53 protein-coding genes and 1 other annotated feature (2 of these 54 only partly in view) are annotated in these 57,671 nt (G+C 40.0%); of the genes, 6 read left to right on the top strand and 47 right to left on the bottom strand.

The genetic code is table 11. The annotated features are described in order from the left end of the window. The 26 genes from hisB to cdaA all read right to left on the bottom strand — a co-directional run. Nucleotides 1–571 carry the 5' portion of an imidazoleglycerol-phosphate dehydratase HisB gene (gene hisB, locus ACT170_RS02235; RefSeq protein WP_008534357.1) on the bottom strand. Its footprint begins 14 nt before the window's first position, so the window shows 571 of its 585 coding nt (coding positions 1–571); its start codon is at nt 569–571; the stop codon falls past the left edge of the window. A gap of 19 nt (nt 572–590) precedes the next feature. Beyond that, complete coding sequence (gene hisD, locus ACT170_RS02230; RefSeq protein WP_225998814.1) at nt 591–1,874, bottom strand: histidinol dehydrogenase; 1,284 nt, start codon at nt 1,872–1,874, stop codon at nt 591–593. Further along, nucleotides 1,871–2,521, bottom strand: a complete 651-nt coding sequence (gene hisG, locus ACT170_RS02225; protein WP_002883998.1) for an ATP phosphoribosyltransferase — start codon at nt 2,519–2,521, stop codon at nt 1,871–1,873. Before hisG ends, hisD begins: the two co-directional genes overlap by 4 nt. Next, entirely contained in the window at nt 2,514–3,494 is a 981-nt protein-coding gene (locus ACT170_RS02220; RefSeq protein WP_060971466.1) for an ATP phosphoribosyltransferase regulatory subunit, read from the bottom strand. Before ACT170_RS02220 ends, hisG begins: the two co-directional genes overlap by 8 nt. Next, complete coding sequence (gene hisC, locus ACT170_RS02215) at nt 3,491–4,543, bottom strand: histidinol-phosphate transaminase (protein ID WP_048790761.1); 1,053 nt, start codon at nt 4,541–4,543, stop codon at nt 3,491–3,493. The genes ACT170_RS02220 and hisC overlap by 4 nt, the downstream gene beginning before the upstream one ends. A 710-nt stretch (nt 4,544–5,253) precedes the next feature. Then, entirely contained in the window at nt 5,254–5,643 is a 390-nt protein-coding gene (locus tag ACT170_RS02210; protein WP_195413679.1) for a hypothetical protein, read from the bottom strand. After that, nucleotides 5,624–6,547 carry a phosphodiester glycosidase family protein gene (locus tag ACT170_RS02205; protein WP_195413678.1) on the bottom strand — a complete coding sequence of 308 codons (924 nt, stop codon included), beginning with the start codon at nt 6,545–6,547 and terminating at the stop codon, nt 5,624–5,626. Before ACT170_RS02205 ends, ACT170_RS02210 begins: the two co-directional genes overlap by 20 nt. 160 nt (nt 6,548–6,707) lie before the next feature. Further along, nucleotides 6,708–7,442 carry a PHP domain-containing protein gene (locus ACT170_RS02200; RefSeq protein WP_195413691.1) on the bottom strand — a complete coding sequence of 245 codons (735 nt, stop codon included), beginning with the start codon at nt 7,440–7,442 and terminating at the stop codon, nt 6,708–6,710. An 8-nt stretch (nt 7,443–7,450) separates the two neighbouring features. Then, on the bottom strand, nt 7,451–8,095 hold the full coding sequence (locus tag ACT170_RS02195; protein WP_410532887.1) for a TIGR01906 family membrane protein: 645 nt from the start codon (nt 8,093–8,095) through the stop codon (nt 7,451–7,453). After that, nucleotides 8,085–8,858, bottom strand: a complete 774-nt coding sequence (locus ACT170_RS02190) for a TIGR01457 family HAD-type hydrolase (protein WP_410532885.1) — start codon at nt 8,856–8,858, stop codon at nt 8,085–8,087. Before ACT170_RS02190 ends, ACT170_RS02195 begins: the two co-directional genes overlap by 11 nt. A 1-nt stretch (nt 8,859) precedes the next feature. Next, on the bottom strand, nt 8,860–9,603 hold the full coding sequence (locus ACT170_RS02185) for an acyl-ACP thioesterase domain-containing protein (RefSeq protein ID WP_410532883.1): 744 nt from the start codon (nt 9,601–9,603) through the stop codon (nt 8,860–8,862). Next, complete coding sequence (gene hemW, locus ACT170_RS02180; RefSeq protein ID WP_410532881.1) at nt 9,604–10,740, bottom strand: radical SAM family heme chaperone HemW; 1,137 nt, start codon at nt 10,738–10,740, stop codon at nt 9,604–9,606. A 95-nt stretch (nt 10,741–10,835) separates the two neighbouring features. Then, nucleotides 10,836–11,576 (bottom strand): hypothetical protein, encoded by a 741-nt coding sequence (locus ACT170_RS02175; RefSeq protein WP_410532879.1) that lies wholly within the window; start codon nt 11,574–11,576, stop codon nt 10,836–10,838. Between the two features lie 208 nt (nt 11,577–11,784). Beyond that, on the bottom strand, nt 11,785–12,900 hold the full coding sequence (locus tag ACT170_RS02170; RefSeq protein ID WP_410532877.1) for a hypothetical protein: 1,116 nt from the start codon (nt 12,898–12,900) through the stop codon (nt 11,785–11,787). A 64-nt stretch (nt 12,901–12,964) separates the two neighbouring features. After that, on the bottom strand, nt 12,965–14,011 hold the full coding sequence (rfbB, locus tag ACT170_RS02165; protein ID WP_002884100.1) for a dTDP-glucose 4,6-dehydratase: 1,047 nt from the start codon (nt 14,009–14,011) through the stop codon (nt 12,965–12,967). A 202-nt stretch (nt 14,012–14,213) separates the two neighbouring features. Next, entirely contained in the window at nt 14,214–14,807 is a 594-nt protein-coding gene (locus ACT170_RS02160) for a dTDP-4-dehydrorhamnose 3,5-epimerase family protein (protein ID WP_014633275.1), read from the bottom strand. Then, nucleotides 14,807–15,676: a glucose-1-phosphate thymidylyltransferase RfbA gene (gene rfbA / locus ACT170_RS02155; protein WP_002883992.1), complete on the bottom strand. Its 870-nt coding sequence runs from the start codon at nt 15,674–15,676 to the stop codon at nt 14,807–14,809. The genes ACT170_RS02160 and rfbA overlap by 1 nt, the downstream gene beginning before the upstream one ends. 213 nt (nt 15,677–15,889) lie before the next feature. Further along, nucleotides 15,890–17,236, bottom strand: coding sequence for an acyl-CoA thioester hydrolase/BAAT C-terminal domain-containing protein (locus ACT170_RS02150; RefSeq protein WP_371481881.1), 1,347 nt, complete (start codon nt 17,234–17,236; stop codon nt 15,890–15,892). Between the two features lie 185 nt (nt 17,237–17,421). Further along, nucleotides 17,422–18,510 carry an NAD(P)/FAD-dependent oxidoreductase gene (locus ACT170_RS02145; RefSeq protein WP_444817979.1) on the bottom strand — a complete coding sequence of 363 codons (1,089 nt, stop codon included), beginning with the start codon at nt 18,508–18,510 and terminating at the stop codon, nt 17,422–17,424. Nucleotides 18,511–18,574: 64 nt separating this feature from the next. After that, nucleotides 18,575–19,402: a ZIP family metal transporter gene (locus ACT170_RS02140; protein ID WP_270317378.1), complete on the bottom strand. Its 828-nt coding sequence runs from the start codon at nt 19,400–19,402 to the stop codon at nt 18,575–18,577. A 12-nt stretch (nt 19,403–19,414) separates the two neighbouring features. Further along, entirely contained in the window at nt 19,415–20,203 is a 789-nt protein-coding gene (locus tag ACT170_RS02135) for a Nif3-like dinuclear metal center hexameric protein (RefSeq protein WP_444817978.1), read from the bottom strand. After that, nucleotides 20,193–20,879 carry a tRNA (adenine(22)-N(1))-methyltransferase gene (locus ACT170_RS02130; protein WP_444817977.1) on the bottom strand — a complete coding sequence of 229 codons (687 nt, stop codon included), beginning with the start codon at nt 20,877–20,879 and terminating at the stop codon, nt 20,193–20,195. Before ACT170_RS02130 ends, ACT170_RS02135 begins: the two co-directional genes overlap by 11 nt. A gap of 97 nt (nt 20,880–20,976) precedes the next feature. Then, nucleotides 20,977–21,417, bottom strand: coding sequence for a GtrA family protein (locus tag ACT170_RS02125; protein ID WP_014633281.1), 441 nt, complete (start codon nt 21,415–21,417; stop codon nt 20,977–20,979). Nucleotides 21,418–21,419: 2 nt separating this feature from the next. Then, nucleotides 21,420–22,772: a phosphoglucosamine mutase gene (gene glmM / locus ACT170_RS02120; RefSeq protein ID WP_410532873.1), complete on the bottom strand. Its 1,353-nt coding sequence runs from the start codon at nt 22,770–22,772 to the stop codon at nt 21,420–21,422. 221 nt (nt 22,773–22,993) lie between these two features. Next, a complete protein-coding gene (locus ACT170_RS02115) occupies nt 22,994–23,959 on the bottom strand; it encodes a CdaR family protein (protein WP_444817976.1) in 966 nt (321 codons plus the stop codon). Next, on the bottom strand, nt 23,956–24,807 hold the full coding sequence (gene cdaA, locus ACT170_RS02110) for a diadenylate cyclase CdaA (RefSeq protein ID WP_022495799.1): 852 nt from the start codon (nt 24,805–24,807) through the stop codon (nt 23,956–23,958). The genes ACT170_RS02115 and cdaA overlap by 4 nt, the downstream gene beginning before the upstream one ends. 101 nt (nt 24,808–24,908) lie before the next feature. Here cdaA and murT point away from each other — a divergent pair, with 101 nt between their 5' ends. Further along, a complete protein-coding gene (gene murT, locus ACT170_RS02105) occupies nt 24,909–26,252 on the top strand; it encodes a lipid II isoglutaminyl synthase subunit MurT (protein WP_195187795.1) in 1,344 nt (447 codons plus the stop codon). Beyond that, nucleotides 26,252–27,040, top strand: coding sequence for a lipid II isoglutaminyl synthase subunit GatD (gene gatD / locus ACT170_RS02100; protein ID WP_410532869.1), 789 nt, complete (start codon nt 26,252–26,254; stop codon nt 27,038–27,040). The genes murT and gatD overlap by 1 nt, the downstream gene beginning before the upstream one ends. Before the next feature lie 52 nt (nt 27,041–27,092). Here gatD and mprF read toward each other — a convergent pair whose 3' ends face one another. The 7 genes from mprF to udk all read right to left on the bottom strand — a co-directional run bounded on the left by mprF (nt 27,093) and on the right by udk (nt 34,986). Continuing rightward, nucleotides 27,093–29,648, bottom strand: a complete 2,556-nt coding sequence (gene mprF / locus ACT170_RS02095) for a bifunctional lysylphosphatidylglycerol flippase/synthetase MprF (RefSeq protein WP_444817975.1) — start codon at nt 29,646–29,648, stop codon at nt 27,093–27,095. Then, nucleotides 29,645–30,364: an alpha/beta fold hydrolase gene (locus tag ACT170_RS02090; protein ID WP_444817974.1), complete on the bottom strand. Its 720-nt coding sequence runs from the start codon at nt 30,362–30,364 to the stop codon at nt 29,645–29,647. Before ACT170_RS02090 ends, mprF begins: the two co-directional genes overlap by 4 nt. A gap of 455 nt (nt 30,365–30,819) precedes the next feature. After that, nucleotides 30,820–31,275: a hypothetical protein gene (locus ACT170_RS02085; RefSeq protein ID WP_444817973.1), complete on the bottom strand. Its 456-nt coding sequence runs from the start codon at nt 31,273–31,275 to the stop codon at nt 30,820–30,822. Nucleotides 31,276–31,285: 10 nt separating this feature from the next. Further along, the gene (locus tag ACT170_RS02080) at nt 31,286–31,852 is read right to left on the bottom strand and encodes a hypothetical protein (RefSeq protein WP_444817972.1); all 567 of its coding nucleotides are present in this window, start codon (nt 31,850–31,852) and stop codon (nt 31,286–31,288) included. A 193-nt stretch (nt 31,853–32,045) separates the two neighbouring features. Continuing rightward, a complete protein-coding gene (locus tag ACT170_RS02075; RefSeq protein WP_444817971.1) occupies nt 32,046–32,258 on the bottom strand; it encodes a YiaA/YiaB family inner membrane protein in 213 nt (70 codons plus the stop codon). A 136-nt stretch (nt 32,259–32,394) separates the two neighbouring features. Then, a complete protein-coding gene (gene abc-f, locus ACT170_RS02070; RefSeq protein ID WP_444817970.1) occupies nt 32,395–34,314 on the bottom strand; it encodes a ribosomal protection-like ABC-F family protein in 1,920 nt (639 codons plus the stop codon). A gap of 36 nt (nt 34,315–34,350) precedes the next feature. Further along, entirely contained in the window at nt 34,351–34,986 is a 636-nt protein-coding gene (gene udk / locus ACT170_RS02065) for a uridine kinase (protein ID WP_002890688.1), read from the bottom strand. A 91-nt stretch (nt 34,987–35,077) separates the two neighbouring features. On the opposite strand from udk, the gene ACT170_RS02060 reads away from it, so the two are divergent. Further along, the gene (locus tag ACT170_RS02060) at nt 35,078–36,160 is read left to right on the top strand and encodes a DEAD/DEAH box helicase (protein WP_037600508.1); all 1,083 of its coding nucleotides are present in this window, start codon (nt 35,078–35,080) and stop codon (nt 36,158–36,160) included. Between the two features lie 52 nt (nt 36,161–36,212). On the opposite strand, the gene ACT170_RS02055 is transcribed toward ACT170_RS02060, so the two are convergent. The 9 genes from ACT170_RS02055 to acnA all read right to left on the bottom strand — a co-directional run bounded on the left by ACT170_RS02055 (nt 36,213) and on the right by acnA (nt 48,048). Continuing rightward, a complete protein-coding gene (locus ACT170_RS02055; protein ID WP_195968773.1) occupies nt 36,213–37,376 on the bottom strand; it encodes an ATP-grasp domain-containing protein in 1,164 nt (387 codons plus the stop codon). Between the two features lie 46 nt (nt 37,377–37,422). After that, nucleotides 37,423–38,163 carry an esterase family protein gene (locus tag ACT170_RS02050; protein WP_002884014.1) on the bottom strand — a complete coding sequence of 247 codons (741 nt, stop codon included), beginning with the start codon at nt 38,161–38,163 and terminating at the stop codon, nt 37,423–37,425. A gap of 47 nt (nt 38,164–38,210) precedes the next feature. Continuing rightward, the gene (locus ACT170_RS02045) at nt 38,211–39,038 is read right to left on the bottom strand and encodes an alpha/beta hydrolase (protein ID WP_002884105.1); all 828 of its coding nucleotides are present in this window, start codon (nt 39,036–39,038) and stop codon (nt 38,211–38,213) included. A gap of 115 nt (nt 39,039–39,153) precedes the next feature. Then, nucleotides 39,154–40,587, bottom strand: a complete 1,434-nt coding sequence (locus ACT170_RS02040) for an NADP-dependent glyceraldehyde-3-phosphate dehydrogenase (protein ID WP_002890682.1) — start codon at nt 40,585–40,587, stop codon at nt 39,154–39,156. 219 nt (nt 40,588–40,806) lie between these two features. Further along, entirely contained in the window at nt 40,807–42,540 is a 1,734-nt protein-coding gene (ptsP, locus tag ACT170_RS02035) for a phosphoenolpyruvate--protein phosphotransferase (protein ID WP_444817969.1), read from the bottom strand. Nucleotides 42,541–42,544: 4 nt separating this feature from the next. Continuing rightward, nucleotides 42,545–42,808: a phosphocarrier protein HPr gene (locus ACT170_RS02030; protein ID WP_002884015.1), complete on the bottom strand. Its 264-nt coding sequence runs from the start codon at nt 42,806–42,808 to the stop codon at nt 42,545–42,547. 261 nt (nt 42,809–43,069) lie between these two features. Further along, nucleotides 43,070–44,245, bottom strand: a complete 1,176-nt coding sequence (gene icd / locus ACT170_RS02025; protein WP_070438943.1) for an NADP-dependent isocitrate dehydrogenase — start codon at nt 44,243–44,245, stop codon at nt 43,070–43,072. Nucleotides 44,246–44,258: 13 nt separating this feature from the next. After that, nucleotides 44,259–45,383: a citrate synthase gene (locus ACT170_RS02020; protein ID WP_014634261.1), complete on the bottom strand. Its 1,125-nt coding sequence runs from the start codon at nt 45,381–45,383 to the stop codon at nt 44,259–44,261. Nucleotide 45,384: 1 nt separating this feature from the next. Further along, complete coding sequence (gene acnA, locus ACT170_RS02015; protein ID WP_444817968.1) at nt 45,385–48,048, bottom strand: aconitate hydratase AcnA; 2,664 nt, start codon at nt 48,046–48,048, stop codon at nt 45,385–45,387. 334 nt (nt 48,049–48,382) lie between these two features. On the opposite strand from acnA, the gene nrdH reads away from it, so the two are divergent. From nrdH to nrdF, 3 genes are all read left to right on the top strand, one after another. Further along, nucleotides 48,383–48,607, top strand: a complete 225-nt coding sequence (gene nrdH / locus ACT170_RS02010; protein WP_003096895.1) for a glutaredoxin-like protein NrdH — start codon at nt 48,383–48,385, stop codon at nt 48,605–48,607. A gap of 90 nt (nt 48,608–48,697) precedes the next feature. Continuing rightward, nucleotides 48,698–50,857 carry a class 1b ribonucleoside-diphosphate reductase subunit alpha gene (gene nrdE, locus ACT170_RS02005; protein ID WP_013990782.1) on the top strand — a complete coding sequence of 720 codons (2,160 nt, stop codon included), beginning with the start codon at nt 48,698–48,700 and terminating at the stop codon, nt 50,855–50,857. A gap of 157 nt (nt 50,858–51,014) precedes the next feature. Continuing rightward, nucleotides 51,015–51,974 (top strand): class 1b ribonucleoside-diphosphate reductase subunit beta, encoded by a 960-nt coding sequence (gene nrdF, locus ACT170_RS02000; protein ID WP_014633295.1) that lies wholly within the window; start codon nt 51,015–51,017, stop codon nt 51,972–51,974. 91 nt (nt 51,975–52,065) lie between these two features. Here nrdF and ileS read toward each other — a convergent pair whose 3' ends face one another. The 5 genes from ileS to ACT170_RS01975 form a co-directional block, all read right to left on the bottom strand. Beyond that, on the bottom strand, nt 52,066–54,864 hold the full coding sequence (gene ileS / locus ACT170_RS01995; RefSeq protein WP_084914703.1) for an isoleucine--tRNA ligase: 2,799 nt from the start codon (nt 54,862–54,864) through the stop codon (nt 52,066–52,068). Between the two features lie 47 nt (nt 54,865–54,911). Continuing rightward, nucleotides 54,912–55,123: a binding site (T-box leader), on the bottom strand. Then, a complete protein-coding gene (locus ACT170_RS01990; RefSeq protein WP_002884119.1) occupies nt 55,110–55,985 on the bottom strand; it encodes a DivIVA domain-containing protein in 876 nt (291 codons plus the stop codon). It overlaps the preceding feature by 14 nt. Before the next feature lie 52 nt (nt 55,986–56,037). Beyond that, entirely contained in the window at nt 56,038–56,841 is an 804-nt protein-coding gene (locus ACT170_RS01985) for a YlmH family RNA-binding protein (protein ID WP_013990785.1), read from the bottom strand. Further along, a complete protein-coding gene (locus ACT170_RS01980; protein WP_084914705.1) occupies nt 56,841–57,098 on the bottom strand; it encodes a YggT family protein in 258 nt (85 codons plus the stop codon). Before ACT170_RS01980 ends, ACT170_RS01985 begins: the two co-directional genes overlap by 1 nt. 3 nt (nt 57,099–57,101) lie before the next feature. Then, on the bottom strand, nt 57,102–57,671 hold the 3' portion of the coding sequence (locus ACT170_RS01975; protein WP_038675734.1) for a cell division protein SepF. It continues 15 nt past the right edge of the window; 570 of the gene's 585 nt are visible here — the last part of the coding sequence; its start codon lies beyond the right edge, outside the window; its stop codon occupies nt 57,102–57,104.

The following is a 57,671-nucleotide window of genomic DNA, read 5'->3' as shown; positions in this document are numbered from 1 at the left end:
TTGTTGAGTTTACACCATGAATATCAGGATTAACTGTGATAGCCTCACGCAAGGCACGTCCTGTTGCCTTGAAGAGACTTTCTGACTTGTGGTGATTGTTTTTTCCGTGGAGAATCTTGAGGTGGAGATTCATCTGAACATTGAAAGCCAAGGCTTGAAAAAATTCTTCTACCAATTCTGTGTCAAAATTACCCAATTTTGGATTATCAAAACTAGCATCAAAGACCAAGTAGCTACGTCCAGACAAGTCTAAACTTGCCATTCCAAGGGTTTCATCCATAGGTACAAAAGCCGTTCCATAACGGTTGATACCTGCTTTATCGCCCAAGGCCTCTTTAAGAGCTTGACCAAGGACAATACCGACATCTTCAACAGTGTGGTGACTATCAACCCAAAGATCGCCATCAGCCTTCACCACCAAAGACATACGACCGTGGCGGGCAAACAAGGTCAACATGTGGTCAAAAAATCCGACACCTGTTTGAATATCTACTGGTTCTTGAGCATCCAAATTGAGGCTTAACTTAATTTTGGTTTCAAAGGTATTACGTTCAATTTCTGCTTGTCTCATAACTTCTTCCTCTACTCTCTCAATTATTGTCGTTTCTGACTTCAATTGCCTTGGCGTGGGCCTGCAAACCTTCCGCATAAGCCAAGGTTGTGATATCGTGCTGAGCTTTATTGACTGCTGCCTTATCGTATTGCGTATATTGGATACGTTTGACAAAATCGTGCACGCCTAAAGCTGATGAAAAGCGACTGGTTGCTGTCGTTGGAAGAACGTGGTTGGCACCTGCATAGTAGTCACCAATTGGTTCGCTAGTAAAGTGACCAAGAAAGACGGAACCAGCATTGTCCACTTTTTCCAAGTAATCATAAGCATTGTCCATAGCAATTTCCAAATGTTCTGGCGCAACCAAGTTCATGAGTTCGAACATGGCATCTGTATCATTAGCAATAATAATACGGCCGTTATTTTCGACAGATGGACGAGCAATCGCCTCACGTGGCAAAAGCTTGAGTTGACGTTCAATCTCACTTTCAACCGCATCAGCCAAGGCTTCAGAATCTGTGACCAAAATGGCGCGTGCACGTGTGTCGTGCTCTGCTTGAGACAAGAGGTCAGCTGCCACATATGTTGGATTGGCACTACTATCAGCAATGACACCAATTTCTGATGGTCCTGCAATCATATCAATACCGACAATACCGTAAACTTGTTTCTTGGCAGTCGCCACGAAAATATTACCAGGACCTGTAATCTTGTCCACCTTTGGAATCGTTTCTGTACCAAAGGCTAAGGCCGCAACCCCTTGAGCCCCGCCAACTTGGTAAATGCTATCCACACCAGCCAATTTTGCAGCTACCAGAATCGCAGGAACAAAGTGTTCTTGAGGCGGCGTAATCATAATAATCTCTTTAACCCCAGCAATTTTAGCAGGAATAACATTCATAAGAACTGATGACGGATAAGCCGCAGTTCCTCCAGGCACATAAACACCCACACGATTGATAGGACGAATCAATTGACCACGAATAACACCCTCACTTGGTTGGTCCTCAAAACCAGTCTCCAACTGATGTTTGTGATAAGATTCAATGTTTTCTTTAGCATTAACTAGGGCTTGGTAAACCTCTGGATCAATCTCTTTAAAGGCTTGATCAATCAGGTCCTGTCCAACTTCAAAATCAGTCAAGTCAACCTTATCAAATTTAGCTGAATAGTCACGAAGGGCCTCGTCTCCACGTTTTTTGACGTCCTCAATGATAGCCTGAACAGTGCTTTCAACGTCTCTATTTTCTTTTGACAGTTCCAATTGCTCCTGATAAAGAAGCTCCGCAATTTCTTTATTTGTTCCAGTTAATCGTTTCATTCGAACGGTACCTCCTCGTTCCCTACAAGTGATTCAATCTTACAAATGAATGGTAGAACTTCCTTGTTATTTTTCAAAGAAGCCTTATTAACAATCATTCGTGCTGAAATCCTGCAAATATCTTCATAAACTTTTAAGCCATTAGCAACAAGGGTATTCCCTGTTTCCACAATATCGACAATGGCATCTGCTAGACCAATGACAGGGGCAATCTCAACGCTCCCTTGAATCGAAATAATCTCGACATCCTCACCTTTTTGATTAAAATAGTCCGTCGCAATAGTTGGATACTTGGTAGCAATACGTTTACGCTTATGGTCATCAGGGTTATAGTCTTCTGTTGATGCTACGGAGAATTTACAAAGGCCAAAATTAAGGTCTAACATTTCCAAATAGCCTGTCGGATGTTCAACCAAAACATCCTTCCCGACAATCCCAATATCTGCGACACCATGTCGGACATAGGTGGTCACATCTGGAGCCTTGACCAATAGAAAACGGAAACGTTTGTCAGGACTTTCGAAAATCAAATTACGGCCCTTATCAGCCATGAAAGACATGTCAAAGCCAGCTTTCTCTAGTAATTTAACCGTATCTTTCTCAATACGTCCCTTGGTCAAGGCAATTGTGATTTGATTGCTAGTCATCCAAGTCACCTCCAAATTCCACATCATCATGCACTGCTTGATAGACCGAATCGACATCAATCGCCCAACCAACAGCTGTTAACTCGGTAGCACCAAAGCGTTCAAATAGTTTATCGTAGCGGCCACCTGATACAAAGGCATCTGGCACCTTATCACCAAAGACCTTAAACATCATGCCTGTGTAGTAAGGCACTGCTGGCAATTGAGCCAAATCAAGCGTCGTCTCTGGGAGACTATCTGCTAGGCGATTGGTTAAGACTTCCAAACTATCCAAGGCCGTCAAAAAGGCTTCACTGTCTGTCAACTGTCTAGCCTTGGTCAAAACAGCCTTTGTCTCACCAAAGAGGAAAGGCAACTGCTCCAAGACCTTGTCATATTGACTTGGATTTTCTTTGGTGAATTCCTTGAGCCCTGTGATTGACTTATCACGGATATAGGCCGCTAACTCTGCTTCTTTTACAGCTGGAAGGTCTAATTCTTCAAAAATGAGTTGCAAGAGGCGAGCATGTGAAAACTCAAACTTGTAATTTTTGACACCGGCAGCATCCAGAGCCTCTTTAGCAGAGATCACAGCTTCTTCCATGGCCTGGTGAACGGGAAATCCTATAATTTCAATACCAGCCTGCGTATGCTCATTTGAGAGGCCACGCATCTCCTCATTGTAGTTAAAGACTTTTCCAGAATAAGAAAATTTAATCGGTGTATGAACTTGTGTCGAAGCAATCACGCGTCCAATTTGGCTGGTAATATCAGGACGTAAACTAACAAGATCTCCATTTTTATCAAAGAAATTGTAGTTACCATTGTCCACAAGATCGCTAAAGACTTCGAAATGCTCCAAGGTTGGTGTCTCAATTCGAAGGAAACCCTTTGTCATCAACAAGTCACAGATACGATGCTCAATCTGATACATGGTACGGGCACGTTTGAAAAGTTTATCGTGCATTCCTAAGGCTAATGTCGTTTTTTTCATGCTTGTAACTCCTGTATTGTCATTAGTACGCGCTCCATCTCATCCTGAGTTCCAATCGAGATGCGTAGTCTGTCTGAAATACGCTCCACTTTTGGAAAATAACGGACATAAATTTTCTTACTTTGGAGGTAGTCAAACAATTGGCCTGCAGTCACTCCGTATGGTTTCACCAAAATAAAATTAGTTTTTGAAGGAAGGACATCAAAACCAATCGCCTGTAATTCTTGGCTAAACCAGTCACGTGTTGCTATAATCTTTGCGCAAGTGTCCACATAGTAGTTCCAAGACTTAACCGCTGCAGTCCCCAAGGCTTCAGAAATGCTATCCACATTATAGGGATTAACAGAATTCTTAACAGCATTAATCACAGCCATTAGTTTTGGACTTCCTATGCCGTATCCGACACGCAAACCAGCAAGAGAGGCATCCTTAGAAAAAGTCCTAGTGATAAACACATTATCATACTTTTCTAGGAGTGGTAAGGCTGTCTCCCCACCAAAGTTAATATAGGCTTCGTCAATAATCACGACGACAGACTGGTTGGCCTTTACAATCTCCTCAATTTGATCTAAAGGTTTATAAATTCCTGTTGGAGCGTTCGGATTAGTAAGGACAATCCCACCATTTTCGACCAGATAATCTTGAGTATCAATCTCAAATGAAGAACTCAAAGGCACTTCTCGAAAAGGGATTCGGTACAAATCTGCCCATACCTTGTAAAAGCCATAAGTCAAATCAGGAAATATGATTTCTTCCTCACTGTTAAAGAAAGCTAGAAAAGCCATTGACAGGATATCGTCTGAGCCATTTCCGATAATTAATTGATTGGCAGGCACACCCAACTGATCAGACAAAGCCTGACGCAAAGCCGCTTGATCCAAAGTCGAGTACTTACGTAACTGATGGGCATCAAAGGATGCTAAAGCTTGATGGACTGCTGGACTTGGTCCATAGGCATTTTCATTAGTATTCAACTTAATGATATTTTTCTCAGTGGGCTGACTGCCCGCTACATAGGGTTCAATCTTTCGTAATCCTTTGATTTCCATAGTTTATCCTTTCTCTTTAACTCTGACCATGCGCACTTCAAGCTACAACTTCAAAAAGCAATGTATCAAAAAACGCCCTCGCAAAAATAACTTTTGCAAGGACGTTGGCACGTGGTTCCACCTTAATTCGAACAGGAGTCGCCCCCTCTTCCTCATGAAGTCACAAGGTATCTCTTGTAACTCCTGGTCTCTAACGGAACCACCCGTCGTACACTACTGTCATTCAGAGTTCGCATACGCTCTCAAGAATGTGTCGTCTTTGATCTCATGCGTTCTCAGCTTCCCGCACTCTCTGTGAAACGATCTAACTTTTTCTATCAACGATTTAGATTTGAAATTATTCTACATGAAAATTCAAAACAATGCAAGCCTTTTTTGCATATTTTTATAAAAAATAAAATATAATTGTATATTTAATAGCTGAAAACGACTGTTTTTAAAACTTTCCTAATTGGTTACAAATTTGAGGTGATATTATTCCGTGGATGATTTCAGTAATCCATGCAGTTTCAGACGCTTCCATCACTACGAAAGGTCTCCTTTTATCTATATTCCTATCACAGAAATCAAACTCCCTTATTTTTTATGAAAATCTCTTCAGCCCATTTCGTGAGTCAAAATAATAACTTCATTTATAAGTTGTATATTTATCCTAAATAAATTTTCAAGGCAAGACAAAAAGCCTGGAGCAGTACTCCAAGCTCTTATTTTTAAGCTAGTTTTCTAGGCCTGATAAAACCAATTATCAAGCTCAAGCAAAGTAGTCCTGCAGCGACATACCAATAGGGCATATCCACGCTAGTCGTGCGGCCTGACACTTCAACAATTCCCTTAACCAGACAGGCACTTGCTACAACTGCGATTGCTGAATTTAATAAGAGTTTCGAAGCACGATTTCTCACCCAAGACATTCCCAGTCCCGTAAGTAGATAGATAATTGCTCCAACCAATGGTGCAAAGAACATCATGCGCATAAACATGGATGATTCACCATAAGAAAAGCGTTCATAGACAAAGGTAAAGACCAAGCTAAAAATAGTTAAACCAATGTAGGTGAAAAAGTGCTTGCTGGCTGATTTTTTAGTAACCGATGTAAACAATATCGCTCACCGCCCTTTCTGAGATTTTGTTTCCGTTTGTGGTTGGCTTATTAATGACTTGACCATTGAAATACATGGTTGATGAGCCACCACCGTCAAGGTTATAGGCTGTCGTCACGCCATAAGATTTCATCAATTCTGCCATTTCATACAGAGTCAACCCTGACGACTCACTGGTACGACCATCCGAGACAATGACAATATAGTGCACACTACCATCACTTTCTTCGATAACTCCGATGGCTGTACGTGGATTGTCAGCCATGGCTTGACCGACCTCCTCATTTTCTGAGACAGCTACCTTACCATTTTCAACCAAGGTTGGACCAAAGGCAAAGGTATTAACCACACCTGAATCGACCAGTTTTTGAGCCGTTGTATCGCTCTCCTTAAAGGTCTTGAAGCTACCGTCTGAGTAAACCGCTAGATCCTCATAGTCACTGTTTCGATCCGTATCACGATAGACTTGGCCATTTTTAATCACATAGCCTGACTGGTTAGCCCCATAATAGTCACCATTGATGGCAAAAATAGCATTATTTTGTTGGGCAATACTTGAAGTGGTGTCAGTAATATTGGTACCATAGGTGTTTTGTGCCAATGCCGTTTTAAGGTAGTCCGCACTTGAAAGTTTGATATCAGCAACATAGTAAGTGGTATCACTGGTTTTACCCGTCGTGATTTCAATTTCCATATTGTCATCTTTATAAGTCGTATCCGTCTTAGTGACCTTACCAGTGCTGGTAGATGCTGTCGACGAAGCTGTGCTTGGGCTAGTCGTATTAGCTGAAACCGTTGAGACTGCCGAGGGAATGACAAAGACCTTTAAAAGGGAATAGACATTTGCCCCCATCAGAAAAAGGGTGAAGAGTAAGGCATAAGCATGCCTTTTTAAGAATTTCATAGAAGACCTCCAATTTTAAAAGATAAGATCGAAACCGTAAGTTCCTTTTACTTGAAATTAGCATAACAAGGAAAGCTTAAAGTCTTCTATAAATCCCATAACCACGCCTTTTCTTTAAGTTTTCCTTAAGAAAAGACAGCCTCAACTGAAGCTGTCTGCTCTATATAATCATATCCTCTGTAATGTCAAATTCTCTCAAGAGATCCTGAATCTTATCAAAGTTCAGACGGAAATGCTCTAACTTATGCCCATCAGAACCAATAGAATACTTGCAACATCCCATATCCTTGACCAGACCTAAGGCATAACGATAGAGGTCTTCATGGTGATAAAGGTACATGCTCTTTGAATTCAGCTCAAAAGCCAAATCATTAGCAATCATTTTCTTAAAAATACGTTTAAGCTGATTCTCATAGGCTTTTAGCTCATCAACAGTCACCTCAAACAGGCGAAAACCATAGTCAAAGTGAGCCAGGACATCTGCGTCCACACGACCAATAGCATACTCCAACTTGTCCAGATATTCTTGAATGATACTGGCCTTATCCATATCAGCTACCTCATCATCAAGATAATCATTGACCCCATTATGGTGAACAGAGAGCAGTTTGAGATCATAGTCCTTCCCATCCAAAAAGTCTAAAATATCACTTTCTCTAGGCTGGTAATAACCAATCTCGATGCCTCGTTTAATACGATTGCCATACTTGAGGTTGAGATTTTCGATCTCATGACTATAGGCCTCGTACTCTGGCACATCGTCCTGTTTCGTGTAAGGATTAGAGAGATCATAATGCTCCGTCGTTACAATCTCGCCATCAAAATGTGTCAAATAATCAGTAAAATCCGCATCCGAATCATAGGAATGATGGGTATGCAAATGGTTATCACGAATCGTCATCATTACTCCTTATTCTTTAAATAGCTTCTCACCTGTTTATGGGCTAGCCAGGTCAACCCCACCATGATGCCCTCATAAATAATAAAGAAAATCACAAAACATTGAAGGAAATACTCTTCTGGCAAAACATTAATAATCGGGTCCAACATTGGATTAAAGAGCCAACTGCTATCCCCAGGAAAAAGCGCCTCATGAAAGAGCGTGAAAAACTCATCAAAACCAAGAAATAGTCCTATAGTCCCTATAAGAATTGGCAAAACAGCTAGACTCATATAAAGTCTACGATAAAGACCAAAGGTCCCCTTCTTCACATTTCGCCAAAGAAAGGTCACAGCTGGATAAGCCAGTAGGATAAGAAGCCCCTGTACCAAGTGAAAGAGCCATTTGACATCATGAAAATGCTTAAGACCACTCTCTGACGACGGAAAATCAGCCATGGCCAGACGACCCACCCAAGGAAAGGTCAGATACTGCATAAGAACATTGAAATTGTGCCAAAGCTCTATCTTGCCGATAATGACATAGTTCAACAGATGCATCCAGTCAATATCAAAATAATAGAAGCCCCATGCTAGGTAAATCGTTACCAAAACAGCCAAGGCCAGGAGCCAAATGGGAGTCAACACTGCTTCAATCTTAGTTCGCATCAAAATCCCACTCCGCTAGACTAGCAAGTACATGGTCTGGTTTGACAGGTAGACCTGCAACCTCTTCCGCCTGGGTAAATCCAGTTGTCACTAGAAGTGTTGGAAAGTCATTTTTAATGCCAGCTGTAATATCAGTCAAGTAATTATCGCCAACCACGATAGTCTGGTTACGTTCTGTCCCAAGGAGTTCAAGAGCCTTGTTCATGATGACTGCTTCAGGCTTACCAATAACGATTGGTTTCACACGTGTAGCCGCCTCAATAAGGGCCAAGAGAGAACCAGCACCTGGAAGCAGACCTCGTTCTGTTGGGATATTCAAATCTGGATTTGTCCCAATAAACATAGCCCCTTTATGGATAGCAAGGGTTGCTTTAACCAGCATTTCATAAGTGACTTCACGGTCCAATCCCACTACCACATAAGCAGGATTTTCTTCATCTACCGTATAACCCGCATCCGCAATAGCAGATTTAAGCCCAGTCTCACCAATAACATAAACAGTCTTACCACGCTTCATATCATTCATGTAGTCAACTGTCGCCAAGGTTGCTGTATAAATCGTTTCAAGAGGCGTTTCCAACTCGCACTGATTACGCAAAAGCTCTTGCACCATCTCTGGTGTACGCATACTATTATTAGTCACAAAAAGATAGGGAATCCGACGCTTCTGTAACTCCTTAACGAAGACTTCTCCCTCAGGAATACGATCCTTCCCCTTGTAAATAGTCCCATCTAAATCAATCAAATAACCTCTATATGTCATCCTACTCTTCTCCTATTTCTTTCCATTGGATAATGGCCTGAGCATGAATATTGCCATCAACACAAATCTGATGTTGACTGCTCAAACTTTCTTGGTCAAACTCATAGCCTGAATAAATCCCTGACCCATGATGAATTTCCTTAACATACTTGAGGTCAATATGGGCTGGTGTGTACTTAGTCAAAAAATCCAAATCGAAAACATCCAACATCCACTCCAAGTACTTGCTATTATTAACGTGGCCATTCATATCTAGGTCAAAATAACGCACACGATAAAGCGTCTCAATTGGATTTTCCAAAGCCTTATAACGAGGCCCTCTAAGCAACTTTTTAGTCTTATCTGCTTCGTAAGGTGCTACCACCTCATCTGGCACTTCTGCTACCTTACGCGTTTCATAATCCATGAGAGCAAAAGTAGTCTTAAAGAGCATAATTTGCTGACCAGTTTCATCTGTGATGTAAAAATTACGGTAACAGAAAATCTTATTATAGGAAATAGCTTCCGTTGTAATCGTCACTTTTTCATTGTAGCGAGGCAGACGGTCAATCTCAATCGCATAGTCTGTCACAATCCAAACCAGACCGTACTTATCAAAAACGTCCTTATCCGTATTTCCCAGAGATTCTGACTGCATACCAGATACTTGCAATGAAAACGCCAATAAGTGCGGTAATTTTACCTGATGCGTGATGTCCGTCTCATAAAACGGAATCTGATAAGGAATACTAAATTTTAATCCCATCTAATCCTCCAAGATAAATTGCTCAGCGACACTATCTCCCAAAAAGAGTCCACGTTTGGTCATACGAACGACCTCTGGATCCTTGACCAAGAGACCATCTGCCTGTAGTTTTGCCACAATGTCTCCATAAGTATCCGCAAATGACAATCCAAACTTCTCTTCAAACCGTTTGATAGATACACCCGACTTTTTACGTAAACCAAGGAAGAACTCCTCCTCCATCATCTCCGCCTTAGTCAGATGTTCTTCATTGAGTCTAGCATGGCCATCCTCAGCTATAGCCTTTAGGTAGTGTTGGATAGGCCCTCGATTACGGTAACGAACACCATTGACATAACCAGAGGCTCCAGCACCCACACCATAATACTCATCATTATTCCAATACATGAGATTGTGACGACTCTCCATCCCAGGTTTGGTAAAGTTTGAAATCTCGTAGTGCTCAAAACCATTGTTTTCCAACTCTTGGATAATATAGTCAAACATCTCTGCTTCCAAGTCCTCAGTTGGCAGATTGAGCTTACCCCGACGCATCTTATTCATAAAAACCGTGTGATGTTCCAATATCAAACTGTAGAGACTTAGATGTGGAATATCCAGTTCCAGTGCCTTTCTCACATTTTCCTTGACCTGATCCATGGTTTGTCCAGGTAGTGCATAAATGAGGTCAATAGAAATATTATGAAAACCAGCAGCCTTTAAGCTATCAATACTTTCATAAATCTGTGCCTGATTGTGACTGCGACCAATTTGACGCAAGTGCTTGTCATCAAAGGTCTGAACCCCTAAAGATACGCGATTAACAGCTGATTTTTTGAGCACCTCAATCTTATCAACCGTCAAATCCCCAGGATTGGCCTCAATGGTAAACTCCTCCAACTTAGACAAATCCAAGTTTTTCTGAAGATTGCTTAAAAGGTAGTCCAATTGCTCCGCAGAAATAGCTGTCGGTGTCCCACCACCAATATAAAGGGTGCGAAGCTCCTTGATATCTAAAAGCTCCCACTCACGAATCAAAGCCCGTAGGTAGTCATCAACGGGCTGATTTTTAATAAAGACCTTGGAAAAGTCGCAATAATAACAAATTTGTGTGCAAAATGGAATGTGCACATAGGCTGACGTTGGTTTTGTTTGCATGTAACTATTCTACCATTTTTTAAGCAGAAATGAGACTTCGAATGATAAGAGTTTGAGCCAAAAAAGAAGCCATCTCTCCAGATAGCTTCTATACTTTATTTTGTTAATGAGAATGGGAAAGCATTATAGTTGCTATAATCAAAGGTTGGTCCCAAGTCAGAGATGAATTGAACTGGCGTGTAAGTTCCATTTTCAAGAATAAAGCCAGGCTTAGCTTGGAAACCAGCTCCTCCTAGTCCTGTAATACCAGGAAGCAAGGTAGAAAAATCGCCACCTTCCCAAACATAGAGATTTCCAGAAATTTGAACGGCTTTTGCAGTTGTAGAACTTTGACGATAGGGTTCGTAATCAACATTGAAATTTGCCTTTGAAGTGATGTTCCCTTCGGCATCAACTGTAAAACTAATGTCTGTTGCTTGAGGACTTGTACCAGTCCAAGTTCCAACCAAAGCTGCTGGGACAGGAGCGTCACTTTGGGTATCAGCTGTTGCTTGACTAGACTTGTTTGACTCAGAAGCAGCACTACCATTTGTCCCTGCTTGAGCATCATTTCCAGCTGAGGCTTGATTTTTTGAAGAGCTAGCTTCAGGAGCACTCGCTTTTTCTTGACCTTGAGAATCCTTTGAAGCTGAAGCTTCTGTCTTAGCCTTTTTAGCAGACTTCTTCTCAGATGTTTTAGTTTTAGCAGATGACTTCACTACTTTAGAAGTTGACGTTGTAGATGATGCTGCAGTGTCTTTTTCTGACTTAGAGCCACATCCGACAAGAGCTGTAGAAACAGCTACAGACAACAAAACAAGGGAACAAACACTAATAACTTTTCTTTTCATTTTCATAAACCTCTTTTCTATATGTCTATTATATCTATTTTGTTACAAAAATCAAGCATTTTATGTAATTTTTGTAACATTTATGTAATTTATTGTATCGCTGTCATAAGTTAATGTCGTATTTACAAGTAAAAAAAGTCCATCACTCCTAGAGGAATGATAGACTTTGGGATATGATCTAAGCACTTCTTATCTGCTAGAGGTATCCTAATTACTATTTGTCTTCTCTTTCAATATAACCCCCTATGGAGAGAATGTTGAAGCTATCCTCCAAGATAATAATGCGCTTACCACCATCTACAACGATATAATAGTATGACTTTCTCGCATCGTGGTAGATGTCATTAACACTCTTAGCATGATAACCATGTGACTTAAGAGACTTCTGTATTTTAGCAAACTCTTTTTGCACCTTATCATTATCTGCGCTGCCTGATTGATCCGCCAGATATTCTTTTAAAGGCTTAGCAATTAAGATATCTAAAGGCTTAACATTTAAGATATCTATATCATCAGAATCTGTAGTCATAACACCATTTTCAGAGATAGTCAATTCTCCTTCTGATTCATTTTCATCATCATATGTCTTCCATTTTCCAACAAAGGCTTTTGGAACCTCTGCCTTATGAAAAAGACATTTCTTTTTTAAATCTTTGGTACTTCTTGATCCGTAGTAGAGGTCTGATAAGAATAAATCTAGAACTAAGTTTGTCCCATCTTTCTGAATCAGATTATAGTATCCAAACCATTCCCATTTCGTCTTAACCAGTATTATCTCTTTGGTCTGTAATTGATATTTCTTGTCAAAATCAGCAATCGTTTTTAGTTTTGAATTACTGACATCTTCTAAACGTGCTTCAAACTCCTGTCTAACTTTATTACCAATAGAGATTTCTTTGATTTCTTCTTCCCTATAGCCTGCAACAAGTTTTGACTTCTTCCCACTTAAATCATAAACCAAACCAACATTATCATTAGTTACCCACAAACCTCCCAAGTTTGTTCCTTTGGAAGAAAACAAAAAGAGTCCAAGACTTGTTGCTACAACAAGAAATAAAGCAATCCCAAGACCAATAAAAGTCTTCTTGCCAAACTTTTTCTTCTTAACAAAGACCATTTGTTGTGAATAAGCTGGGTTGACCATTTGACCAGTCATTTGATTCGGTAAAGGTCTGACTCCTTCAGTCACAGACTTTCCACTGTTGGAAAAAGTAGCTTGTTTTCCTTCCATAACAAATTCACCATTTAGAAGGGCCTGCTGACACTCCTGAATAGTGGGCTTACGATTATTAATCGCTTCAAAATATTCAATCCATTCTTTTCTATTCATCATCTCTCCTAATATTTCTTAATAGAAAAATCTATCACTAGCTTGGAAGTGATAGATTTCCCAATTATTTAAGCACTTCTTGTGTCTTAGCGTAGTTGGCTTCGACAGCTTCTTTTTCAGCTTTCCACCAGTCTTGGTGATCTGTGTACCACTTGATTGTTTCTTCCAAACCTGATTCAAAGTTTGTGAATTGTGGTTCCCAACCCAATTCTTCACGCAATTTTGTTGAGTCAATAGCGTAACGCAAATCGTGACCAGCACGGTCTGTCACACGGTCGTAAGCGTCTTTTGGTTGACCCATTTTTTCAAGGATGAGCTCAAGCACTTCCTTGTTGTTCTTCTCACCATCAGCACCAATCAAGTAAGTTTCACCGATACGACCTTTAGTTAGGATAGCCCAAACACCAGTTGAGTGGTCGTTAGTGTGAATCCAGTCACGGACATTTTTACCTTCACCATAAAGTTTTGGTTTAATCCCTGACAAGATGTTGGTGATTTGACGTGGGATGAATTTTTCGATGTGTTGGTATGGTCCATAGTTGTTTGAGCAGTTTGAAATAGTTGCCTTAACACCAAATGAACGCACCCATGCTTTAACGATAAGGTCTGAAGCAGCCTTAGTTGATGAGTATGGTGATGATGGGTTGTATTTTGTTTCTGCTGTGAATTTTTCACCAGGACCTTCACCGTGTCCAGGAAGATCTTCACGCAATGGAAGATCACCATAAACTTCATCTGTTGACACGTGGTGGAAACGAATATCGTATTTACGAGCAGCTTCCAAGAGTGTGTAAGTACCAATGAAGTTTGTGTGGATAAATGGTGATGGGTCGTTCAATGAATTATCGTTGTGGCTTTCAGCCGCATAGTGAACGATAGCATCAGCCTTAGCAGCCAATTTATCAACCAATTCAGCATCAGCAATATCACCAACAACCAATTCAACACGGTCACCAAGGATTTCTTCAATGTTAGCACGGTTACCAGCGTAAGTGAGTTTGTCAAGGACAGTCACATGTACGTCTGGATGGTTGTTGTAGACATAGTGTACGAAGTTTGAACCGATGAAACCTGCGCCACCAGTTACGATGATGTTTTTGTATTCAGTCATTTTTTCTCCAAAAATTTTAGTTTTTTTATCGTTCCTTTCGCTAGTGAGGGACGCCAGCAACCCTTCGGTTTCATGGCTAAATCCGAAGCCGAAGTCTCCGGATTTCCCTACAAGATTCCCTACGGCAATCTTGTTATCACTAGGGCAGGAACGATACTACCAGGCTCCTTGCAGTCGCAAAAATACTGTGCAAGGTTTATTCTTACAAATCTTCTGCTCTTAGTGGTTTAACGTCTTTGAGCAATGGGTGATTTTTATCTGCTTCTGAGACTTCTGCTTCTTCCAAGTTTTCCCACTTAATATCAAGGCTTGGGTCAGCGTAGTTGACAAAGGCATATTTAGGTTTAAGTTCAAGTGCCCAGTAATCGTTTACGAGGTAGCTATATGACACTTTGTCAGACAAAACTTGGAAACCATTGGCAACACCACGAGGAACAAAGATTCCTTTTGAGGCATCAATAACAGTTTGGTAAGTATTCCCAAACGTTTCGCCTTCACGGAGGTCAACCCAAGTTCCAAGAACCTTTCCTTCATCTGCTACTGAGATGTATTTATCCCAAGGCTCAGCGTGCAAGCCACGCAAAACATTTTTACGTGAGAAAGAAACGTTATTTTGCAATTTTCCTTCTGCAAAGAATGACTCTGGAAAACCAAGTGGCAACATCTTTTCCTTTTGGAAGTTTTCCTTGAACCATCCACGGTTATCTCCATGAACAGGAATATCAAATTCAAGCAGACCTGGGATAGCATCAATCTTGCGGGCAGCTAGTTCTTTACCAAAAAATTGTTCAGTCATTATGCTTCTCCAATCAAACGGAGCAAATATTGTCCGTATTCGTTTTTCTTAAGTGGTTGTGCCAATTCAAGAACCTGTTCTTTAGTGATATAACCCATGCGATAGGCAATCTCTTCAAGGTTAGCTACTTGGACATTTTGCAAACGTTGAACTGTTTCGATGTACTGAGCAGCTTGCAAGAGACTTTCGTGAGTGCCTGTATCCAACCAAGCAAAGCCACGTCCCATAAGCTCAACAGAGAGATCTCCACGTTCTAAGTAAGCCTTGTTAACATCCGTGATTTCAAGTTCGCCACGAGGGCTTGGCTTGATGTTTTTGGCAATTTCCACAACATCATTGTCATAGAAATAAAGACCAGTTACAGCAAAGTTTGATTTTGGATGCTCAGGTTTTTCCTCAATTGAGATGGCATTCATATTGTCGTCAAACTCAACAACTCCAAAACGTTCTGGGTCCTTAACTTGATAACCAAAGACTGTAGCGCCTTTTTCCTTAGCTTCAGCACGTTGAAGCATGGCAGAAAGACCATTGCCATGGAAAATGTTGTCCCCGAGGACAAGGGCAACACTATCGTCACCAATGAAGTCTTCACCAATGATAAAGGCTTGAGCCAATCCATCTGGACTTGGTTGTACTGCGTAAGAAAGGGAAATACCGAACTCAGAACCATCACCAAGGAGCTCTTCAAAACGTGGAAGGTCCTGTGGTGTTGAGATGATGAGGATTTCCTTAATACCAGCCAACATAAGCGTTGATAGTGGGTAATAAATCATTGGTTTATCGTAAATCGGCATCAGTTGTTTTGATGCAGCACGAGTCAATGGATACAAACGCGTCCCTGAACCGCCTGCAAGAATAATACCTTTCATAAGAAGGCTCCTTTTTTCTCTAATATATTACCTATATTTTAGCATTTTTCAGCCCTCTTGTCACGGTAAACCCTATGTTCTTAAGCTTTCATTAAGAAAATCACAAGTGTCCATTTTCTTAATCCAATGAAAAAAGGATTTCGATTGAAACCCTTTTAGATTGAAGATAACCTCTTGTAGCACTTTCCTTAGAAAGCGTAATCATCATCTTCTTCAGTGCCTTTGTGCACTCATCCAGTCAAAGATACTGTTATAGGTTTGCCCATTGACACTAGCTCGAGAGCCACCGCCATAGGTTGGGTCAGTGGCTACCATACCACTATAACCATCCCAATTTTTCGTATTTTCAGGATGCTGAACGCCAATCACCTGGTCATGGAAGAAGTAAATCCAAGCCCAATGCCCATCATACTCTGTACCAGGAAGATCAGTCCCGGTAGCTGTTTCAAAGTATGAAAACCATTTGTTAGAAGCTCCAGAGGTAATCAAACTCTTGTATAGAGGCAAGACACTATTTTCTGGTTGAACTGTTGCGTCTGCTTTCGTGTGAATCAACCACATAGGCTGGTCCTTCAGTTTATCAATCCCAGATTGGTCAACAGTTAAGGGAGCAGCAATTGGAATGAGAGCTGCAAAATAATCTGGATAGGTTGCTCCCATGGTCAAGACCATACCACCACCATTGGAAACCCCTGCAAGATAAATTCGTCCCTTATCTACCTCTGGGTGATTAGCTAGGTATGTATCAATGGTCTCTTTGAGTTGTGCTGCATTATCCGACCCCCAAGGTGTCTGCGTTTGAACAGCTAGAACATTAACCCCACGCGCCTGATCACCAGTTGTTAAGAAATGGCCTTGAATATCAGACTGGGTAAGCGCATAGACGTCATTTGAAAGAAGGGGAATATTCATATCTGTCCCTCTTTCACCAATGCCGTGTAGCCAGACTATCAAAGGTTTGGTGCTATTTCCTGTACCGGTTTGGGCACTATAAGCCGCATACTGCATGTTACCTACCTGCCCTCGCTCATCGAAAACCTCCGTTGTTGGCATCAAACGATTATTGATGGCATCTTGCTCAGAAGACACCATTTGCGACTGACTACTACCTTCTGCCACTACTGACAAATCTTTCATCGATACCATATAACTTTCCAGCCATTGGTTAGTCCAAGTAGAAAGGTTAAAATACATAGGTTCAGCATTTCCACCCATGTTGTAGCGATTATAAGAAGGTAGGCTCAATTCAAGCGTCACGTACTTGCTGTTATCATAATAGACCACATGCCCCTGATCATCGGACACATAAGAGTTCGTTACCTGACGACTGACCCCTGCTGTTGTAACCTGAGTTGAGCTGTGGACAACCTCTGGCGTGACCTTCTGATTAAATTCAAAAATGACTTTGGTTACAGCCGGTCCAAACTCATAACTTTCTAGAACAATACTTGTCTTTGTTACAGCCAAGTCATCTGCTGCCCCTGCTTTGACAGACAGGCCTAAACTGATGGCTATCAAAGTAACAATGACTGTCACATAAACTTTAACTTTTTGGAACATAGTCCCTCCCCTTTTTTATTAGTATTCACCTACAATCGATGAACAGTTACTATTTTATCATTTTCTAATTAAATAAGAAATAGGTACAAAGAAACTCTAATAAAAAGAATCAGCTAGCATCCCTCAATAAGGAGAAATAGCTAACTGATTCATAAATTTCAATATATTGGAGGGCTTTAATACTATTAGTCTTTTTTCTTAACGTACTGAGCCACTGGATAGTCTGCACTGTCCAAACTACCAGGTCGGTTCATGGCCAAATCAACCAGATTTTTTCCAATCAGTGGCCCTGTTGTGAGCCCTGAAGATCCTAAACCAGAAGCAACAAAGACACTCTCAAGCTCTGGAACTTCTCCAAAGAAAGGAGAGAAATCACTCGTGTAGGCTCTAGTTCCCACACGTTCTGAGAAGGACTTAGCCGTACTTAAATCAGGGAAATAGGTCTTAGCCTCTTCCTCCAGACTTGCAAGTACAGTCTCATCAACTGTCAAATCAAAGCCTTGGTCATTTTCATGGCTGGCACCTACCGAAATCTTTCCACCAGCAAAAGGAATGACATCCAATTCGCCCTCTGGCATTAGAACAGGTAATCTACCAGTATCCACACCCTCAAAGAAATAGTCGCGCAATTGCCCCTTTTGGGGGCGGACGTCTACTTCGAAACCAAGGGGTTCGAGTGTTTGACCTAGCCAGGCACCACAAGCAAGAATGACCTTATCGAAAGTTTGCCCATTAATCTCGTAGGTGCCATTGTCAAGAGGAGATAGTGTGACTAGACCCTCTACCTTTTCAAAACCAGAGGCCGCAATCAAAGTAGCTGTTAATTCTGCCCCCTCCACTCTAGCTCCTCCAGAAGCATAAATATAACGGTCAAATCCAGTAAATTCAGGGAGGTCGGAAGCATTTTTTATAGAAAGTTCACCAATAATGGGTGATTCTTCTAGCCTAGTTTCTGCATGCTGATACAAACCGTCCAACTTACTATCATCTTTCTTGAGAAGGGCTACACCAGACTGATCATAGAAGCTCGTGTCATAACCATCATTTTCAAGATCTGAAACTAAATCTTGGTAAAAATCGGCTCCCAAACGGGCCATTCGATACCAGGCTTTATTACGACGCTTGGAAAACCAGGGGCTGATAATCCCTGCTGCCGCCTTGGTTGCTTGCCCAAGACCATGATCAAATACTGTAACCTCTACGTCTTTTTCTTTTGATAAGTAGTAGGCAGCCGTTGAACCGACGATACCTGCACCAACAATTGCAATTTTCATTTTTTACTCCATCTATTTTAAAAGAGCTGAGTCCTATATCAATAGGCACAGCTCTTTAGTATTTTTAACCTAAGGCCACATCCATGACCATCATGACGACAAAGCCAACCATGAGCCCCAAGGTTGCGACGTCAGTATTACCATTGGTTTGTGATTCAGGAATCAATTCCTCCGTTACCACAAAGATCATGGCACCAGCCGCAAAAGCCAAAGCATAAGGAATAATCACCATCATCCACAAGACTAGAGCAGCTCCCATAACAGCTCCTATAGGCTCCACGATAGCTGACATCGAGCCCCAATAAAAGGCCTTGATACGAGATTTTCCATCTGCTCGAATGGGAATCGAGAGGGCTGCACCTTCAGGGACATTCTGCAAACCAATACCGATAGCTAGGCCAATAGCTCCCATAAGACCAGCAAGTGTCATATTCCCACCAGCTAGGGCACCAAAGGTAACACCAACTGCTAATCCCTCTGGAAAATTATGAATCGTGATAGCCAAAAAGAGCAGGGCAGTCTTGGACAACTTTTTCTTACGAGGTTGAATCCCTTCTGCTTTTGAGATGTCATTTCCCAAATGCAAATGAGGAACGACGGCATCAATCAAACGAAGGGCAACACCACCAAGCAAGAAACCAGCTGCCGCAGGGAACCATGACCACTTCCCATAGCCATTTTGAGTCGCATAGGTTAAAGAGGGATCCAAAAGTGACCAAAAAGAGGCCGCAATCATGACACCAGCCGCAAAGCCCATCATGATATCTAATAATTTACGACTAATATTCTTAAAGAAGAAAACAATGGCCGAGCCGACAATGGTACAACCCCAAGTAAAAAGACCAGCAAGTAAGGCCAAAAAGACCACATTTTGATGTAAAAGCCAAGTCAAAGACACATCCTCCTACAAATGGTCAAAAGGATTAGTTGAGGACTGACTCTCAAGTATGGTCACATTCCAATCATGCTCACGTTTCCAAGCCTCAAGTTTTTCAGCAATCTTTGAGATAAAGAGGGCTTCAATATGGTGCCCAGGGTCAATAGCCAAGAGACCATTAGTAATCATTTCTTGCCCTGTATGGTAGTAAACATCACCAGTGATAAAGACTTGTGCGCCCTTTTTCAAAGCATCCTTGTAAAATCCTTGACCACTACCCCCACAAATAGCCACACGGCTAACTAGAGGATTGTCATGATTATAACGAACCAAGCGAACACTATCTAAGCCAAAAACAGACTTGACTTTAAGAGCAAGTTCTTCAATAGTCTGAGGCACGATATCACCTACTCGACCGATTCCATAATTTTCAGAAGTCTGCGTTAAATAAGTGGTGTCTTTAATATCAAGTAAGTCACAGAACCAATCATTAAGCCCATCATTAACGACATCAATATTAGTATGACTCACATAGACTGCAATATCATGCTTAACCAGGTCAAGTAAAATATCTCGGTCAGGCGAAGACACCAAATCCTTAACTGGACGAAAAATTGGAGCATGTTTAGCAATAATGAGGTCCACATTTTTTTCAATGGCTTCGGCTACCGTATTCTCACGAACATCCAAGGTGACCATAACCCTCTGAATCTCCATATCCAGACTGCCGATCTGCAAGCCAACCACATCACCTTCCATAGAAAGCTCCTGTGGACAAAATTCTTCATAAGTCTTAATAAGTTCACTAGCTAACATGGTCCAAAACCTCCTTAATGGTTTGAATTTTATCTTCAATAGCTGTACGATCAGCCTGATTGGTCAGTGGAATGGATCCTAAAGCAATCTCTAATTTATTGATTTCACGTTGCCATTTTAGCTGGAAAACCTGAGATTGGTCTTTCATGAGATGAGGACCAAAACGCACTTCCTTGTCCGAAAGGTTCATGTGTCCAGCTTCTGCCACCATGATTTCGTAGTATTTGCCATTTTCAGTCATGATAGACTCTGCAATAATCTCAAAACCATTTTCCATCAACCAGATACGGAGATCATCTTCACGATTATTTGGTTGTAAAATCAGACGGTCTACGCCCTTAAGTTTGTCCTTTCCAGCATCTAGGATATCAGCAATAAGACGTCCTCCCATACCACAAATCGTGATAGTGGTTACGTCATCAGCAGACTCAAAGGCAGCCAAGCCATTAGCCAAGCGCACCTCGATTTTATCTTGGAAACCAGAAGCTGAGACATTTGTAAGAGCAGACTCATAAGGGCCTTTTACCACTTCTCCAGCAATAGCTGAAGTAATCAGGCCTTTTTCAAGTAAATAAATCGGAAGATAGGCATGATCACTGCCTACATCCAAGAGTTTTGCGCCTTTGGGAACATAGGTTGCTACGTCCTTGAGGCGTTGAGATAATTGTACGTACATATTTCATCTTTCTATTTTTTAAGTCTCTTCAATTATATCAAAAAAGGAGGTTGGTAAGAAATGCTTTTAACACATTTCCTAACAACTTCCTTTTTGCTTATACTTTCTCGCCTGTAAAGACGAAGAATTTAGAAATAATATAGTTCAATACAATGATAAGGACCTGAGAGAAGAGGCTCTCGATACCGTTTACCCAAGCATGACTATGACCAACAAATTGACCAATAATTTCTGGATAGGTATCGACCAAGAAATAGGCCAGAGCCAAATCCAAGACCAAGGTCAATAGGCGAGCACCCACAAACTTAACAAAGCGCGTAACCATACCAGTCTTTTCCTGATTAAAGACAAACATGTCATTTGTAAAAAAGGCAAAGATAATGGCAATCGCACTGGCTAAGACCGCCGAGAGTGTCCCCTGATTGGTCAACTGAAAAATCAAAATACGACTGACCATATAGACCAAAGTTGCCAAGACACCAAAGAAAAGGTACTTGAAAACTTCGGTGGCCATGAAGGCTCTGAGCTTAGCTATCATACTTAGTCCAATCCAATTTCTGCACGAACAACATCGGCAATCGTATCAACGTAGTAATTCACTTCATCATCTGTTGGGGCTTCTGCCATAACACGAAGAAGAGGTTCAGTACCACTTGGACGAACCAAGATACGTCCATTTCCAGCCATCTCAGCTTCCATTTTTTCAATGATAGCTGCAATTGCAGGAACTTCCATAGCCTTATCTTTCATGCTATTTTCCACACGGATATTAACCAATTTTTGTGGATAGATGGTAACTTCTGAAGCCAATTCAGACAAGCTCTTACCTGTTTCAACCATGACTTTAGTCAATTGGATAGCTGTCAATTGACCATCACCAGTTGTGTTGTAATCCATGATAATAACGTGTCCAGACTGTTCACCACCAAGGTTGTAGCCGTTTTTACGCATTTCTTCGACAACATAACGGTCACCAACAGCAGTCACTGCCTTGTTAATGCCTTCACGGTCAAGTGCTTTGTGGAAACCAAGGTTTGACATAACTGTTGTTACAATAGTATTTTTAGCCAACTCGCCTTTTTGAGACAAATGTTTACCAATGATATACATCACCTTATCACCATCAACAATATCGCCATTTTCATCAACAGCGATGAGACGGTCACTGTCACCATCAAAGGCAAGACCAATAGCTGAGCCAGTTTCTTTAACCAAGGCTTGCAACTGCTCTGGGTGTGTCGAACCAACACCAGCATTGATGTTAAGGCCATCAGGTTGGTCACCAATAACAGAGATTTCTGCGTTCAAGTCAAGGAAAATGTTACGTGCAGATACCGCCGCCGCACCATTAGCCGCATCCAAGGCAACTTTCATACCACCAAGGTCAACACCTGTAGCTACCAAGAATTTTTCATATTTACGAAGACCCTCTGGATAATCCACAAGTGTTCCAAGTCCTTCAGCTGAAGGGCGTGGAAGTGTATCTTCTGCAGCATCGAGAAGGGCTTCAATTTCCGCTTCACGCGCATCATCCAATTTAAAGCCTTCACCACCAAAGAACTTGATACCATTATCAAGAGCTGGATTATGGCTGGCTGAAATCATAACACCGGCACTTGCATTTTCTGTGCGAACCAAATATGAGACGCCAGGTGTTGCAAGTACTCCAAGTTTGTAGACTTCAATACCCACTGAGAGCAAACCTGCTACTAAGGCAGATTCCAACATCTCACCAGAGATACGTGTATCACGTGCCACAAAAACTTTAGGACGGCCAGTCTCATGTTGGCTAAGCACATAACCACCAAAACGACCTAATTTAAAGGCCAATTCAGGCGTAAGTTCAACGTTTGCTTCTCCACGAACACCGTCTGTTCCAAAATATTTACCCATAATTTTATTATTAGTGCTTGAGCACTAAATCCTCCTTAAACTGTGATGCTGTTTAGCAAGAGTCAATCTAGTGAAATCTATCTAGATAATCTAACTTTATAAGATTTCACCAATATTTTCAACCCCTGATTTTAAACATTTTTAATTGGTTACATTTTTATGAGATTAGTCCCTCTCAATCCCATTCATTATACATGAATTTTGGGGAAAATGTAACTCCCCTATTTTTGCGTGACTTTTAAGTTAACCTTAACAGTTCCAGGCTGAACCGTAACACCTTCTGCCTTAAGGTCTATGGTTTTTGAAGTGTCCTTAGTCACTTGACTAATGTCGACTGGGACTGAGATGCTATCAATCTTATCCATAGCTTCTTGGCTACCAACGATAGTCACATGCCCACGATCAAAGCTATAGCTGATACTAGACACATTGCTAGCCTTATCTCCAGTCAGTTCAACCTTGACAGGGACAGATTTGCTTAATTTTCTCAAACTAATCTTTGCATGTACCTTAGCTGGTGAGATAGAGCTTGCTAGGACTGTACCATTTGTCGAAACTGCTTGAAGAACCAAGTTACCATCATAATCTTCAGACAGGTTGGAATCACCTTCCAATACTGCTTGAACATGGTCAATCTGATTAATGATATCTTCACTCGAGGTCACTTCTACCTTGGTGTTATCCAGGCTAACCTTTTTAACCTCATAGCCATTTGCCAACTTATCAGAAGTGATGTTAGCTACTACGTCAAAGGTCTTGCTGGCTTTTTTACCAATAGTTGCTGTCAAGGTTGATGGTGACACTTGCGCAGACATTCCGGCTGGAAGATCCTTAACCTGAATAGGTACTCGACTGGTTCCTTGGCCTAAATTTGACAAATCAGCAACTAATTTAAAGTGACGTGTATCACTACTTGTCTCAGTCGTTAACGCCAGTTGTGTTGTCGCTGTCAAATAGACTTCGGCATCATAGGAATAACCACTGATAAAGTACTTATCACTATCATATTTAATATCCACAGGGACCGACTCAACGGTTTGTGTAAAGGTATTAGATGCACTTGAACTATTGCTTTTATTTTGCGAGTTCCCCGACCAGGCTGTGAAAAAGAGTACCACAGCAAAGAAGAGTGCAACTAGTATCTGCCATAAACGATCGTTTTTAAAGAAATTTACCAAACGCTTCATTTTTTGCTACCTCCAATCCAACGTTGGAAGAATGACTGACGTGGTTCTTGTTCTTTCAACAAGATAAGACTCAACTCTTCTTCAAATTCTTGAATAGAAAGATCATGGATGAAATTTCCCTTGTAAGCAATGGAAATCGCACCAGTCTCCTCTGACACAACAAAGGTAAGCGCATCTGCTTGTTCTGAAAGACCAATGGCAGCCCTATGCCTAGTTCCAAATTCTTTGGAAATCTTATTAGATTCCGTCAATGGCAGATAAGAACAAGCCGTCGCAACCCTGTTATCTCTGATGATAACTGCCCCATCATGAAGCGGTGTATTTGGAATGAAAATATTAATTAAAAGTTCCCCAGTCACCACCGCATCAAGTGGAATTCCAGTCGCAATCTGCTCTTGTAAGGTCTGAGTCTGTTCAATAGAAACCAAAGCCCCAATCTTACGAGGACTCATGTACTTAACAGCTTTAACGTAGGCTTGAACCAACTTCTCATCTGAACTAACCTCTTTATTTTGCAAAAAATGCTGAGGCGTACGTCCAAAGGTTTCAAGAGCAGAACGAAGCTCTGGCGCAAAGATCACAACCGCCGCAATGGCTCCATAGTTGATGACCTGATTCATCAAATAAGAAATCGTCGTGAAGCCTATAAAATCAGAAATCAGTTTGACTAAAATAAATAAGACAACCCCTTGAACAAGGGTCATAATTTTTGTCCCTCGTAGGGCCCTAATAAAGCGATAAATTAAAAAAGCAACAATCAATATGTCCAAACTATTGACGATAACTTTAAGCGGACTATCAAAGAGTGACCGCCAAAAATCAATATCAATGGACGAAAGTATTCCCATACATATCACACTTTCTTTTAATTTTTAAACAGTTTCTATTATACCACGAATTCTGACTATTTTGAGACTACAATCACTACTTTTTGTGATAAAATAAATTCATGACTATGAAAACTACCCTGGGAATTCTGGTGGGTAAAGCTAGCCATTTCGTCCTTTCAAAATTGGGACGTGGTTCAACCCTGCCTGGAAAAATCGCCCTTAAATTTGACAAAGATATTTTAGACACTTTAGCCAAGGACTACGAGATTGTCGTTGTCACTGGAACCAACGGTAAGACTCTGACAACAGCTTTGACAGTTGGGATTCTTAAAGAAGCTTTTGGTGAGATTGTGACTAATCCTAGTGGAGCCAATATGATCACAGGGATTACTTCTACTTTCCTAACAGTTAAAAAAGCTAAGTCTGGTAAGAAAATTGCTGTCTTGGAAATTGACGAAGCCAGCCTTCCAAAAATCACTGAATACATCACTCCAAGTCTTTTTGTCTTCACAAATATTTTCCGTGACCAAATGGACCGCTATGGTGAAATCTATACCACTTATCAGATGATTTTAGATGGTGCTGCTAAGGCGCCTGAGGCTACTATTTTGGCTAATGGAGACAGTCCTCTTTTCAATTCTAAAGAGGTAGTCAATCCCGTGCGTTTCTACGGTTTTGACACTGAAAAACATGATCCAGAGCTGGCTCATTATAATACTGAAGGTATTGTCTGCCCTAAATGTGAGAGTATTCTTCAGTATCGCCTTAATACTTACGCTAACTTGGGTGACTATGTGTGCCTTAACTGCGACTTCCACCGTCCAGAATTAGATTATAAGCTGACAGAGTTGACTAAAATCACCAACACTACTTCTGAATTTGTTATTGATGGACAAGATTACAAGATTAATGTCGGTGGTCTTTATAACATCTACAATGCCCTTGCTGCTGTTTCTGTCGCTGAATTCTTCGGAGTAGCTCCAGAGCAAATCAAAGCTGGTTTTGATAAGAGCCGTGCTGTCTTTGGACGCCAAGAAACTTTTAAGATTGGTGACAAATCATGTACCCTCGTACTAATTAAGAATCCCGTAGGAGCCAGCCAAGCTCTTGACATGATTAAACTTGCAGATTATCCATTTAGCTTGTCAGTCCTTCTTAATGCTAACTATGCTGATGGTATTGACACCAGCTGGATTTGGGATGCCAACTTTGAAAGCATTCTCGAGATGGATATCCCTGAGATTAATGCTGGTGGTGTTCGCCATTCTGAAATTGCTCGCCGTCTTCGTGTGACTGGCTATCCAGAGGATAAGATTACGCAAGCAGAAAAACTTGAAGATATTATGGCCTTGATTGAAAAACAAGATTGTGACCATGCCTATATCTTAGCGACCTATACTGCCATGCTTGAATTCCGTGATATTCTTGCTCAACGTCATGCTGTCGGAAAGGAGATGAACTAATGACCTATACTTCACTCAAATCTCCAGAAAATCGTGACTACACCTACGACCTAAACGTTGCCCACCTTTATGGTAATCTGCTCAATACCTACGGTGACAACGGTAATGTCCTTATGATCAAATACGTGGGGGAAAAACTTGGTGCTAAGATGACCTTTGACATCGTTTCAGTTGGAGATGACTTCGACAAGGACCACTACGACATGGTCTTCTTTGGAGGTGGTCAAGACTACGAACAGTCCATCGTTGCTAAAGACCTTCCAACTAAACGTGATGCCATTGGTCAATTCATCCAAGACAATAAAGTAATCCTAGCCATCTGTGGTGGTTTCCAACTTCTTGGACAATATTACATCCAGGCTAACGGTGTCCGTATTGATGGTATCGGCGTCATGGGTCACTACACCCTTAATCAAGAAAATAACCGTTACATCGGTGATATCAAAATCCATAACGAAGAGTTCGATGAAACTTACTATGGTTTTGAAAATCACCAAGGACGCACCTTCCTTTCTGAGGATGAAAAACCACTTGGCAAAGTGCTCTACGGTAATGGTAATAACAAAGAAGATGGTACTGAGGGTGTCCACTATAAAAATGTTTATGGTAGCTACTTCCATGGACCAATTCTTTCTCGTAATGCTAACCTTGCCTACCGTTTGGTTACAACTGCCCTTCGTAACAAGTATGGCCAAGACATTGAATTGCCAAGTTACGATGACATTCTCTCAAGTGAGATTGCTGAAGAATACGCCGATACTAAATCAAAAGCAGAATTTGAGAAATAATTCTATGACATAGCAAAATAGCGAAACCTTTGAGTTTCGCTATTTTTTATATCTATTTCCAAAGACGTCTTTTCTTCAATCTATCTTCAATTTTACGATTATCAATTCTTAAAATGGCAATCATATCAAACAAGAGCCAAGTTCGTTTAGGATAAACAATGTATTTTGGAGACCATATTGGAGAGAACTTCTCCTTATAACGTTGAAGCCCACTAAAAGAGTAAAAACGCTGGGCAAAGACATAGACCAAATTGGCAACCTTTTCTTCCAAGAAGCTATCTTCTTCAGTACCCACATTCGCGAGTGGAGCCATTCCCATATCAAAGTATTGCTTCCCTTCCGCTTGGAAGTACTGGAAGAGTTTGACAAAGAGGTAATCCATGATACCTTCAGGTGCCTTTTCAAAATCATAACGCATAAGGTCAATCGTCGCCACCCGTTTGTTTTTGGTTGGCATGATATTAGCAAAGGCTACAATTTCTCCATCCTCACTCTCAACAATAGCAATCGGTGCCTGCTGCAGATAAGCTTCATCAAAGAAACCAAGAGAGAAACCCTTCTCCTTACGACCGTTAAGCCAAATATCTGAGACAGCCTTCATTTCTTGCATCTGAGTCTCTGAAAATGGAGGATCAAGCAACTTAAACTGGAAACCTGCTTTTTCGACACGATTGGTTGGTTTACGGAACTTCTTACCATGCTTACCATCGACAGAGAATGTCGTCAAATCAACCATGGCGTTTTCCCCAAATTTCATAAAATCAAAGCCATAATCATGAAGCATCAGGGTAATACTCTCGTCTGCCTCATAAAACAAGGCTTGTAAATTCCAATCTGATAGTGTCTTCAAGAAAGATTCCCAAGCTGCTCGGTAATAGTTTTCATTACCAATTGGATTTCCCATAACCACACACTTATTGCTGGTTTGTGCAAATTGGAAAACGACCTGGTCTTGTCCATCGACACGATACCAAAAGAGGCGTTTATCATGTAAATAAGCCAAGGCACTTTCTGATGCACCCCCATATTTCTCAAGGAGAGCTGTGAAGCGCTCATCATCCATGCTTTGACCAAAAGGCCTGCGGGGTGCCAAAATTCTCAAGACTCCCCAAACAATGGTTGCAATGATAACTGATGCCAGTAAAATATCAAACCAAATATGAACAAAATGCCCAAGAACATCCCGGTTCTTAGGTGGCAATAAATGAGACCAAAAAACGCTGCCACCCAGAACAAGAAGAACCAGAATAGTAAAGGCTAGGAAAAGGAAATCCTTTGTTTTGTCTTCCCAACTATAAACAAAGTAACGATGATACAACCTCTTTCTGATAATCAACATAAGCACCAAAGAGAGTACAATTAGGAAAGACATGGCCCAAGAAATACCATTGAGATTGACATAAATCAAGGTCAAGACAAAGGTTATCAAGGAAGCAATGAAAGCTCCCTTAACTCGACGCCTGATGAGCCGAGCCATGAAAATGAATAGAGTTCCAAATAGGATACTTGGGAATTGCCAAATCAACTGTTCCTGAATAGGATTAAAACGGCTAATAAAGTAGACATTTGCCAAGCGTTCTGGAATTAAGGCTGACAAAATCAAGAAAATCCCTGAAAAACGTAGCAAATACACAAGAAAGCGGTGGAGACTTCCACCAAATACTCGTGAAGAAAGTTTGAAGTATTTCTCGTTGATACTCCCTCCCATGTGTTTGAAAAAGAAGACAACACCTAACAAGAAGGGAATAACGTAGTAAGTTAAACGAAAGAGCAAGAGCAGACTAACCGCAAGAGCATTACTAACCCCCATAGAGGTCAGACCGGTAATCACAATCAAATCGAAACTACCAATCCCGCCCGGAATCATAGAGAAGATACCAATAATAACCGCTAGGAAATAAAGAGGAATCAGATTATAAAGAGGAACATGCAAGCCCATTAAATAAGCTACACTTACAAAGCTTCCAAGGGCCGTTCCCCATTCAGCTGTCGAAGCTAAAAGAAGACTTAGCCTCGTTTTCAATGGTACTTGACCAAAATAGGCTAATTTTTCACGACTAGAAACAAAGAAAATAAAAGGCAGATAAAGGAAAATACCCAGTAACAGTAACCAATACTTTCTTAAATCCGGACTTAGAGGGAAGAACCAAAAGACAGCGAATACCAAACCACTTAAAAGGGATAGGCCCGACATAAAGTAAGGCAATAAACGAGAAAGTGCCTTAACACCCGTCTTTTCCTGCCCATCCTCAGAATAAAAGGAATATCTCAGACCCACATCGACCAAACCAGCAAAACCAGCTAAATTATTAATGGTGTTAACAGCCCAACTTGTTTCTAAAATATAGGATTTGGAATACTCCGTTTCTAGCTCCTTATTCAGTATGATGTCATAAAAGAGCATGGGGGAGACAGCGACTAGCCCGACGATAGCCATCAAAACAAGATGCCAAATAGACAAACCGGCCAGAGCTGACTCAAGTGACTCTAAAGTGATGGTCCGTTTGAGGCGAACCAATTCTATGACGACAAGAACCGTAATCGAGATAAAGAAGATAGATTTAACGGCCGCTTTTAAAGGTTGAAGTCTCTCTAAAAGACGCTTCATGCCACCACCTCTTTTCGACTAATTCTCACAAGCTCACGAATCATTTGATTGAAAATCTTATATTTACGTTGAGCTAGACGATGCCCTTCTCGACGTTGGACATAGAGCTTATGAATTGGAAAGAGTTCCGAAATCTCCCTAGAATGCTTAATACTGATAACATCCCTTTGCCCCATAACTACCCAAACAGGATAGGCAGCCTGATGTAGACGTTCCCTATCTAGTGGCAAGTCATGAAGCATAAGACCCGTTACCTGGGCCATGATATCCATTTTAGATGAAAATGGTGACAAGGCTTTTAAGCAAAGATACTGTAGATAGACCGCGAATCTTGAGCGTCTCGTCAACCCATTAAAGGTCATATTTCCCGCATTAAGCAAGAGCCCTGCAATCCGGTTAGGATAACGACTAGCATAAACCATAGCCAAATTGGCACCGTCACTATGACCGACAAATAAGGCCTTCTTGATATTCAAATATTGCAAAATTTCCTCCAAATCGGCAGCCATCTGTTCAAAGGTCATCTTAACACTCTGACGACTGGACCTGCCGTGATTACGACTATCAATGAAAATTAAACGATAGTCTCGATACAGAATTCCTTGCTTACCAAAGTAATTCCCTGACAAATTATTGCCATGCAAAAAAACAATTGGAAAGCCTTTACCGAGATCACGATAATAGATGATTTGACCATCTTTCACTTTGAATTCCATAAGATTACCTACCTTTTCACTAACGCATTCTTATACGATAATTAGTCTTATAAGGCATTGAGGCTGATGAATTGGACTTATCTCATTCCAAAACCATCTACCCTTCTTCACTCCATTATAACATTTCCACTAGGGAAGAGGCAGAATAATTGTGCATTTTCTGCAAAAAGAAAAAGCCTTTTCAGGCTTCTTTAAATATAATCTTTTTCAGACTTCCTTAAAGTGAGTACGGACGTCAGCGACCTTCTTCGAAGTTCCATGACTAATTTTTGAGCCTAAAGTCTCAAAAATTCCGAGTGGCTGGTATAAAAATGGTTCAGCCACTTTTCTCACAGCAGGAAGTCTCATCTAGCTTTATTTAATTACTTCTTGAAGAATTTATTTGTATTTATTGCCACGATTGATAAATCACTTAAGGCTAAATTATACTTTTTTTCTAATATGAGAATTGTTTATCACTCAATACCTAAATATTTTTTTGCAATACTATAAGAGTCTTCTAAATAGCTAGCTTTATTACTACTTCCGTCATTTACACCTGTAAAAATTGCACCAGATTTAGGTAAACCATTGTACTTATTGTAGGCATGCATTGAGTAGCTACCACCTTCACCAAAATCAAACGTAAAATCAATTGCTGTATTCATATCTCCTGTATAAGAAGCAGTAGTGACTACAGCATTCTCTTCATTATCATATTTTGTTATCTCAAAAATTTGATGATTTTGAGTATCTAGAATATAAAACTTTTTATAATCATAAAAATCAATTTTATATGCAATATGGTTTTTATTATAATCATCAATCTTCTGTTTTTCTCTGGCTGCATTTTCTGATGCTGCTATACTTGAAGATGCACTAGCTTCTTCTGACGATTCAATTTTTTCAATTACCTTTCTATTCTGATGCAATGTTATATATTTAACTCGATTCTTTTTTCCATTTTTTTAAATCAAGTCTCATTCTAGAATCATCCTTACCTTTTAGTTTAAATGACATACTAAACTTACCATCTTCTTTTGCATCTGTACTCTGTTCATCTGAAGATGATATTTGTGTTCCTTTTTCTGTAATACCACTAACTTCAACATTACCATTTTCATCTGCTGTAAACTCTCTATCAAGTTCCAATTTTAGAATTTTCTGATCACTATTTGAATAAGTATGATAAGTTATTGTAACTTTGTCATTCTTTGAAAAAGAGGCTCCTTTTTTAAAATTCGTAGTTTTTCCTATTTGAATTTCTTCTACTTCTCCATCGAAATGTACAAATCCAAAAATAAGATCTTCATCTTTCTTGACTACAACATCTGTAAATCCTGCTTTTTTAAAATCAGTCACTAAATCATCATAATACTCTTCATCTAAGTTTTTAGAAGATATAGGAGTCTTTACTTCATTTTCAACTTTCGAATCTGCATTAATATGCGCCACTGCTATCGAAAAAAATATAAGTAATGATAGAAAAGTCATACTACGTAATTTCATTATATTAAACTCCAAATTAATTTTATATCATCAGTATATTTAAAAAGAAATAAGGTGTCAACGTATTCTTTAATTTTTTATCCAATTTTAATATTGTGCTTATTTAAGAGACTTTTTATTATTTGAGTAAAGTATGTATCAAATAATAAATTAGAGTTTGACAAAAAGAAAAAGCCTTTTCAGGCTTCTCCTCTTATTGTTCGAAAGTTTGTTGAGCGATGAGCTTATTATAGTTTTCTTCATCTTCTTGGTTATCACGGACAACCTTAGATACTGTAAATGAAGATGAAATCAAGCCAACACATCCCATGAGGTAGTACCCCTTAACCATCAAAGGCTCTTTAAGGGTATAGAGGCCTACCAACATCAAGATTACGAAGAAGCCAAATGATCCCCATGCCATCATGTTGAAAGATGTTGTGTTACGATACACTTTTTCTTTACTTTGTTCATAAAATTAGTCTCCTTTTATATACTAAGACTATTATACCAACAATGTAAGCCTTTCACAACTCAAAACATGAAAAGGTTCTCATCATCCCTTAACTTTCCAATTGTTCTGATAGGTCACTCCACTCTTCCATCAGAGCTTCTTGATTGACTGACAAGTCATCTAGCTCTTTCTGCAAGTCAGACAATTCTGCCACGTCATTGGTTTCAAGCATGGCAGCAGAGATTTCCTCCAATCGTTCTTCAATCGTCTCTAGCTCATTTTCAATTTGCTCAATGCGTCGGCTTAATTTACGCATCTCTTTTTGATTGGCTTTTTGAGCTTGATAATCACTAGCACCCGCTGAAGCTACTTGGACTTCCTCTGATACTTGATTTTCCTCTGCTTCAAGACGTGCTAACTCTTCAAGCTCCGCCTTTTTCTCAAGGTAGTAATCGTAATCTCCAAGGTAAATGGTTGCCCCATCCTCAGAAATTTCCATCACTTTGGTGGCCACACGGTTGATAAAGTAACGGTCATGGCTGACAAAGAGAAGCGTTCCATCAAAGTCAATGAGGGCATTTTCCAAGACTTCCTTACTATCAATGTCCAAGTGGTTGGTCGGCTCATCTAGGATGAGGAAGTTGTTGTTTTCCATTGATAATTTAGCTAGGAGCAGACGAGCTTTCTCACCACCAGAAAGCATGGAAACAGACTTTTTGACATCATCACCTGAGAAGAGAAAGGCGCCCAGACGGTTACGAATCTCAACTTCAGGAGTCGTCGCAAAATCATTCCACAACTCATCAAGGACTGTGTTCGACGGTGTCAAGGCAGATTGGGTTTGATCATAATAACCCACTTCAACATTAGCACCATAGGTTGACGTTCCCTTGATAAAAGGCAATTTACCCACTACCGACTTGATAAAGGTTGTTTTCCCGATACCATTTGGACCCACAATGGCGATTGCATCCATTTTCTTAACATCCAGGGAAATAGGCTCCGATAGAATCTCGTCGTCATAGCCAATAGCAGCATCCTTAACTGTCAAGACCACATTCCCAGAGACCTTATCCGCATGAAAAGTCATATTAGCTGACTTCTGGCCTTCTATTGGCTTATCCAGACGTTCCATTTTCTCTAGCTGTTTGCGACGAGCTTGAGCACGCTTAGTTGTAGAAGCACGAACAATATTACGATTAACAAAGTCCTCTAACTTAGCAATTTCCTTTTGTTGTTTTTCGAAGTTCTTTGCTTCAGTGGCCAACTTTTCAGCCTTAAGGTCCATGAATTTTGAATAGTTTCCGACATAACGATCTAAACTATGTTTGGTCAAATCCAGGGTTACTGTCGCCACCTTATCCAAAAAATAACGGTCGTGACTGACAATGATTAGAGCTCCCTGATAATTGACCAGGTAATTCTCCAACCAGGCAATGGTTTCGATATCCAAGTGGTTAGTCGGTTCATCCAGTACTAAGAGTTCAGGCTTCTCAAGCAGCATTTTCGCCAAAGCTAAGCGCGTGTTTTGACCTCCAGAAAGATCTGAAATAGGCATCTCCCACATGCTTTCATCAAACTTAAAACCATTGAGAATGGCTCTGATATCAGATTCATAGGTAAAACCACCTCGCTGTCTGAAATCCTCAGAAAGTCGATCGTAGTCAGTCATTAACTTGTCCAAGTCTGACCCAGTTAACTCAGCCATCTTCATTTCCATGTCACGAAGGCGTTTTTCGTCTGCACGAAGACCTGCAAAAACATTTAACATTTCCCCATAGATGGTATTGCTAGACTCAAAGCGACTATCCTGAGCTAAGTAAGACAAATTCAAATCACGTTTTGTGTTGATTTCACCACTTGTCGGCGCTTCCTCTCCAACCAAAATTTTCAATAGGGTTGATTTCCCAGCACCGTTACGTCCAACAAGGGCAATACGATCGCGTTCATCTACCTGAATATTAATATTATCAAAGAGCACATCCCCTGAGAAAGAGCGCTCAATCTTGTTTCCTTGTAAAATAATCATAACGTTTCAATTATACCAAAAAAGCCAAGCTCCTGCTTAGGCTTTCTGACTTTCTTTCAAAATGCTTGCTACCTTAGTATTAATCAAATCGATAGCAACAGTATTTGTGACACCTTCAGGAATCACCACATCTGCGTAGCGTTTCGTAGGTTCGATAAACTGGTGGTACATAGGTTTAACCACACTGATATATTGCTCAATAATACTATCCAAGCTACGGCCACGCTCTTCCATGTCACGCTTGATACGACGGATAATACGAATGTCATCATCAGTATCTACAAAAAGCTTGATATCCATCAAGTCACGCAAGCGTTTATCCTCAAGTACCAAAATCCCTTCAACAATGAAGACATCCTGTGGTTCCTGACGATAAGTCTTTTCACTACGAGTGTGTTGGGTGTAGTCATAAATCGGAATATCCACTGGACGCCCAGCAATCAGCTCATTGATGTGTTCAATCATAAGATCTGTATCGAAGGCAAAGGGATGATCGTAGTTAGTTGATACACGCTCTTCAAAAGTCAAATGTGACTGATCCTTATAATAAGAATCATGCTCAATCATAGCAATTTTCTCATCTGGAAAATTTGATAGAATGGCACGAGAAACACTGGTCTTACCTCCACCAGAGCCACCCGTAACCCCAATAATAATCGGTTTTTTAGGCATGGTAAATTCCTATCTAATATAGTCTTTCTTATCTATTCTACACTAAATCATGATATAATAAAAGCAAATCCATATAGAAAATGAGACTTTTATGTTTAAAAACTTTCCTGAACAATGGCAAGACCTCCTTAAAGAAAAAGGAATCACTACAGAGACTGCCATTCAAAAAGAACTCTTTGCACCAATCACTGAAGGAGACAATATCCTAGGTATCAGTCCTACAGGAACAGGTAAGACTCTAGCCTACCTTCTCCCATTGCTCCTCTCACTCAAGCCCAAAAAATCTCAGCAATTGCTTATCCTAGCACCCAATTCAGAGCTTGCTGGACAGATTTTTGATGTGACCAAACAATGGGCTGAGCCACTAGGACTCACTGCCCAACTCTTCCTTTCTGGCTCTAGTCAAAAGAGACAAATTGAACGCCTGAAGAAAGGACCGGAAATTCTCATCGGAACACCTGGCCGTGTCTTTGAGCTGATTAAACTCAAAAAGATCAAGATGATGAATGTCAACACCATCGTCCTAGATGAATTTGATGAGCTTCTCAGTGATAGCCAATACCACTTTGTGACAAAAATCAGCCACCATGTTCCTCGTGACCATCAAATGATTTATATTTCGGCAACCAACAAAATTGATGATCAAAATCTTGTCGAAAATACCATCGTTTATGACCTATCTGATCAAGAACTTGACACTATCAAACATTATTATATCAGTGTTGATAAACGTAACCGTGTCGAACTTCTCCGTAAGTTCTCCAATATTCCTGACTTCCGTGGCCTTGTCTTTTTCAACAGTCTTTCTGACCTTGGAGCTACTGAAGAGCGCCTCCAATTTAACGGAGCTTCAGCAGTATCATTGGCTAGTGATATCAACGTCAAATTCCGTAAAGTTATCTTGGAAAAATTCAAGAATCATGAGATTTCACTCTTACTAGGTACTGACCTCTTGGCACGAGGCATCGATATTGAAAATCTGGAAGTGGTCATCAACTTCGATATCCCTCGAGACCGTGAAGCCTACACTCACCGTGCAGGTCGTACCGGCCGTATGGGAAATGAAGGTAGCGTCATTAGCTTGGTAACTCATCCAGAAGACCTCAAAAAACTTAAAAAATTCGCTAAAGTATCAGAACTGGTTCTTAAAAACCAAGAGCTTCACGAAAAATAAGCCATTACAAAAGCACTTCAGTTTACTCTGAAGTGCTTTTAACATATACAGATTAGGCTTTTTTACCAAAGTCCTCAATCATTTGTTCCATTTCCTCACGACTTGGAGTTGTCAACATATAAAGGAAGTCACCTTGCAACTCTGCAAAGGCTGCAGGCATGATTTTCTTAACTTTAAGTTGTTCACGATACTTATCAAAAAGTTCTTCTTCTGAGTAAGCATAGTGTGAGCTTGCACGACGTGAAGTAGCCAAACAGTAAAGTGGCTCAAACTGAGAAGCTGGGAATGGTTCACCAGCAACGATATCCGCATAACCCTTGTACAAATCAAACGAATGAGCATAGTTATAGACGTCGATTGTGAAGCCACCTGCTGGACGGTTATTATATTCAATAGCAATATAATCGTCACCATCACGGAAGAACTCAATATGGAAGAAACGTTCCTTCATACCAAATTCTTTGACAATTGCCTCACCATACTTACGTAACTTAGGATCCATATCCTTAAGAACGTAGTAAGAATTGTCCATCTTGTAAATCATCAAGTCAAGTGGAGTGTGAGCATAATCGAAAGTTGTTGAGAAGACAATATTACCATCATGATCAATCAAACCATCGAAAGTACAGATTTCGCTTGAAGTTACAAATTTTTCAAAGAAATAAACTGTTTCATGGTCCCACTCAGCCTTGAAATGATTGATATCATCTTCTGTTTCAAGTTTAAAGGTTGCAGCTGCACCAACCCCATTATCTGGCTTAGCAATCATTGGAAGACCGATTTCTTTCACAGCTTTATCCACATCTTCGTCTGTTTTAATAACAGCACCAGGCACAACTGGAGCACCAGCTTTTTGGAAGAGTTTCTTCATTTCAGACTTGAATTTAGTCTTCTTAAGGTCTTCTGGCTTAGCACCAAAAACATTAAACTGTTCACGAAGTGCAGCATCCAATTCCAACCAGTATTCATTATGAGATTCGATGCGGTCGATTGGGCCATGTTTGTAGAAAAGAAAGGCTACCGCACGTTTAACTTCATCCAAGTTTTCCAAATTGTCTACACGGAAGTACTCAGTCAATGCATCTTTCAAAGGTTGATCCAATTGCTCATAAGGCTCTTGACCAATACCAAGAACGTTAATACCCTTATTTGCAAGTTCAACTGTAAACTGTTGGAAGTTTTGTGGATAGTATGGTGAAATAACAAGATAATTCATTAGTGATTCCTCTTTTATAGTTATTTAGATAGGATAGACAAAGAAATTATAGGTTCATATTGTCAAGGAAATAAGGCATTTGTTTACGCCACCATTCCCAATCGTGAGCGACATCATGGCCCCACTCAGAGAACCAGGCTGGAATATTCTTTTGTTCAAAGGCTTCCTTAAGTTTATAGTAAGAAGGAAGACCATCTTGTTCCCAAGCACCAAGACCTGTACATACGATGATCTCAGCTTGACGGTAACGGTCGATGAACCAACCATCATTTTGGTTCCAGATATAATCTGATGGGGAATTTTGGTAAATAGCTTCATCCCCTCCAAACTCACCCACAAAGAAACGAGCATCGTAAACACCACTAAGGGCTACTACTTTATTGAAAACATCAGGGTGTTGCAAGAAGAAATTAAGCGCATGGTAAGCACCCATTGAACATCCTGTTGTCATCATTGGATCAAACCAACCAGTTTTGTGTTTGATAAATGGAATAGCTTCTTCAATAACATAGCGTTCATAGGCACGGTGCATTTCAGCACGATCGTGTGGATTTTTCCAATCACATAGCCAGCTTTCGCTGTCCACACTTGACAGCGTAAAGAATTGTACGCGTCCTTCTTCGATAAAACGTGCACAAGCATCAATCATACCAAAGTCATAGTATTCGTTATGGCTACCACCTGATGAGGCAAAAACCACAACAGGGATACCAGCGTGCCCATAACGGTTAACATACATTTCACGATTAAGTTGACCACTCCAGTGGCTAAGATGTTCGATATTCATATTTATATTCCTTTTCCTAAATTAAAAATATTTTGCGTTAATAAAGACTAGTCCCACTTTTCAGCGAAAAAGCGAAGACAGTCTGGTAAATTCTCGGCCCAAGCTTCTTCATTGTGTTCAGCGCCAGATTGAATGTGAATCTTGATATTTTCCAAGTCAACCCCACGAGCGATCAAATCATGGTAATAGCTCAGTGAAGAGTCAATGTAAGCCTGCTTAATGTTACCAGCCATCAAGGTCTTGTCAGTATCATCAGCTTCCTCAGTCCCTACATAAATGTAGACACGTTGATCTGCATCGAGCTTTTGACGCGACATATAACGATCAAAGGCATCTTGATGCAACCAGTTAGCTGAAGAAAAAACCCCAAGACAACCAATCTGCTCCTTATAATCAAGCCCCATAAACTGAGTGATATTACCACCAAGGGATGAACCAATCATAGCTGTATGCTGACGGTCTGAGAGGGTACGGTACTCCTTGTCAATAAAGGGTTTTACCACATCCATGACAAACTCCGCATACTCTACTCCCTTGCCTCCGAACTGAACACCAGGGATATTAGATTCTTGGTACTTCCACGCAGAATACTCATTCATACGGCCAGGGCCATCATTATCGATGGCTACAACAATCATGCGCGAAATATCAGGATTACGCTTGATTGTTGGGATAATCTTCCAAGAATAGCCCGAAAATGACTCCTTACTATAAAGAACATTCTGACCATCATGGAAATACACGACAGGGTAAGAACGATCTGTATCCGTTTCATAGTTCTTAGGTAGAAGAACACGCACACGACGAAGTTTACCAGTGTATGGCACCTCTAATTCATGGGTCTTCATAACCAAGTAAAAATAAGATTTATTCATTGTCAGAAAACTCTCTATATTCGAAATTTAGTTTTATTATACCATATTTTAAAAGAAAAAGAGCCCCTATAATGGGGACTCTTTACACTTTTTTAATGATTGAATAGCTAAACTCTTAGTAGTTTGCGATATCAAATACTGTTGATTTCACACGAGTCATAGCTTCGATAGAGTATTTCACACCTTGAGTTCCGGCACCAGATCCTTTAACACCAAGGAATGGGAAGTTATCTGTACCACGTTGTGTTTTGTTGTTGATGTGAACTGTACCAACTTCAAGTTGTTCAGCAATTGCAAACGCACGTGGGTAGTCTTGAGTGAAGACTGCACCTTGAAGACCAAATTCAGATTCGTTAGAAATCTTGATTGCTTCTTCAACTGAAGATACACGGATGAATGGCAATACTGGACCAAATGGTTCTTCCCAAGCAAGACGCATGTCAGTTGTCACATGGTCAAAGACAGCTGGGTAGATAAGGTTACCTTCACGTTTCAATTCAGTTTTAGCAGTAGCACCTTGTTCAACGGCATCATCAATCAAACCTTGAACGAAGTCAGCTGCTTTTGTATCGATAAGTGGTGTAACGCTTGCGCTTTCTTCAGGCATACCAACAGTGATATTACCTACCAAAGCAGTTACTTTTTCTACCAATTCATCTGCAACGCTATCCATTACAAGGACACGTTTGATAGCTGTACAACGTTGACCTGAATAGTCAAAGGCACCAGCAACAATGTTTTTAGCAGTCAAGTCAAGATCAGCATCTTCAAGAACGATAGCGGCATCTTTACCACCAAGTTCAAGCATGATTGGACGCATAGCTGCCAAACGACCGATATTTTCACCAACTGGTGTTGAACCTGTGAAGTTGATGAAATCAACTGCTTTGTGTTCAACGATGTAGTCACCGATAACAGAACCACGACCAGTGATAGAGTTCAAGACACCTGCAGGGATACCAGCTTCAACAAATGCTTCAACCAAAAGAAGACCTGAGATAGAACCTTGTGTTGGTGGTTTGAAGGCAACAACGTCACCAGCAATCAAGGCAGGAGCAATTTTAGAACCAGCCAAGTTTACTGGGTAGTTAAATGGAGAGATAGCAAGGACAAGACCTACTGGTTCGCGACGAACAACAGCGATTTTTTTCTTGCTACCAGCGTCAAATGCACCACCTTCAAGTACTTCACCTTCCAAACGCAAACCTTCTTCAGCTGCATAGTGGATGATTTCAGCAGTACGAACAACTTCACCGATTGCAGATTTCAAACCTTTAGAGATTTCTTTAGAAAGAACTTGACCGATCTTTTCTGCATCACGTTCCAAGATATCTGCTGCTTTATGAAGGTAAGCTGCACGTTCAGCATATGAAAGCGCACGCCATGCTGGAAGTGCTGCTTTAGCTGCTGCGTAGACTTCGTCTACTTCAGCTTGGCTCATCGCTGGAACTGATCCAAGTTCCTCACCGTTTGCAGGTGCGTAGATAGTAATTTCGTTTTCAGATGTTTTCCACTCACCATTGACATAGTTTTTGTATTGTTTAGCCAAGATAGTAACTCCTTTTATCTATTATAAGACCTATTTTATCATTTTTTTAGAAATAATCCAAGATTTAAACGAGAATTATTCAGAAAATTTTGACAAAAAATAGTTTAAATTATTAACCTAGGTTAGCCGTATTCTACTCCTAACCAAAGAATGAGTCAATTATTTTGTCTCTGTTTAGCTATAAAAAAAAGTGAAAGCCTAAGCCTCCACTTTTTATGATTAGTCTACGTTAACGTATTCTTTTGAAAGTTCAAGAACTTCTTCCATTGTTGAACATTCAGTAAGCGCACGGTTAGCGTATTCTTCCATTTTAGCTGTGTCAAGTTTCTTCATCAAGCTACGTGTACGAAGAACAGATGTCGCTGACATTGAGAACTCATCCAAGCCCATTCCGACAAGAAGTGGAACAGCAGTTTGGTCACCGGCCATTTCACCACACATACCAGCCCATTTACCTTCAGCATGAGCCGCTTTGATAACATTGTTAATCAAACGAAGGATTGATGGGTTATATGGTTGGTAAAGGTATGAAACTTGTTCGTTCATACGGTCAGCAGCCATAGTGTATTGGATAAGGTCGTTTGTACCAATTGAGAAGAAATCAACTTCTTTAGCAAATTGGTCAGCAAGCATAGCTGCAGCAGGGATTTCAATCATGATACCTACTTCGATATCGTCTGCAACGGCAACACCTTCAGCAACCAATTTAGCTTTTTCTTCTTCAAGAATACCTTTGGCAGTACGGAACTCAGTTAACAAAGCAACCATTGGGAACATGATACGCAATTTACCGTGAACAGATGCACGAAGCAAAGCACGCAATTGTGTACGGAACATTTGGTTACCAGTTTCAGAGATAGAAATACGCAAAGCACGGTAACCCAAGAATGGGTTCATTTCTTTAGGAAGATCGAAGTAAGGGAGTTCTTTATCCCCACCGATATCCATTGTACGAACGACAACAGGTTTACCGTTCATACCTTCAAGAACTGCTTTGTATGCTTCATATTGGTCATCTTCAGTTGGGAAGTCTTGAGAATCCATATACAAGAATTCCGTACGATAAAGACCAACTGCTTCTGCACCGTTATCATTTACACCTTCAACGTCTTTAGGTGTACCGATGTTAGCAGCCAATTCGAAATGTTTTCCATCAGCAGTAACTGTTTGAGCATCTTTAAGGAGAGCCCATTCAGCTTTTTGTTTAGCGTAAGCTTCACCAGCTACTTTAAACTCAGCAATTTGCTCTTCAGTTGGGTTGATAACAACTTCACCAGTAATACCTGAAACCGCCAAAATGTCGCCATCTTTGACAAGTTCTGTGATGTTATTTGTACCAAGAACGGCTGCGATTTCAAGTGTACGAGCCATGATTGCAGAGTGACTAGTACGTCCACCGATATTAGTAACAAAAGCTTTTACGTACTTTTTGTTCAACTGAGCTGTATCAGATGGTGTCAAGTCATGAGCAACAACGATTGATTCTTCGTTAATTGTTGCTGGGTTAGGCAATTTCTTACCAAGCAAGTTAGCAAGCACACGTTTTGTAACGTCACGAATATCCGCTGCACGTTCTTGCATGTATGGGTTGTCTTCCATACCTTCAAAAATAGCGATAAACATGTCTGTTACTTCTGTCAAAGCAGCTTCAGCATTAACTTGTTTAGCACGGATAGTTTCTTTAATTTGACCAGTCATTTCTGGGTCAGCAAGAACCATCAAGTGAGCATCAAAAACGGCTGCCGCTTCTTCACCAAGGCTTTCAACTGCTTTTTCACGGATAACAGAAAGCTCGTCTTGTGACGCCGCTAGAGCAGCATCTAGACGAGCCTCTTCTGCACTTGTATCTTCAACTGTTACAGTTTCAAATGACAAGTCCGGTTGAACAAGCAGATATGCCTTAGCAACTGCAACACCATCAGATGCTGCGATTCCTTTAAGCATTTCTGTCATATTCTTATGCCAATCCTTCTTTTGTCATTGTTTCTGCGATTGCTGCGATTGCGTCATCAGCATCAGCACCTTCTGCAGAGATAGTTACGTCAGCACCTTGACCAACACCAAGGCTCATAACACCCATGATAGATTTAAGGTTAACTGCTTTACCTTTGTAGTCAAGAGTGATATCTGAAGCAAATTTGCTAGCTGTTTGAACAAGCAAAGTAGCTGGACGTGCGTGGATACCTGTTTCTGCAACAATGTGGAAATCTTTAGAAGCCATAATGGATTCTCCTTCTTCATTTGGAATATTTGAGTTATCAATGATAACCCTTACAATTTAGAATTATAACATAGCTAATTGAGATTATCAAGGTTAAAACGCACTTTCTACAAGTTTTTCGAAAGCTTGTCTCTCATTTTACTGGTCATTTTCATTTTTCAAAACATAAGCAAATACTAGTCTCTAGTTATTTACAACATTTTCAGAAAATTTCTTTCATGGTGTTTTCAATCGTTAATTTTCATTTTCGAGCAAAAACAATCACATAATTGAAAGAATTTGATTGCTAAATGCACTCGTTGAATAAGCTTGTTTCCCAAATGCTAAGTCAGATGTAAAGATATCAGCTTTAAATGTCTTCTCAATAGCACTTGTAATCAGTTGAGCTGCCTCAGTCCAACCAATATAATCTAGAAGCATGCAGCCAGATAATAAAACTGAGCAAGGATTAGCTTTATCTTGATCCGCGATATCCGGAGCTGTTCCATGTGTTGCTTCAAAAATTGCATGACCTGTTTGATAGTTAATGTTGGCTCCAGGGGAGATGCCGATACCACCAACTTGTGCAGCCAAGGCATCACTGGCATAATCACCATTCAAGTTGGTTAAGGCAACAACATCAAATTTTTCTGGATTTAAAAGAATCTGTTGTAAAAAGTTATCCGCGATTATATCATTAATCTCTAAACGACCATCCAGCAATTCTTCTTTATAGTCTTCCTGAGCCACTTCATAACCCCATTTACGGAAGCCACCTTCTGTGAATTTTTGAATATTTCCTTTATGAACCAATGTCACTTTCTTTAGATTGTTCTTGAGAGCATAGTCGATAGCAGAGCGAATGAGACGTTTACTTCCTTCTATTGAAATTGGCTTGATTCCGATACTACTTGATTCTGGGAAGCGAATTTTATTAACATTCATTTCTGTCTGGAGAAACTCTATCACGCGCTTGACATCTGCCGTTCCTGCTTCCCATTCAATCCCCGCATAAATATCTTCGGTATTTTCACGGAAGATAGTAATATTTGTTTTTTCTGGTTCCTTAAGTGGACTTGCTACTCCGTCAAAGTAACGAACAGGTCTAACACAAGCGTAGAGATCAAGTTCTTGACGTAAAGCTACATTTAAAGAACGAATACCACCACCTACTGGCGTCTCAAGCGGTCCCTTAATAGCTACTAAACTTTCTCGAATAGCCTCCAAAGTCTCTTTCGGCAACCATTCACCAGTTTTGTCATAAGCCTTTTTACCGGCTAGAAGCTCTTGCCACTCAATATGACGCTTTCCTTCATAGGCTACTTCTACTGCTTTGTCAAAGATTGCTTGGGCATTCTTCCAGATATCATGTCCAACACCATCCCCTTCAATAAAAGGGATAATTGGACGATCAGAAACTTGAAGCTGTCCATTTTTCATTACGATTTTTTCTGCCATATAGCTTTCCTCCCTAGCGTTTTTCTAAAGGAATATAGGTCATATTTTCTTGTCCGATGTACTGCGAGCGTGGACGAATCAATTTATTATTTTTTTGCTGCTCTTGAATATGAGCAATCCAGCCGGCAACACGACTCATAGCAAAGATAAGGGTGAAGATATCGCTGTCAATTCCTAGAGTATGGTATACGGTGGCTGAATAAAAGTCCACATTGGGAATCAATCCCTTCTTATCTTTCATGAATTCTTCAATTTCTTGAGACATATTAAAGAATTCTTCATTCTCAGTACCCTCTGTCAACTTTTTAGCCATATCTCTTAAGAAAATTTCACGAGGATCCTGTTTCTTGTATACACGGTGTCCAAATCCCATGATTTTCTCTTTAGAATCAAGTTTTTCCTGCAAGTAAGCATTAACATCACCAGATTCACGGATTTCTTTAAGCATATCAAAGACGCGTTCATTAGCTCCACCATGCAAGGGACCTTTTAGAGCACCAATAGCTGTTGTGACACACGAATAGATATCTGTCAGAGTCGAGGCACAAACACGCGCTGCAAAAGTTGAGGCATTCAACTCATGATCAGCATGAAGAATTAAAGCCTTATTCATAGCTTCAATTTCAATTTCAGAAGGTTCAACACCATTCAGCATGTAGAGAAAATTAGCCGCAAAACCTAAATCTTCTCTTGGTTTGAGGGGCATTTTACCAGTACGTAAGCGTGCAAAAGTCGTAATAATTGTAGGCAATTTAGCCATCAATTCAATACTTTGCTGATAAATTGCCTCCATGGATCTTTCCTCGGCGTCCACATTGTAAACCCCAAGAAGGGAGACTGTTGAACGTAAAACACTCATTGGGTGCAAATGTGGACGAGATTGGATAAGAATGCATTGCTCTACAGCATCAGAAATATCATAGTTCTTACGCAACTCAGCTTCAAAGTACTTAAGTTCCATTTGCGTAGGAAGATGACCATTCCACAAGAGATAAATCACTTCCTCAAAAGACGCTTTATTTTCCATAAACTCGGAAATATCATATCCCGAATACGATAAATGATCATCGATAATAGATGAAATCCTAGTATTACAGGCAATCATATCCTTAAGTCCATTAATTTCAACTGTTGTCATATTAGGCTCCCTTCAATTTTTTTCTTACAACCATTGGCAAGATACCACCATTTTTATAGTAGCGAATATCAGCATCTGCATCAAAGCGTACCAAGGCTTTAAAGGTTTTGGTTTGTTCAGGTGTTGAAGCTGTAACAGTGATAACATCATGGACACCTGGATTTTCTGAAAGGTCAAAGCTAAAGGTCTCCTGTCCTGTCAATCCAAGACTTTCAGCATTTTCTCCTTCCATAAATTGGACTGGTAAAATCCCCATCATAACGAGATTTGAACGGTGAATACGCTCAAAACTCTCAGCAAGCACTACTTTTACACCAAGAAGATTAGCACCTTTAGCCGCCCAGTCACGACTTGAGCCCATACCATAATCCTTACCGGCAATTACAATCGTATCTTGATTAGCTTCTTTATATTTCATAGCAGCATCATATATAGGTAGAATGTCACCATCATATTTAGTATATCCACCAATTTTTCCATCTGCTAGCTCATTCTTGATACGAATATTAGCAAAGGTTCCTCGCATCATGACTTCATGATTACCACGACGGCTACCATAAGAATTGAATTCTTGATAATCAACACCATTCTCAGTCAAATAACGAGCTGCTGGACTATTTCTGGCAATATTTCCCGCTGGAGAAATATGGTCTGTTGTTACCGTATCTCCGAATTTAGCCAAAACCTTCAAATCTTTCAATGGTTTAACGCTCAAATCATCTCCTAAAGCATCAAAGTAAGGTGGGTTTTGAATATAGGTAGAGTTTTGATTCCATTTATAATTTTGACTTTGTTCAGTAGGAATAGCATTCCACTTCTCACTATCAGAAAAGACACTGGCATATTCATCTTGGAAGAGTTGACGGGTGACGTATTTATCAACATAAGTCTCAATTTCTTCACGAGATGGCATAATTTCCTCTAAATAAACAGCTTGACCATTATCATCAAAGCCTAAAGGTTCAGTTGTCAAATCAATATTCGTGTTACCTGCCAAGGCATAAGCAACAACCAATGGTGGGCTAGCCAAGAAATTTGCTTTAACAAGTGGATTAATACGCCCTTCAAAATTACGATTTCCTGACAAAACGGCACTCGCTAATAAATCAGTTTCTACAATAGCCTTAGCCACCTCAGGACGTAAGTCTCCTGAGTTCCCAATACAGGTTGTACAACCGTAACCTACCAAGTTAAAGCCAAGCTTATCTAGATAGGTTTGTAAGCCTGAAGCTTTGAGATAACCAGTAACAACCTTAGAACCTGGTGCCAAAGATGTCTTCACTGTTGGAGATACTTTTAATCCTTTCTCAACCGCTTTTTTAGCTAAAAGACCAGCTGCCATAAGAACGTAAGGATTTGAGGTATTGGTACATGATGTGATAGCTGCAATGGCCACATGACCTGTTTGAATTGTTTCTGAATGATCCTTAAAGTCAACGTTTGCAGTTTTTGCTAACTCTTCCTTATCCAAACCGAAACCACGGACACCTGCTTCTCGTACCACTGCATCTTGAAATTCTTGCTTAGCATCTGATAAGAGAATCAAATCTTGTGGACGTTTAGGACCTGAGATAGAAGGTTTAATAGATGACAAATCGATTTCAACAATCTTAGTATACTTGGCTTCTTTACTTGGATCATAGAAAAGATGATTGGCTTTTGTATAGGCTTCAGTGACTTGGATATGTTCCTCATCACGGTTAGTTAAACGCATGTAGTTAAGAGTCTCGTCATCAATAGGAAAATAACCACAGGTCGCACCATATTCTGGTGCCATATTAGCGACTGTAGCACGATCAGCTAGAGATAAGCTCTTCAAGCCAGGTCCAAAGTACTCAACGAATTTACCAACCACATTTTCAGAACGAAGCACCTGAGTAATCTTGAGAGCCAAATCTGTTGCCGTTGCAATTTTAGGCAACTCTCCTGTCAGATGTACACCAATAACCTCTGGAATTGGGAAATAAGATGCTTCACCGAGCATAGCTGCTTCAGCTTCAATGCCGCCAACACCCCAACCAAGAACGCCAATACCATTAATCATAGTCGTGTGACTATCTGTACCAAACATAGAATCAGGATAGAGTAACCCATCTTTTTCAATAATGACATCGCTCAAAAATTCAATATTAACCTGGTGAATAATCCCTGTTGCTGGTGGAACCGCACGATAATTTTCAAAAGACTGTTCAGCCCACTTAAGAAATTCATAGCGCTCGTTATTACGTTTAAACTCTAGATTGATATTATCTTCAAGAGCAGTATCACATCCATATGAATCTACTTGGACAGAGTGGTCGATGACCAAATCTACTGGAATCTCGGGATTAATAAATTCGGCTTTACCACCATTAGCCACTATAGCATCACGCATTGAAGCTAAATCAACAACAACAGGAACTCCTGTAAAATCTTGTAAGATAACACGACTTGGTTTAAAAGGCACTTCAGAAATTGTTGGAAAATTCGGAAATTTCATTAGATCAGAAATGTGAGATTCCTTAACATCGACGCCATCTTTTTTTCGAAGGAGACTTTCAAGTAGTATTCGAATGGTATAAGGTAGTCCTCCGACCTTAACATCATGAGATTTTGCTGCTTTTTCGAGATCATAGAAAGAGAATGTCTTACCATTTACAGTTAGATTTGAACAGTATTCTTGCATACTTGAACCTCCATTAGTTAAAAATTTTCTTTATTCTACACTGTTTTTTTTGAAAAAACAAATAGAATTGGCATTTTGATGTTATATTATATAACATTCGTGGTTAGATGTTTCTTTTTTCGTCATTTCCATATACAAATCCTATTTAATTTAGGAAACTTAAAAAAGCCTTTAAAACACAAGATATAGGGTTGTGTTTTAATACTAAACACAAAATATTGTATTTCCTTGAGATATTTAGCTTGATTTTTCCCAATATTTTGGGTAGTATTCTATTAGAGTTGAAAAAGTGGCTCTTGGCCACTTAAAATCTTTTTATAAAGGAGTATTTGCAATGGCAAAGATTACATTGTTTTCTAAAAACAACTGCATGCAGTGCAAAATGACTAAAAAATTCTTGGAAAAGGAAGGTGCTGATTTCGAAGAAATCAACATTGATGAACAGCCTGAAAAAATCGATTACGTTAAAAGCCTCGGTTTCACTGCTGCTCCAGTTATTGAAGCCGGCGATATCGTCTTTTCAGGTTTTCAACCGGCTAAACTTAAAGAAATCCTTTAATTATCAAGTTTTTATATAGAAAGGAACTTGTTTGCTTAGTTTAATATTTTAACCTTAATCTACTATTAAACTGAGCCTGGTATCTGTATTATGTCTTTAAAAAATCTTGGCGATGTTTCATACTTCCGCCTCAACAACGAAATTAACCGTCCTGTTAACGGTCAAATTCCTTTGCATAAGGATAAAGAAGCGCTTCGTGCCTTCTTCCTTGAAAACGTTAAGCCAAATTCAATGGCATTCAACAGCATCACAGATAAAATTAATTATTTGATTGAGAACGATTATATTGAGTCTGAATTCATCGGTAAATACGAACCTGCTTTCATCGAAAAATTGTCTGCAGAAATTCATTCTCAAAAATTCCGCTTCCAATCTTTCATGGCAGCCTACAAGTTCTACCAACAATATGCGCTCAAAACAAACGATGGCGAGTCTTACCTCGAAAGTATTGAAGATCGTGTTCTATTCAACGCCCTTTACTTTGCTGATGGTGATGAAAACCTAGCTAGTGACCTTGCCAACGAAATGATTCACCAACGTTACCAACCTGCTACTCCTTCATTTCTAAATGCTGGACGTAGCCGTCGTGGTGAGCTCGTGTCATGTTTCCTTATTCAAGTAACGGATGACATGAATTCTATCGGACGTTCTATCAACTCTGCCCTCCAGTTATCACGTATTGGTGGTGGGGTAGGTATTAGCTTGTCTAACCTTCGTGAAGCTGGTGCTCCTATCAAAGGATATGCTGGGGCAGCCTCTGGTGTCGTGCCTGTTATGAAGCTTTTCGAAGATAGCTTCTCTTACTCAAACCAACTTGGCCAACGTCAAGGTGCTGGTGTTGTTTATTTGGATGTTTTCCACCCAGATATTCTTGCCTTCCTTTCTACTAAGAAAGAGAATGCTGATGAGAAGGTGCGTGTTAAGACACTATCACTTGGTGTTACAGTTCCAGATAAATTCTACGAGTTGGCACGTAATAATGAAGATATGTACCTCTTCAGTCCTTACTCAGTCGAAAAAGAGTACGGTAAACCATATAACTACATTGATATTACAGCTATGTACGATGAGTTGGTTGCCAATCCAAATATCACAAAAACCAAGATTAATGCCCGTGAGCTAGAAACTGAAATTTCTAAACTCCAACAAGAATCAGGTTATCCATATATCGTCAATGTTGATACAGCCAATCGACACAATCCAATCGATGGTAAGATTATCATGTCCAACCTCTGTTCTGAAATTCTTCAAGTTCAAACACCAAGTGAGCTTAACGATGCACAAGAGTTTGTTAAACTCGGTACAGATATTTCATGTAACCTTGGATCAACTAATATCCTTAACATGATGACCTCACCTGACTTTGGTCGTTCGATTAGAGCAATGACACGTGCGCTTACCTTTGTTACAGATAGCTCAAGTATTGATGCTGTACCATCTATCAAAAATGGTAACCAACAAGCTCATACCTTTGGTTTGGGAGCTATGGGGCTTCACTCTTACCTCGCTAAACACCATATCGAGTATGGTAGCCCTGAATCTGTTGAATTCACTAATATCTACTTCATGCTTATGAACTACTGGACTTTAGTTGAATCTAACAACATTGCCCGTGAACGTCAAGAAACCTTTGTCGGTTTTGAAAAATCAAAATATGCTGATGGTTCTTACTTTGACAAATACGTTACAGGCCAATACGTTCCTAAATCTGACCGTATCAAAGAACTTTTCGATGGCCACTTCATCCCACAAGCCAAAGATTGGGAAGAGCTCCGTGAACTCGTTAAGAAAGATGGACTCTACCATCAAAACCGTTTGGCTGTTGCGCCAAATGGCTCAATCTCTTACATTAACGACTGTTCGGCTTCTATCCATCCAATCACACAACGTATTGAAGAACGTCAAGAAAAGAAAATCGGAAAAATCTACTATCCAGCCAACGGTCTTTCAACAGACACAATTCCTTTCTACACTTCAGCCTACGACATGGACATGCGTAAAGTTATCGACGTTTATGCCGCTGCAACTGAACACGTTGATCAAGGTTTGTCATTAACCCTATTCTTGCGTAGTGAGTTACCAAAAGAAATTTACGAATGGAAAACAGAAAATAAACAAACGACTCGTGACCTTTCTATCCTTCGTAACTACGCCTTTAACAAGGGAATTAAATCAATCTACTACATCCGTACTTATACAGATGACGGTGAAGAGGTTGGTTCTAACCAATGTGAAAGCTGTGTCATCTAAGATGGTGATTTAACGATAACAACCTCACTACTCTTATTTACAAAATGCATTAAAAGGTCGGTTCGCCGACTTTTTTAATAGATCAACTCAAAAAACTATATCATGATTTTGAATTATGATAAAATAGTAACGACATCAATAAAGAAAGAGGTTTCTAATGGAAACTTACTACAAAGCCATTAACTGGAATGAAATCGAAGATGCGATTGATAAATCTACTTGGGAAAAATTGACCGAACAATTTTGGCTAGATACACGTATCCCACTTTCAAATGACCTTGATGACTGGCGTAAACTTTCAGCTGAAGAAAAGGATTTGGTTGGAAAAGTTTTCGGTGGTTTAACCTTGCTAGATACCATGCAATCTCAAACTGGTGTTGAAGCCATTCGTGCAGACGTCCGTACACCTCATGAAGAAGCTGTATTGAACAACATTCAGTTCATGGAATCTGTTCACGCCAAATCTTACTCTTCAATCTTCTCAACTTTGAATACTAAATCTGAAATTGAAGAAATTTTCGAGTGGACTAACAGTAACGAATACCTCCAAACCAAGGCGAAAATCATTAACGATATCTATGAAAATGGAACGCCTCTTCAGAAAAAGGTTGCTTCAACATATCTTGAAACATTCCTTTTCTATTCAGGGTTCTTCACTCCACTCTATTATCTTGGTAATAACAAGCTGGCTAATGTCGCTGAAATCATTAAGCTCATTATCCGTGACGAATCTGTTCACGGAACCTATATTGGCTATAAATTCCAACTAGGGTTCAACGAATTGCCTGAAGAAGAGCAAGAAAGTTTCCGTGAATGGATGTATGATCTCCTCTACCAATTATATGAAAATGAAGAGCTCTACACTAAATCTCTTTATGATGGTGTTGGATGGACTGAGGAAGTTATGACTTTCCTTCGTTACAACGCCAACAAGGCTCTCATGAACCTGGGACAAGATCCACTCTTCCCAGATAGTGCGAACGATGTTAACCCAATCGTTATGAATGGTATTTCTACAGGAACATCTAACCACGACTTCTTCTCTCAAGTTGGTAATGGTTACCTTCTAGGGACTGTTGAAGCCATGCAAGACGATGATTATAACTACGGACTATAAGAAAAAACTAGCTGAGCTAGTTTTTTTATTGTGTTCAATACTATATTAGAAAAACAAACAGAAAAAGAGTTCAAATTGAACTCTTTTTATTTTATTTTGCTTTTACTTCAAAACCTTCTGCGACACCTTCAGCAAAGTTTTCTTCAACAATGCTAGCACAGTGATCACAGATAGTCGCATTGTAGCTACGTTCTTTGGTAGTTGGATCGATACGACGGCAACGATCACATACATCACCTTCAGCACGTTCTACTGTGAATGCTACACCTTCAAAGCTTACAGCAGACTCAGGAGCATCTCCTTCAGCAATAGTCAATGCTGAAACAATCAAAAGTTGAGCAAGGTTAGTGTTCAAACCTTCAAGAAGTTCTTTGACTTCAGCATTAGGATAGATGGTCAAATGAGCTTCAAGCGATTTACCGATAACTTTTTCATTACGTGCTTCTTCCAAAGCTTTTTGAGCTTGGCTACGGAAATCCATGAAGGCATTCCATTTTTCAAGAAGTGCATCTTGACCAGCGAAATCTTCTGCTTCTGGCAACTCTGACAATTGAACATAGTCTTCTGTTTCAAATTCAAAATATGACCAAATTTCTTCTGCAGTATGAGGAAGGATTGGTGTCAATAGTTTTGTAATCTTGACAAGAATATCGTAGAAGACTGTTTGCATTTGACGACGTTCAAGTGATTCTGCACTCTCAATATAAACCACATCTTTGGCAAAATCAAGATAGAAAGCAGACAACTCAACGTTAATAAAGTTAACCAAGGCTTTGTAGATAGTCAAGAATTCAAAGTTTGCATAGGCATCACGAATAGTCTTAACCAATTGGTTAAATCGAATAGTCATGTACTGATCTACAGAACGCAAGTCTTCAAAGGCTACTGCATCAGTTGTTGGATTGAAGTCAGATGTATTGGCAATCAAGAAACGAAGTGTGTTACGAATCTTACGATAAGATTCTGATACTTGGCTAAGGATATCCATTGAGATACGAACGTCATTAGTTGTATCAACACTTGTTACCCAAAGACGAAGAATTTCAGCACCAAATTGTTTCTCAACATCACTAGGCGCAATAGTATTACCGAGGGATTTAGACATCTTTTCACCCTTACCATCAAGCGCAAAACCTTGAGACAAGAGTTGTTTATATGGTGCAACACCATTATTAGCAACAGATGTGATAAGTGATGAGTTAAACCATCCACGGTATTGGTCTGAACCTTCGAGATAGAGGTCAGCTGGATAAGTTAACTCAGGACGGTTAACAACGACACCATTCCATGATGAACCTGAGTCAAACCATACGTCCATAATGTCAGTTTCTTTAGTGAACTCTCCGTTTGGTGAACCTGGATGTGTAAAGCCTTCTGGAAGAAGATCTTTGGCATCACGTTCCCACCAGATAACTGAACCGTGCTCTTCGAAAAGTTTAGCCACATGTTCAATTGTTTCTTCGGTCATGATTGGTGTTTTATCTTCAGCATAGAAGATTGGGAGTGGCACACCCCAAGCACGCTGACGAGAGATTACCCAGTCACCACGGTCACGAATCATGTTGTAAAGACGAACTTTACCCCACTCAGAATGGAATTTAACTTTTTCAATCTCATCCAAAATCTCTTGACGGAATTTAGAAACAGAGGCAAACCATTGTGGCACAGCACGCCAGATGATTGGTTTCTTCGTACGCCAGTCAAATGGGTATGAGTGTGAGATTTCTTCTTTAGCAAGGAGCAAATCACCGAGTTTTTCCATAACGATTGGCGCCACTTTATCGTAGAACTGACCTTCAAAATCAGGACCAGCATTTTCCATCATGATACCACGCTCATTAACGGTTACGGCAACTTCAAGGCCATTAGCAATACCTACGTTATAGTCATCCTCACCAAAACCAGGAGCCGTATGGACGATACCTGTACCTGAATCAGTAGTAACGTGATCACCAAGGATAACAAGCTCATCAACTTCTGTATCCCATGGGTGTTCAGTGACGATTTGATTCAATTCTTCACCACGGTATGACTGAAGTACTTCCACATCTGTCCAGCCGAACTTCTCAGAAAGACTATTAAGTAATTCAGAAGCAACGACAAATTTGCGGTCTTCTCCGGCAGGTTTAACGAGAACATATTCAATATCTGCACCAACAGTCAAACCACGTGAAGCTGTTACTGTAAATGGTGTTGTTGTCCAAACTACGATATATGTATCTGTATCTAGTACTCCTTTACCATCCTTAACCTTATTGGCATAGTAAAGTGAGGTTGAAACTAAATCATGATACTCGATTTCGGCTTCAGCAAGTGCTGACTCTGATGACCATGACCAATAAACTGGTTTTGCACCTTGATAGATATAACCTTTTTTAGCCATCTCACCAAAGACACGGATTTGTGCAGCCTCATAGTCTGGTGTCAAAGTAACATATGGGTTATCCCAATCAGCCGAAACACCAAGACGTTTGAAATCTTCACGTTGTTTGTCAACTTGTGAAAGTGCATAATCACGACACATCTTAAGGTATTCAGCACGATCAAGTTCTTTACGTTTCACACCTTGTTTTGCCAACACCTGTTCAATTGGAAGACCATGCGTATCCCAACCAGGAACGTAAGGAGCATAGAAACCAGACATTGATTTTGAACGAACAATGATATCCTTAGAGATTTTATTCATCGCATGTCCAACGTGAATATTACCATTGGCATACGGAGGACCATCATGAAGAGTGAAGTGAGGTTTACCTTGGTTCAACTCTTGACGACGTTGATACATCTTAGCATCTTCCCACTCTTTTTGCCAGATTGGTTCTTTGTTAGGAAGTCCAGCTCGCATTGGAAAGGCTGTCTTACCTAGATTTAAGGTTTCTTTGAGTTTCATTATATCTCCTCTTTAAATTAATTTACTAAATAAAAAGAGCCTTCATCAAAAAGGACGAAAGCTCGTGGTACCACCTTAATTCAGAGCAAAAACATTTGCTCCCTCATATGTCCGTAAGGAGGACCATCCTTCTAACTTACTTAGTTCAGTTAGAATGCTTGAAAATGATAACTATCCAAATAGGGAATGTGGGACTCACACCATCTCCCACTCGCTGTTAATATACTTGGTAAGTTGTATTTTTCTTATTCGCTAATATTCAATTTAAACGTTTGTGTTTCGTTAAGATTAATTTCACCTGTTGACTCAGGTTGCAAATCAAAATCTTCATCTACTGGTGCTGAAGTTGGGAAATCTGCCACTTCACTCTCGAAAGTATCTGGAATACCAAAATCAACTGGAGTTGAGACAACTTCGTTTGTTTCATCAACTTCTGGACTAGAGAAATCTTCAACTTGCTTATTACTTTCAGCAACGCGACGTTGAAGTTCAGCCATTTCATCAGGAGTGAATTGACGAGTTGCATCAAATGAAGCTGCGTCATTTGAATCAGGTACATGCTCATCCAAAACTTTTTCAACAACTTCTTTAAAGGCAGCATCTGAATTTTGAAGATAAATAGCTGTTGGTTGCAACAATTCACCCCATTCTGGAGCACTTGCTAAGCTAAGTTGACCTTCAACTGCAGCCAATAGGCGTTGGTGGAAGACACGACTTTGACGTTTTAGTTCTTCCGTTTCGATGGCAACACGTTTGGCTTCATCTGTTGCATCACGAAGAATTTCAGATGCCTTAGATTTAGCTTCTTCAACCAAATGAGTAGCATTGAAGTTAGCCTTATTAATCAAGTTAGCTGATTCGTCAGCCGCTGAAGCTTTAACTTTTTCAGCTGTTTCTTGAGCCAAAATAACTGATTGACTCAATGATTCTTTCATTTCATCAAAATAAGCCAATTTTTCTTCAAGCTCTTTTACACGAGCAGCAAGTTCACGATTATCACGAACCAAATCTTCGTAATCATCTACAATAATATCAAGAAATTCATCAACTTCTTGCTCATTATATCCACGAAATTTAGTTGTAAACTGTTTATCTTTAATATCAAGTGCTGTAATAGCCATTACAGGCCTCCTTTATTTTTCATTACCATATCTGATGGTTTAAATTAAATAACTACTTTTTTCTCCGTCTTAACAGACTTTCAATAACGATTTTAGCTTTCCCGGACTTTGAAAATCCGTCTTGTTGAGCTAGTCGAAATCGACCATAACCTCTAACCGAAATCATATCACCAATCATAACCGTCTGATTAGCCTTCTCAATTTGTCTATAATTTAATTTAACTTTTCCAGAAGCAATAAGTTTTAAGGCGTTAGAACGGGATAGGTTTAGTACCGTCGCCAACACATTATCAAGACGCATACTGGAAAGTAAAACAAAAGATTGTGAATAATTTTCTTGATTTGAAATCCAATCGTCTTTACTTACTTCTTTTAGAGTAACCGAAACATTACCAATCTTAGTAATAGTCATTATCGCATAACTTGCTAAATGAGAAGCAATGGAAAATTGAACGCGTCCTTCTTCATCAAGAATAATATCTCCAAATACTTGACGGTCAAGACCAAGTTGATTAATCAGTGCTCCCAAAACTTTTGGGTGTGTCAATTTATTGAACTGTCTCGCATAAGAGATTTCTAGTCGTTTAATTTCAAAGTCATCGTCATCAAGCTCGTAATATTCGGGAGCAAGAATAACTCTTCCATACTCTTCAGATTCAAGAGTAGAACTCACAAAAAATTTTAAATTGTAGTAATGAGCTAACTCTTCAACAATCTGAATTTCACGAGGATTCAAGAAATCAGTTAAGTAAGGACTGTACCTATCATCAACTAATTGACAAAATCCCCTAACCTTCTCTAGAAAAGGACGTTCATCTAACGAGTAATGCTGTTCAATATTTTTAATATCTGACATCAGAGTAGAATAAATCTAAGAATTCTAAGTGAAAAGTTTAGTAGAAGTACAATTACCAATATTGAAAAATCAATACCAGCAAAAGCTAAATTCAGGCGACGAAATGGTTCGAGAATCGGTTGAACAATTTGTCTAATGACTCTTCCAAGACTAGTATCATAGGCTCCTGGGAACCATGATAAGAACGCATATACTACAAGAAGAATCTCTATCACGTTAACAACACGTGCCCAAATAACATAAAGTAATACAGACATCGCTTAACGTCTCTTCATGTCGAAGTCAAAATTAGCTTCTTGATTGCCATGTGCCAACCCAATCTCTTCGATGTCAACAACGACATTAATTGGCGTAAGCAAATACATTGAAGAGCCAACTTTTTGCAAGTTGCCTGTAAGTACCTTGCTAGCACCATCAATAAAGTCAAGACAACGACGAGCTTGCGCTTCCAACATATATTGAAAATCGATTAAAACACATTCGTTTTCAATCAATAGTTCTACAATTTCCTGAGCATCTTCATACTTTTTAGGATATTTAATTGCAATTGTTGTTTTAGTTGTATTCATTTGTTGTGGTCCCTGGTTTGCTTGTGAACGACTCAGAGGTAAACTACGAAGGACTTGAGTTTCCTGTAAGTCTGAATGAACATGTTGGCGACGAGGAGGGACTGTTGCCTGAGAACGCTCAGGTTGACGTTGCTGACGAGGAGGTGGTGTCTGCACAGGTTTCTGTGCTTTCACTGGACGTTCTTTAGCCTCTTCTTTAGCAGCATCTTCATAATCTGTTACTTCGTCGGTATCAAAATATGAAACAATTTTATCAATTGC

The sequence above is a fragment of the Streptococcus sp. cx1 genome (assembly GCF_052384325.1).
Classification (GTDB): Bacteria; Bacillota; Bacilli; order Lactobacillales; family Streptococcaceae; genus Streptococcus; species Streptococcus salivarius_G.
This window is presented reverse-complemented; position numbering and strand designations above follow the sequence as displayed.

Coding starts and splice junctions, on each gene's coding strand:
- hisD (WP_225998814.1), bottom strand. CDS start 1,874: ATGAAACGATTAACTGGAACAAATAAAGAAATTGCGGAGCTTCTTTAT.
- hisG (WP_002883998.1), bottom strand. CDS start 2,521: ATGACTAGCAATCAAATCACAATTGCCTTGACCAAGGGACGTATTGAG.
- ACT170_RS02220 (WP_060971466.1), bottom strand. CDS start 3,494: ATGAAAAAAACGACATTAGCCTTAGGAATGCACGATAAACTTTTCAAA.
- hisC (WP_048790761.1), bottom strand. CDS start 4,543: ATGGAAATCAAAGGATTACGAAAGATTGAACCCTATGTAGCGGGCAGT.
- ACT170_RS02205 (WP_195413678.1), bottom strand. CDS start 6,547: ATGAAATTCTTAAAAAGGCATGCTTATGCCTTACTCTTCACCCTTTTT.
- ACT170_RS02195 (WP_410532887.1), bottom strand. CDS start 8,095: ATGCGAACTAAGATTGAAGCAGTGTTGACTCCCATTTGGCTCCTGGCC.
- ACT170_RS02190 (WP_410532885.1), bottom strand. CDS start 8,858: ATGACATATAGAGGTTATTTGATTGATTTAGATGGGACTATTTACAAG.
- ACT170_RS02185 (WP_410532883.1), bottom strand. CDS start 9,603: ATGGGATTAAAATTTAGTATTCCTTATCAGATTCCGTTTTATGAGACG.
- hemW (WP_410532881.1), bottom strand. CDS start 10,740: ATGCAAACAAAACCAACGTCAGCCTATGTGCACATTCCATTTTGCACA.
- ACT170_RS02175 (WP_410532879.1), bottom strand. CDS start 11,576: ATGAAAATGAAAAGAAAAGTTATTAGTGTTTGTTCCCTTGTTTTGTTG.
- ACT170_RS02170 (WP_410532877.1), bottom strand. CDS start 12,900: ATGAATAGAAAAGAATGGATTGAATATTTTGAAGCGATTAATAATCGT.
- rfbB (WP_002884100.1), bottom strand. CDS start 14,011: ATGACTGAATACAAAAACATCATCGTAACTGGTGGCGCAGGTTTCATC.
- ACT170_RS02160 (WP_014633275.1), bottom strand. CDS start 14,807: ATGACTGAACAATTTTTTGGTAAAGAACTAGCTGCCCGCAAGATTGAT.
- rfbA (WP_002883992.1), bottom strand. CDS start 15,676: ATGAAAGGTATTATTCTTGCAGGCGGTTCAGGGACGCGTTTGTATCCA.
- ACT170_RS02150 (WP_371481881.1), bottom strand. CDS start 17,236: ATGTTCCAAAAAGTTAAAGTTTATGTGACAGTCATTGTTACTTTGATA.
- ACT170_RS02145 (WP_444817979.1), bottom strand. CDS start 18,510: ATGAAAATTGCAATTGTTGGTGCAGGTATCGTCGGTTCAACGGCTGCC.
- ACT170_RS02135 (WP_444817978.1), bottom strand. CDS start 20,203: ATGTTAGCTAGTGAACTTATTAAGACTTATGAAGAATTTTGTCCACAG.
- ACT170_RS02130 (WP_444817977.1), bottom strand. CDS start 20,879: ATGTACGTACAATTATCTCAACGCCTCAAGGACGTAGCAACCTATGTT.
- ACT170_RS02125 (WP_014633281.1), bottom strand. CDS start 21,417: ATGATAGCTAAGCTCAGAGCCTTCATGGCCACCGAAGTTTTCAAGTAC.
- glmM (WP_410532873.1), bottom strand. CDS start 22,772: ATGGGTAAATATTTTGGAACAGACGGTGTTCGTGGAGAAGCAAACGTT.
- ACT170_RS02115 (WP_444817976.1), bottom strand. CDS start 23,959: ATGAAGCGTTTGGTAAATTTCTTTAAAAACGATCGTTTATGGCAGATA.
- cdaA (WP_022495799.1), bottom strand. CDS start 24,807: ATGGGAATACTTTCGTCCATTGATATTGATTTTTGGCGGTCACTCTTT.
- murT (WP_195187795.1), top strand. CDS start 24,909: ATGACTATGAAAACTACCCTGGGAATTCTGGTGGGTAAAGCTAGCCAT.
- gatD (WP_410532869.1), top strand. CDS start 26,252: ATGACCTATACTTCACTCAAATCTCCAGAAAATCGTGACTACACCTAC.
- mprF (WP_444817975.1), bottom strand. CDS start 29,648: ATGAAGCGTCTTTTAGAGAGACTTCAACCTTTAAAAGCGGCCGTTAAA.
- ACT170_RS02090 (WP_444817974.1), bottom strand. CDS start 30,364: ATGGAATTCAAAGTGAAAGATGGTCAAATCATCTATTATCGTGATCTC.
- ACT170_RS02080 (WP_444817972.1), bottom strand. CDS start 31,852: ATGAAATTACGTAGTATGACTTTTCTATCATTACTTATATTTTTTTCG.
- ACT170_RS02075 (WP_444817971.1), bottom strand. CDS start 32,258: ATGATGGCATGGGGATCATTTGGCTTCTTCGTAATCTTGATGTTGGTA.
- abc-f (WP_444817970.1), bottom strand. CDS start 34,314: ATGATTATTTTACAAGGAAACAAGATTGAGCGCTCTTTCTCAGGGGAT.
- udk (WP_002890688.1), bottom strand. CDS start 34,986: ATGCCTAAAAAACCGATTATTATTGGGGTTACGGGTGGCTCTGGTGGA.
- ACT170_RS02060 (WP_037600508.1), top strand. CDS start 35,078: ATGTTTAAAAACTTTCCTGAACAATGGCAAGACCTCCTTAAAGAAAAA.
- ACT170_RS02055 (WP_195968773.1), bottom strand. CDS start 37,376: ATGAATTATCTTGTTATTTCACCATACTATCCACAAAACTTCCAACAG.
- ACT170_RS02050 (WP_002884014.1), bottom strand. CDS start 38,163: ATGAATATCGAACATCTTAGCCACTGGAGTGGTCAACTTAATCGTGAA.
- ACT170_RS02045 (WP_002884105.1), bottom strand. CDS start 39,038: ATGAATAAATCTTATTTTTACTTGGTTATGAAGACCCATGAATTAGAG.
- ptsP (WP_444817969.1), bottom strand. CDS start 42,540: ATGACAGAAATGCTTAAAGGAATCGCAGCATCTGATGGTGTTGCAGTT.
- ACT170_RS02030 (WP_002884015.1), bottom strand. CDS start 42,808: ATGGCTTCTAAAGATTTCCACATTGTTGCAGAAACAGGTATCCACGCA.
- icd (WP_070438943.1), bottom strand. CDS start 44,245: ATGGCAGAAAAAATCGTAATGAAAAATGGACAGCTTCAAGTTTCTGAT.
- ACT170_RS02020 (WP_014634261.1), bottom strand. CDS start 45,383: ATGACAACAGTTGAAATTAATGGACTTAAGGATATGATTGCCTGTAAT.
- acnA (WP_444817968.1), bottom strand. CDS start 48,048: ATGCAAGAATACTGTTCAAATCTAACTGTAAATGGTAAGACATTCTCT.
- nrdH (WP_003096895.1), top strand. CDS start 48,383: ATGGCAAAGATTACATTGTTTTCTAAAAACAACTGCATGCAGTGCAAA.
- nrdE (WP_013990782.1), top strand. CDS start 48,698: ATGTCTTTAAAAAATCTTGGCGATGTTTCATACTTCCGCCTCAACAAC.
- nrdF (WP_014633295.1), top strand. CDS start 51,015: ATGGAAACTTACTACAAAGCCATTAACTGGAATGAAATCGAAGATGCG.
- ileS (WP_084914703.1), bottom strand. CDS start 54,864: ATGAAACTCAAAGAAACCTTAAATCTAGGTAAGACAGCCTTTCCAATG.
- ACT170_RS01990 (WP_002884119.1), bottom strand. CDS start 55,985: ATGGCTATTACAGCACTTGATATTAAAGATAAACAGTTTACAACTAAA.
- ACT170_RS01985 (WP_013990785.1), bottom strand. CDS start 56,841: ATGTCAGATATTAAAAATATTGAACAGCATTACTCGTTAGATGAACGT.
- ACT170_RS01980 (WP_084914705.1), bottom strand. CDS start 57,098: ATGTCTGTATTACTTTATGTTATTTGGGCACGTGTTGTTAACGTGATA.